General features: G+C 41.4%; 48 protein-coding genes, 1 tRNA gene and 2 pseudogenes. 24 read left to right on the plus strand and 27 right to left on the minus strand.

The window, feature by feature from the left end:
* Window positions 1–213 precede the first annotated feature (213 nt).
* Window positions 214–2,295, minus strand: coding sequence for a TonB-dependent receptor plug domain-containing protein (locus V7K38_RS10110; RefSeq protein ID WP_334857454.1), 2,082 nt, complete (start codon window positions 2,293–2,295; stop codon window positions 214–216).
* Between the two features lie 653 nt (window positions 2,296–2,948).
* Between V7K38_RS10110 and glgX the strand changes: the two genes are divergently transcribed.
* Window positions 2,949–5,075, plus strand: coding sequence for a glycogen debranching protein GlgX (gene glgX, locus V7K38_RS10115; RefSeq protein ID WP_334857455.1), 2,127 nt, complete (start codon window positions 2,949–2,951; stop codon window positions 5,073–5,075).
* A gap of 117 nt (window positions 5,076–5,192) precedes the next feature.
* Window positions 5,193–5,309, plus strand: a pseudogene (locus V7K38_RS29640) (Uma2 family endonuclease); the annotation flags it as partial.
* A gap of 11 nt (window positions 5,310–5,320) precedes the next feature.
* On the opposite strand, the gene V7K38_RS10120 reads toward V7K38_RS29640, so the two are convergent.
* The 4 genes from V7K38_RS10120 to V7K38_RS10135 form a co-directional block, all read right to left on the minus strand.
* Window positions 5,321–6,244 (minus strand): tetratricopeptide repeat protein, encoded by a 924-nt coding sequence (locus V7K38_RS10120; RefSeq protein ID WP_334857456.1) that lies wholly within the window; start codon window positions 6,242–6,244, stop codon window positions 5,321–5,323.
* 172 nt (window positions 6,245–6,416) lie between these two features.
* Window positions 6,417–6,752, minus strand: a complete 336-nt coding sequence (petJ, locus tag V7K38_RS10125; protein WP_334857579.1) for a cytochrome c6 PetJ — start codon at window positions 6,750–6,752, stop codon at window positions 6,417–6,419.
* Window positions 6,753–7,049: 297 nt separating this feature from the next.
* On the minus strand, window positions 7,050–7,544 hold the full coding sequence (locus V7K38_RS10130; RefSeq protein ID WP_334857457.1) for a GNAT family N-acetyltransferase: 495 nt from the start codon (window positions 7,542–7,544) through the stop codon (window positions 7,050–7,052).
* A 261-nt stretch (window positions 7,545–7,805) separates the two neighbouring features.
* Window positions 7,806–8,978: an RpoD/SigA family RNA polymerase sigma factor gene (locus tag V7K38_RS10135; protein WP_334857459.1), complete on the minus strand. Its 1,173-nt coding sequence runs from the start codon at window positions 8,976–8,978 to the stop codon at window positions 7,806–7,808.
* 803 nt (window positions 8,979–9,781) lie between these two features.
* Between V7K38_RS10135 and priA the strand changes: the two genes are divergently transcribed.
* Complete coding sequence (priA, locus tag V7K38_RS10140; protein ID WP_334857460.1) at window positions 9,782–12,373, plus strand: primosomal protein N'; 2,592 nt, start codon at window positions 9,782–9,784, stop codon at window positions 12,371–12,373.
* A 27-nt stretch (window positions 12,374–12,400) separates the two neighbouring features.
* On the opposite strand, the gene V7K38_RS10145 is transcribed toward priA, so the two are convergent.
* Both V7K38_RS10145 and V7K38_RS10150 read right to left on the minus strand, forming a co-directional pair.
* A complete protein-coding gene (locus V7K38_RS10145) occupies window positions 12,401–13,075 on the minus strand; it encodes a response regulator transcription factor (RefSeq protein WP_334857461.1) in 675 nt (224 codons plus the stop codon).
* Window positions 13,076–13,151: 76 nt separating this feature from the next.
* Window positions 13,152–14,252 carry a sensor histidine kinase gene (locus V7K38_RS10150; protein ID WP_334857462.1) on the minus strand — a complete coding sequence of 367 codons (1,101 nt, stop codon included), beginning with the start codon at window positions 14,250–14,252 and terminating at the stop codon, window positions 13,152–13,154.
* A 648-nt stretch (window positions 14,253–14,900) separates the two neighbouring features.
* Here V7K38_RS10150 and kdpA point away from each other — a divergent pair.
* The 5 genes from kdpA to V7K38_RS10175 all read left to right on the plus strand — a co-directional run bounded on the left by kdpA (window position 14,901) and on the right by V7K38_RS10175 (window position 21,208).
* A complete protein-coding gene (gene kdpA, locus V7K38_RS10155) occupies window positions 14,901–16,586 on the plus strand; it encodes a potassium-transporting ATPase subunit KdpA (protein ID WP_334857464.1) in 1,686 nt (561 codons plus the stop codon).
* Window positions 16,587–16,854: 268 nt separating this feature from the next.
* Complete coding sequence (gene kdpB, locus V7K38_RS10160; RefSeq protein WP_334857582.1) at window positions 16,855–18,960, plus strand: potassium-transporting ATPase subunit KdpB; 2,106 nt, start codon at window positions 16,855–16,857, stop codon at window positions 18,958–18,960.
* A 121-nt stretch (window positions 18,961–19,081) separates the two neighbouring features.
* A complete protein-coding gene (locus V7K38_RS10165) occupies window positions 19,082–19,285 on the plus strand; it encodes a hypothetical protein (protein ID WP_334857466.1) in 204 nt (67 codons plus the stop codon).
* Window positions 19,286–19,305: 20 nt separating this feature from the next.
* Window positions 19,306–19,908: a K(+)-transporting ATPase subunit C gene (gene kdpC / locus V7K38_RS10170; RefSeq protein ID WP_334857467.1), complete on the plus strand. Its 603-nt coding sequence runs from the start codon at window positions 19,306–19,308 to the stop codon at window positions 19,906–19,908.
* 145 nt (window positions 19,909–20,053) lie between these two features.
* The gene (locus tag V7K38_RS10175; protein WP_334857468.1) at window positions 20,054–21,208 is read left to right on the plus strand and encodes a universal stress protein; all 1,155 of its coding nucleotides are present in this window, start codon (window positions 20,054–20,056) and stop codon (window positions 21,206–21,208) included.
* Between the two features lie 78 nt (window positions 21,209–21,286).
* Here the strand turns inward: V7K38_RS10175 and V7K38_RS10180 are convergent.
* The 3 genes and pseudogenes from V7K38_RS10180 to V7K38_RS10190 all read right to left on the minus strand — a co-directional run.
* Window positions 21,287–21,566, minus strand: a pseudogene (locus V7K38_RS10180) (carotenoid oxygenase family protein); the annotation flags it as partial.
* Window positions 21,567–21,682: 116 nt separating this feature from the next.
* Window positions 21,683–23,104: a folate/biopterin family MFS transporter gene (locus tag V7K38_RS10185; protein WP_334857469.1), complete on the minus strand. Its 1,422-nt coding sequence runs from the start codon at window positions 23,102–23,104 to the stop codon at window positions 21,683–21,685.
* Window positions 23,105–23,526: 422 nt separating this feature from the next.
* Entirely contained in the window at window positions 23,527–24,327 is an 801-nt protein-coding gene (locus V7K38_RS10190; RefSeq protein ID WP_334857472.1) for an Npun_F0296 family exosortase-dependent surface protein, read from the minus strand.
* A gap of 711 nt (window positions 24,328–25,038) precedes the next feature.
* Between V7K38_RS10190 and V7K38_RS10195 the strand changes: the two genes are divergently transcribed.
* The 5 genes from V7K38_RS10195 to V7K38_RS10215 all read left to right on the plus strand — a co-directional run bounded on the left by V7K38_RS10195 (window position 25,039) and on the right by V7K38_RS10215 (window position 28,913).
* Entirely contained in the window at window positions 25,039–26,283 is a 1,245-nt protein-coding gene (locus tag V7K38_RS10195; RefSeq protein WP_334857474.1) for an anhydro-N-acetylmuramic acid kinase, read from the plus strand.
* Between the two features lie 131 nt (window positions 26,284–26,414).
* On the plus strand, window positions 26,415–26,861 hold the full coding sequence (locus V7K38_RS10200) for a hypothetical protein (protein WP_334857475.1): 447 nt from the start codon (window positions 26,415–26,417) through the stop codon (window positions 26,859–26,861).
* A gap of 234 nt (window positions 26,862–27,095) precedes the next feature.
* Window positions 27,096–27,443, plus strand: coding sequence for a glycosyltransferase family 2 protein (locus tag V7K38_RS10205; protein WP_334857476.1), 348 nt, complete (start codon window positions 27,096–27,098; stop codon window positions 27,441–27,443).
* Window positions 27,433–27,630 carry a hypothetical protein gene (locus tag V7K38_RS10210; protein ID WP_334857477.1) on the plus strand — a complete coding sequence of 66 codons (198 nt, stop codon included), beginning with the start codon at window positions 27,433–27,435 and terminating at the stop codon, window positions 27,628–27,630. Before V7K38_RS10205 ends, V7K38_RS10210 begins: the two co-directional genes overlap by 11 nt.
* A 269-nt stretch (window positions 27,631–27,899) precedes the next feature.
* Window positions 27,900–28,913: a glycosyltransferase family 2 protein gene (locus V7K38_RS10215; protein ID WP_334857478.1), complete on the plus strand. Its 1,014-nt coding sequence runs from the start codon at window positions 27,900–27,902 to the stop codon at window positions 28,911–28,913.
* Between the two features lie 159 nt (window positions 28,914–29,072).
* Here V7K38_RS10215 and V7K38_RS10220 read toward each other — a convergent pair whose 3' ends face one another.
* Window positions 29,073–29,204 (minus strand): hypothetical protein, encoded by a 132-nt coding sequence (locus V7K38_RS10220; protein WP_334857480.1) that lies wholly within the window; start codon window positions 29,202–29,204, stop codon window positions 29,073–29,075.
* A gap of 672 nt (window positions 29,205–29,876) precedes the next feature.
* Here V7K38_RS10220 and V7K38_RS10225 point away from each other — a divergent pair.
* Window positions 29,877–31,430 carry a serine/threonine-protein kinase gene (locus tag V7K38_RS10225; RefSeq protein ID WP_334857482.1) on the plus strand — a complete coding sequence of 518 codons (1,554 nt, stop codon included), beginning with the start codon at window positions 29,877–29,879 and terminating at the stop codon, window positions 31,428–31,430.
* Window positions 31,431–31,891: 461 nt separating this feature from the next.
* On the opposite strand, the gene V7K38_RS10230 is transcribed toward V7K38_RS10225, so the two are convergent.
* The 6 genes from V7K38_RS10230 to V7K38_RS10255 form a co-directional block, all read right to left on the minus strand.
* Window positions 31,892–32,089 (minus strand): NblA/ycf18 family protein, encoded by a 198-nt coding sequence (locus V7K38_RS10230; protein WP_041565841.1) that lies wholly within the window; start codon window positions 32,087–32,089, stop codon window positions 31,892–31,894.
* A 654-nt stretch (window positions 32,090–32,743) separates the two neighbouring features.
* A complete protein-coding gene (locus V7K38_RS10235) occupies window positions 32,744–33,469 on the minus strand; it encodes a Stp1/IreP family PP2C-type Ser/Thr phosphatase (RefSeq protein ID WP_334857484.1) in 726 nt (241 codons plus the stop codon).
* A gap of 19 nt (window positions 33,470–33,488) precedes the next feature.
* Window positions 33,489–35,174 (minus strand): ABC1 kinase family protein, encoded by a 1,686-nt coding sequence (locus V7K38_RS10240; protein ID WP_334857584.1) that lies wholly within the window; start codon window positions 35,172–35,174, stop codon window positions 33,489–33,491.
* Between the two features lie 143 nt (window positions 35,175–35,317).
* The gene (locus tag V7K38_RS10245) at window positions 35,318–35,644 is read right to left on the minus strand and encodes a DUF6825 family protein (RefSeq protein ID WP_334857486.1); all 327 of its coding nucleotides are present in this window, start codon (window positions 35,642–35,644) and stop codon (window positions 35,318–35,320) included.
* Between the two features lie 138 nt (window positions 35,645–35,782).
* Entirely contained in the window at window positions 35,783–35,986 is a 204-nt protein-coding gene (locus tag V7K38_RS10250; protein WP_334857488.1) for a hypothetical protein, read from the minus strand.
* Between the two features lie 102 nt (window positions 35,987–36,088).
* The gene (locus tag V7K38_RS10255; RefSeq protein ID WP_334857490.1) at window positions 36,089–37,438 is read right to left on the minus strand and encodes an ATP-binding cassette domain-containing protein; all 1,350 of its coding nucleotides are present in this window, start codon (window positions 37,436–37,438) and stop codon (window positions 36,089–36,091) included.
* 530 nt (window positions 37,439–37,968) lie between these two features.
* On the opposite strand from V7K38_RS10255, the gene V7K38_RS10260 reads away from it, so the two are divergent.
* Window positions 37,969–38,649 (plus strand): Uma2 family endonuclease, encoded by a 681-nt coding sequence (locus tag V7K38_RS10260; RefSeq protein WP_334857491.1) that lies wholly within the window; start codon window positions 37,969–37,971, stop codon window positions 38,647–38,649.
* A gap of 12 nt (window positions 38,650–38,661) precedes the next feature.
* Here the strand turns inward: V7K38_RS10260 and V7K38_RS10265 are convergent, their stop codons facing one another.
* The gene (locus V7K38_RS10265; RefSeq protein ID WP_334857494.1) at window positions 38,662–41,355 is read right to left on the minus strand and encodes a CBS domain-containing protein; all 2,694 of its coding nucleotides are present in this window, start codon (window positions 41,353–41,355) and stop codon (window positions 38,662–38,664) included.
* Between the two features lie 555 nt (window positions 41,356–41,910).
* Between V7K38_RS10265 and psbZ the strand changes: the two genes are divergently transcribed.
* From psbZ to V7K38_RS10300, 7 genes are all read left to right on the plus strand, one after another.
* Window positions 41,911–42,099 carry a photosystem II reaction center protein PsbZ gene (gene psbZ / locus V7K38_RS10270; RefSeq protein ID WP_289799468.1) on the plus strand — a complete coding sequence of 63 codons (189 nt, stop codon included), beginning with the start codon at window positions 41,911–41,913 and terminating at the stop codon, window positions 42,097–42,099.
* A 190-nt stretch (window positions 42,100–42,289) separates the two neighbouring features.
* Window positions 42,290–42,868 carry a 6,7-dimethyl-8-ribityllumazine synthase gene (gene ribH / locus V7K38_RS10275; RefSeq protein WP_334857496.1) on the plus strand — a complete coding sequence of 193 codons (579 nt, stop codon included), beginning with the start codon at window positions 42,290–42,292 and terminating at the stop codon, window positions 42,866–42,868.
* Window positions 42,869–42,983: 115 nt separating this feature from the next.
* Window positions 42,984–43,055 (plus strand) — tRNA-Gly (locus V7K38_RS10280).
* A 653-nt stretch (window positions 43,056–43,708) separates the two neighbouring features.
* Entirely contained in the window at window positions 43,709–44,116 is a 408-nt protein-coding gene (locus V7K38_RS10285) for a hypothetical protein (RefSeq protein WP_334857586.1), read from the plus strand.
* Between the two features lie 4 nt (window positions 44,117–44,120).
* The gene (locus V7K38_RS10290; RefSeq protein ID WP_334857497.1) at window positions 44,121–45,386 is read left to right on the plus strand and encodes a glutamate-5-semialdehyde dehydrogenase; all 1,266 of its coding nucleotides are present in this window, start codon (window positions 44,121–44,123) and stop codon (window positions 45,384–45,386) included.
* Window positions 45,387–45,629: 243 nt separating this feature from the next.
* Window positions 45,630–47,204, plus strand: a complete 1,575-nt coding sequence (locus V7K38_RS10295; protein ID WP_334857587.1) for an alkaline phosphatase D family protein — start codon at window positions 45,630–45,632, stop codon at window positions 47,202–47,204.
* A 722-nt stretch (window positions 47,205–47,926) separates the two neighbouring features.
* A complete protein-coding gene (locus tag V7K38_RS10300; protein ID WP_334857499.1) occupies window positions 47,927–48,778 on the plus strand; it encodes a universal stress protein in 852 nt (283 codons plus the stop codon).
* Window positions 48,779–48,940: 162 nt separating this feature from the next.
* Here the strand turns inward: V7K38_RS10300 and psbM are convergent, their stop codons facing one another.
* The 5 genes from psbM to V7K38_RS10325 all read right to left on the minus strand — a co-directional run bounded on the left by psbM (window position 48,941) and on the right by V7K38_RS10325 (window position 51,671).
* A complete protein-coding gene (gene psbM / locus V7K38_RS10305; RefSeq protein WP_012407089.1) occupies window positions 48,941–49,057 on the minus strand; it encodes a photosystem II reaction center protein PsbM in 117 nt (38 codons plus the stop codon).
* Window positions 49,058–49,231: 174 nt separating this feature from the next.
* Complete coding sequence (locus V7K38_RS10310; protein ID WP_012407088.1) at window positions 49,232–49,528, minus strand: 2Fe-2S iron-sulfur cluster-binding protein; 297 nt, start codon at window positions 49,526–49,528, stop codon at window positions 49,232–49,234.
* A 187-nt stretch (window positions 49,529–49,715) separates the two neighbouring features.
* On the minus strand, window positions 49,716–49,853 hold the full coding sequence (locus V7K38_RS10315) for a photosystem II reaction center protein K (RefSeq protein WP_006195022.1): 138 nt from the start codon (window positions 49,851–49,853) through the stop codon (window positions 49,716–49,718).
* Window positions 49,854–49,969: 116 nt separating this feature from the next.
* Window positions 49,970–51,109 carry a tRNA guanosine(34) transglycosylase Tgt gene (gene tgt / locus V7K38_RS10320; protein WP_334857501.1) on the minus strand — a complete coding sequence of 380 codons (1,140 nt, stop codon included), beginning with the start codon at window positions 51,107–51,109 and terminating at the stop codon, window positions 49,970–49,972.
* Window positions 51,110–51,218: 109 nt separating this feature from the next.
* Window positions 51,219–51,671 (minus strand): hypothetical protein, encoded by a 453-nt coding sequence (locus V7K38_RS10325; RefSeq protein WP_334857503.1) that lies wholly within the window; start codon window positions 51,669–51,671, stop codon window positions 51,219–51,221.
* A gap of 378 nt (window positions 51,672–52,049) precedes the next feature.
* Here V7K38_RS10325 and cobS point away from each other — a divergent pair, with 378 nt between their 5' ends.
* Window positions 52,050–52,823, plus strand: coding sequence for an adenosylcobinamide-GDP ribazoletransferase (gene cobS, locus V7K38_RS10330; RefSeq protein ID WP_334857505.1), 774 nt, complete (start codon window positions 52,050–52,052; stop codon window positions 52,821–52,823).
* A gap of 53 nt (window positions 52,824–52,876) precedes the next feature.
* On the opposite strand, the gene V7K38_RS10335 is transcribed toward cobS, so the two are convergent.
* The 4 genes from V7K38_RS10335 to V7K38_RS10350 all read right to left on the minus strand — a co-directional run bounded on the left by V7K38_RS10335 (window position 52,877) and on the right by V7K38_RS10350 (window position 56,214).
* A complete protein-coding gene (locus V7K38_RS10335; RefSeq protein ID WP_334857506.1) occupies window positions 52,877–53,332 on the minus strand; it encodes a PPC domain-containing protein in 456 nt (151 codons plus the stop codon).
* Between the two features lie 87 nt (window positions 53,333–53,419).
* The gene (locus V7K38_RS10340; RefSeq protein WP_334857588.1) at window positions 53,420–54,097 is read right to left on the minus strand and encodes a ComF family protein; all 678 of its coding nucleotides are present in this window, start codon (window positions 54,095–54,097) and stop codon (window positions 53,420–53,422) included.
* 87 nt (window positions 54,098–54,184) lie between these two features.
* The gene (locus V7K38_RS10345; RefSeq protein ID WP_334857507.1) at window positions 54,185–54,676 is read right to left on the minus strand and encodes a GNAT family N-acetyltransferase; all 492 of its coding nucleotides are present in this window, start codon (window positions 54,674–54,676) and stop codon (window positions 54,185–54,187) included.
* A 233-nt stretch (window positions 54,677–54,909) separates the two neighbouring features.
* Window positions 54,910–56,214: an alkaline phosphatase PhoX gene (locus V7K38_RS10350; RefSeq protein WP_334857509.1), complete on the minus strand. Its 1,305-nt coding sequence runs from the start codon at window positions 56,212–56,214 to the stop codon at window positions 54,910–54,912.
* 689 nt (window positions 56,215–56,903) lie between these two features.
* On the opposite strand from V7K38_RS10350, the gene V7K38_RS10355 reads away from it, so the two are divergent.
* Window positions 56,904–57,518, plus strand: coding sequence for a PEP-CTERM sorting domain-containing protein (locus tag V7K38_RS10355; protein WP_334857510.1), 615 nt, complete (start codon window positions 56,904–56,906; stop codon window positions 57,516–57,518).
* Window positions 57,519–57,671: the final 153 nt, after the last annotated feature.

Here is a 57,671-nt window from a genome sequence, read left to right on the forward strand (position 1 = left end):
AGGAAATTATTTGTTTACTTGGTCTATCACCTGATATTTATGGTCATTTGGTCGATAATTCCTCTTAGTCAAATCCTATTACGCGAACGGTGAGATAGTATGTCGTCTTTACCAAAAAACTCCTCTTTTCTCTGTGTTCTCTGCGCCTCTGTAGTTCAATAAATAACTTTTAAACCGCAGAGACACAGAGAACGCAGAGAGGAAAGCAGACACCTAAAAATTGGCACTTAAACCCAAACGAAAAGTAAATCCAGGGCTATAAATGCGATTAACTCGCTCATATTGCTCACCGAGTAGATTTTCTAAGTAAAATGTCAATCCTAAATTGCTAGTTAAAGGTACACGTCCGCTCAAATCTAAATTTACAAAAGACGGTGCAAAATCTGTAGCCTTGTCAGTAGAGTTAGCAAAGATGGATCTACGAGCGCCACTATTGTAGGTAACATACAAGTTAGCCTGCCATCCTGCTTTTTCATAACCTAAGCCAGTTTGAAGTACAGAGTAGGGAATCAAGCCTAACTGTAAACCGCTCTCTGAGCCTGTTTTTATTTGAGCATCTGTATAAGTGTAGTTAAGGAAAGTTGACCAGCCACCCGCAATTCTTAATTGCAACGCTGCTTCTAAACCATTGGTATCTACTAATCCAATGTTTTCCCATCTGCCGGCGATGACTCCCAAGCGATCGCCTATACTACTACCAAAGTAAGTAAACTGTCCAATTAGATTTTGAGAAAAATTAACATCTACTCCCGCACTCCAAGTAGAACCAGTTTCTGGTCTTAAATCAGAGTTTGGTTCCCAACCATGAACTGTATCATAAACATACAACTGATCTAACCCAGGATTGCGTTGTGCGCCTGCCCAACTTCCACGTACTGCTACTACTGGTGTGACGGCATAACGTAATCCAACACTAGGGTTGAGATAATTTCCAAACTGGCTGTCAAAAGTTTGCCTTAACCCTAAATCTATCAGAAAGTTATCGCTAATATTCCAAGTATCGACAGCAAATAAAGCTGTATTGAACAAACTCCTATCTTCAGTTCCGTTATTGACAATCCTACTAGGATTTGTACTCAAAACATCACCTGTTAAATCGGTGTTTTTCAAATCTAATCCCCAGCGTAATTTATTATTGGAAGTAATTTTCCACTCATGATCTACTCTGGCTGTAAGTTGTTGCGTATCTAAAGTTCCTGTGCGGTAAAATGCTCCTGTAGGGCCATAAGTGTTGAAATAGTCTTGGTTATAACCAATTGAGGTTGTCAAATTAGAACTTTCGCCATTACCTAGTCGAGTTTTCCAAGATAAGCCAACATTTAAACCATCGTGATCTAATCTATCTTTTTGGAGAGGGAAACCGAAATAAATTAAGCCGCGACGACTGCTGAGTGCAGTAACATCTAAACTCAAGGAATTTTTTTTATCTAAATCTAGCCCAATGCTACCAAAGTAGGTACTTGTAGCTGTATCTGCATTTGATAAAAACCCTTGACTATCACGATTTGCTGCACCTACAGGAACGCGGTAACGGTTATCTGTAAAGAATCTTTCAAAGCTAAAGTTATATTTGACATTATTGGATGAACCACCATAAGTTAGCTGTTGATTATTTAAACTCAATGAGCCAAATTCTGCACTAGCATTCAATTTAGGTTTGCCATAACCTTCCTTGGTGATGATATTCACAACTCCCCCAAAGGCTGAGGAACCAAACAAAGCGGAGGCTGTCCCGCTATATAATTCCACTCGTTCAATAGCCTCTACAGGAATGCTATTTAAGTCAGTTCCACCATGATAAGTATTGACATTATTGTTAATTGGTCTGCCATTAATCAAAAATACAGATTGATTAATTGAGGCTCCCCGGTAGTATGTACCTGTGTGAGTATCTGCACCGTGACCGACATCGTTGATGGCAAAACCAGGCATTCTTTTCAAAATATCGGCTAAACTGGTAGCGCCCTGCTTTTGAATTTCTTCTTTATCAATTACGTAAGTTGGTGTAGATTGGGGTAAGTTATCTGGTTCTGCGATCGTTTCTATGTAAATATCTGCATCATCGTTCGGAGTTTGCTCTGTTTCTGGATTAACTTTACTCGGTGCAGATTGTTGAGTTAATAATTCGGCATTAGTAGCAGGTAGCTCGATTTCACTCAAACTCGGAATATCTGAAATGATTTCGGTTGATTTATGAGTATTTCTATCCTTAATTTCACTCTCAGCAGCAAAGCTAGGAAACGCTATCAGTAAACTTGGTAAAGCAACTGTTAGCAACAAAAAATTCTTTTTCACGTTCTCTTTCACACCAAGTAAAAACAGTTACCACGTAATATTCTTGCTGTAATAGTAAAATCGTGTCAAAAGACATGCGGTCATATTTCTACAGTTTGATAATTTGTTAGTTAATTCACTGACTATGCGTTCAAATTTATAGCTACCACATTTAAATAGAACTTACGCATTGACAGGAAATACTAAATATGAACTGCTTGAAAAACGCCAACAGCCACCTAAATCGCCGTCTAATAAAGAAAGATTTTAAGGGAGCATCCCAATTTTGCAAGTTTACCAAGATGATAAATAGACTGTCATTGTGAGTGAAGCGGAGCGGAATGTTCGCGGAGCGTCTCGTAGAGAAGCGATCGCTTGGCTCCATTTCATTAGGATCGCAATGACAGGTTATCATTTTAAAGTCTTACTCTCTCTGTTCGCTTTACTGAAGCAGAGAGCAGTTTTCTTTCTGCTTGTTGCCGTCTGCCTCAATTTTTCAGACTTAAGGAATAGAGATTTATATTACTACTGATAGAGTAAATAATATTATTTATCAGTTAGGCTTGAATGTTGGTGCTTTAGAATGAATTATTAGTAACTCTAAACTTTAACTAATTATTCAAAATAATCAACCTTGATTAATTACCAAAAACCTAACTATTTAAAATTGACTTATGTATGTAGCAGTATGGCCAGGGAATGTATATCCTTTAGGTGCAACTTGGGATGGCAAAGGGACGAATTTCGCTTTATTTTCGGAAAATGCAACTGGGGTAGAGCTTTGTTTATTTGATAACGATGACGAAGAGGTTCGCGTACCTTTAACAGAAAAAAACAATTTTGTTTGGCATGGTTACTTACCAGGAGTCAGCCCAGGTCAAAAGTATGGGTTTAGAGTGCATGGGATGTGGGCACCAGAAGCAGGTCATCGATTTAATCCAAATAAACTATTAATTGACCCCTACGCTAAAGCAATTGATGGTGAGTTTAGTAATGATCCATCTGTCTTTGGTTATTCTGTAGATGCTGAGGAAAAAGACTTAGTTTTTTCTGAACTAGATGATGGCAAAATAATGCCTAAGTGTGTTGTAGTTGATGAATCTTTTGATTGGGAAGATGATAAACCGCTTGGTACACCTTGGCATACAACTATTATTTATGAAACCCATGTCAAAGGTTTTACAAAGCTACATCCAGCTATTCCAGAAGAGTTGCGTGGTACTTATGCAGGGTTAGCACATCCAGCGGCAATTCAACATTTACTGCAATTAGGAATTACAGCAGTTGAATTGATGCCAGTACATCACTTTCTATCTCATCCAGGACATTTAGAAGGAAAAGGATTAAGCAATTACTGGGGCTACGATTCCATCAATTATTTTGCCCCTTATTCTAGTTACAGTGCTAGTGGGACTGCGGGTCAACAAGTCACCGAATTCAAGCAAATGGTCAAGGCACTACATTTTGCAGGAATTGAAGTGATTTTAGATGTCGTCTACAACCATACTGGTGAAGGAAATCATTTCGGGCCAACGCTATCTTTGCGAGGTATTGATAATTCTGTCTATTACCGTTTGGTAAAGGACGATCCTCGCTATTACGTGGACTTTACAGGCTGTGGTAACTCTCTGAATGTGCGTCATGCTCAAGTTCTGAAGTTAATTATGGATAGCCTGCGCTATTGGGTAATAGAAATGCATGTAGATGGCTTCCGTTTTGATTTAGCTTCAGCATTAGCACGGGAATTATATGAGGTAGATAACCTATCAGCTTTCTTTGACATTATTCATCAAGACCCAATATTAGCAGACGTGAAGCTAATTGCTGAACCTTGGGACTTAGGAGAAGGCGGCTATCAAGTCGGGAACTTTCCACTGCGTTGGTCTGAGTGGAATGGTAGATATAGGGATACAGTAAGAGATTTTTGGCGTAGTGTAGATGATAGTTTAGGACAATTTGCTTACTGTTTTACAGGTAGCCCTGACCTATATCAAACAAACGGGCGCAACCCAAATGCAAGTATTAATTTCATAACTGCTCATGATGGTTTCACGTTAAATGATTTGGTCAGCTACAACGAAAAGCATAACCACGCAAACGGGGAAGATAATAGAGATGGTGAAAGCCATAATAGATCCTGGAATTGTGGTGTAGAAGGCGAAACCGACGATCCAGAAGTAATGCGTTTGCGCGAACGGCAACGACGAAATTTTTTAGCAACTCTAATGCTATCTCAAGGTGTACCAATGCTATTAGAGGGAGATGAAATTGGCTGTAGTCAAAAGGGAAATAATAATGTCTACTGTCAAGATAATGAGATTTCCTGGCGGCATTGGGATTTGCACAAAGCAAACGCAGATTTACTAGACTTTACACGTGAACTAATTGCTTTTCGCCATCAACATCCAGTATTCCGCCGACGTAAGTGGTTTCATGGTCGTCCCATCCACGGTTTAGGCATTAATGATATTGCTTGGTTTAATGCTGATGGTAGTGAAATGACTGAGAAGCAATGGCTAGTTAGTTATGCCAAAGTAATGGAGATTTTTTTGAATGGGCAGGGAATTCTTACTCCAGGAGATCGTGGTGAGCGGATTATTGATGAAAGTTTTCTGCTATTTTTTAACGCTCACTACGAGTTAATTGAGTTTGCTTTACCCAATGACTTTAAAGATCAGGTATGGGAGATAGTGATTGACACTAATGAACCTCGCTTTTTAGATCGAGGAAAACTAGTTTCAGGTTCTCAAAGTGTACCAGTTACAGATCGCTCTCTGATGCTGTTACGCCTTATTAGTTAGAGGATATTTGAAAAGTCATGATTGATGTATCAAATATTTTTTACCCCACCCTAACCCTCTCCTTGTAAAGGGGAGGGAACCCGGATTTTTCTTGTTTCCCCTCTTGTAAAGGGGGGTAATAAGTTTCAAGGTAGCGATGCCTGCGGCGGTAAACTACGCATTATCTCACCAAATTTTCCCGAATTAAATTTAACCGCCGAACAGGTTTTTCAAGCTGGTGGACACCCTGTATAGCTTTTAGAGTCTTATAAAAGAGCGATTTCAGTTACAGACGAAATTTGTTGTCGTAAATTCTTCAGCAAATCGAGAGTTTTTTCGTAGGCTACTCTCTTTCCTTGATTGTCAAAGTACTTAGATGCTTTTTGTAAATCAGACATTGCATCTAAATGATATCCTAAACGATAACGAGCTATTCCCCGATTAACGTAAGCCTGGGCATTACTTGGGTTGAGTTTGAGAACTTGAGAAAAATCACGCACTGCACCAAAGTCATCTCTATTTCGCCCGCAAGCGCAACCCCGGTTAAAATAAGCTCGATAATCGTTAGCGTTGAGACGAATTGCTAGATTAAAGTCGAGCATTGCTGCTTGGGTATCTTGCAAGAGAAAATGCGCCAAACCTCGGTCATTGTAGATATCTGCAAGCAGTAAGCTAGTGATTTGGGGAATTTGAGTTAAAGCTAAATTAAAGTCAAAAATTGCCTCCGAGTCTTTCCCATCTCCAGCACGGGCTAATGCTCGGTTGTAGTAAGCTCGAAAATCGGATGGTTTAAGTACAACGGCTCGATTATAATCAACAATGGCATTGAGATAATCCCCTTCTCTGTAAAGTGCCAAACCCCGGTTCAGATAAGCCTCAAAGTTATCCGGTGCAAAATTGATTGCTTGGGTACAATCTGCGATCGCTTGATGGTAATCTTGTAATTGGAGATGAGCAAGACAGCGATCGCTATAAGCTACAGCAAAATCTTTCTCAACTTCAATTGCCTGATTGAAATTCTCTATTGCTTCTTGGTAATTACCACCCCGCATTTTATCTACACCCAATTCCAAGAAATCACTCGCTGTAATTTGAGTAATAGAAAGGGGCGCTGAATGTGCGGATAGAGTCAAAAAAGTCAGATAAAAAACAATAATTACACTGACAAATAATCGCCATAAATTACCCATAGTACCAAATTAGGATAGGTAGTATTTTTTGATATTCTTGGAACAGTTTTTTTGTCAAGACTCTTAATCCCAAACTGCTATAAGCATCCTATTTGACAATTTCGGCAACTCTAAAATTTGCGGGACAAAAAGCCCCGCAAATTGTTAATTTTTGAAGTTAGATTTTAATCTACTACTTCCAGCCCTTATCTGCTTGTTCAAGCACATAAGCAGTTACATTTTCAATCTGTTCAGCTTTCAAACGTTTGCCGAAGGCAGGCATAGCAGCTTTACCTTTTGTAACCTGAGCAATAATCGCCTCTGCTGAGTACATATCATACTTTTCCAAATCTGCCTTCTTCAGGCTTTTGGCAGCATTAACTAGATTCTTACCTCCCGCGTGACAAGAAGCACAATTAGCACTAAATACTTTAGCTCCACTAACAGCATCTCCTGCCAAAGCTGGACTGCTGAAGGCAAAGGTGAAGATTGCTATGCCTAACAGCATGACTGTAATCAATTTTTTCATTTCGTGTTCTCTCTGCAATAACAGCTTATTCGGTGCAATATCCTTCATAATTGTCAGTTGACCTGCTGCTATAGTCAAACGACAAGCTGTCAAACTTCCCTTGAAAGTTTTTGAATTTTTTTGTTTTTAGATACAGAGTCATATCTAGCGACAAACTGCTTTTGATTTACGCTGATAATGAAAATGCAAATTTATATAAATATTTATATAAATTTAATATTTTATAGCCGGAAAATGATAAGCGTTTAGGGATTAAATATTCAAAATATTCATCTTTTATACTTCATCCTTTGTTTTTTATTTAACAGTTCCTAACTGAGTAAGCGTGTCTTCTGTAAGACGACAAATTCGCCAATCATCTAATATAGATGCTCCCATACTACGGTAGAATGCTTTAGCTGGTTCGTTCCAATCCAACACGCTCCACTCTAACCGCCCACAGTCACGTTCTACAGCTATCTGGGCTACTTTAGTAATTAGAGCCTTACCAATACCTTGCCTACGATATTCTGGTAAGACAAATAAGTCTTCCAAGTAAATTCCTGGCTTAGTCAAAAATGTTGAATAATTATGAAAAAATAGGGCAAAACCCACAGCTTTACCAGCAGATTCTGCTAAAATCGCTTCTATATATTTGTGCGAACCAAATAAATGCTCCTTAAGTGCCAAAGCATCGCCAGTGACAGCATGAGATAATTTCTCATACTCAGCAAGCCCCTGAATTAATTTAAACAGTGCGCTGTTATCAGTTGGTTCAGCAAAACGCACAATCAAATTGCTACACGAAACCATTAGTCTATAGTCCATAGTTTATAGTCTATAGTTTATAGGCAACTGGGCAATTTTTTTGAGTCCTTAAGCCTAAAAAAGGTACATAATGCCCGTTTTATCTAGATGTTGATAGATGAAGCTCAAGGAATATACAGATACAATCTCTCTAAATTAGTTAGGAATGTGGATTTAATAAAGAGCAAGTTTTGCACTTTATTTGATCCATATTCGTTAGTGGAACTAGTTAAGTTTGGTATTGCATCTCTATCTTCGTAAATATAACTAAATTAACCAGCCTTTTAAGCGTTTGGCTATGTGAGGACGGCGTAATTTCCGCATCGCTTTGCTTTGAATTTGACGCACTCGCTCACGCGAAAGATTGAACATATTGCCAACTTCTTCTAAGGTACAGGGTTCGCTGGTTGTCAAACCATAGCGCAGAGAAATCACATCTTTCTCGCGTGGAGTTAACACATCCCCTAAAACTTCCCAAATCTCCTGACGCATCATGTTTTCATTCATTTTTGCTTCTGGAGACAGGTTATCTTCATCTTCTAGCAAATCCATCAATTCCGTGTCTTCTTCTTTACCGACACGGTGATTGAGAGAAAGTGCTTGACGGCGTAGTTGTTGTAGCTGGCGTAGTTGTTGGACGCTAATTTCTAAAGATTCTGCCATTTCACCTTCGGTAGGATTACGACAGAGTTTTTGTTTGAGTTCTCGTTGAGCTTTTTTCAGCTTGTTAAGTTTTTCAACAATATGAATAGGTAGCCGAATTGTCCGCGCATCGTTAGCTATAGCCCTGGTAATCGCTTGTCTAATCCACCAATAGGCGTAAGTAGAAAACTTGTATCCCTTATCAGGATCAAACTTTTCTGTAGCGCGATTTAAACCCATTGCTCCTTCCTGAATTAAATCCAGAAAAGGCACTCCCCGATTTAGATATCTTTTGGCAATAGAAACTACTAATCTCAAGTTAGAGCGAATCATTTTGCGTTTCGCTACTCTACCTTGATACAACCGACTTTCTAGTTGCTTTTCGGTCATTTCTAGCTCGGAAGCTACTTCTAGTTTGGTAGGTTCATGTCCCAGTTTTAAGTTTAAAGTCGCTTGTAATTCCCTGATTTCTTCTAGAAATCTAACTCGCCGCGCTAACTCCACCTCTTCATCAGCTTTTAGAAGTGGATAACGCGCCATTTCTTTAAAAAATGCGCCAACTGCATCATCATGCTCAGTTTTATTGTATCCCGAAGGACGGGCCGCAGCCATATCATCCCCGTCGCGTTCATCTGATTCCAGATTTTCTACTACAATTGGAGGTTCTTGATCTGCCACTGCATCTAAAATATCGAATGATGGTTCTTCAATATCAGCAGCATTGTCCAGTATTTCCATTGTTCCCAACTCAACAATATTCATAGTTTCCTTTAGGGATTGTTGTTTTGTTTGGTACATAATTTAGTTTCAGCTACTCGTTTGAGGCTTGGTAGTTTTCCCTAATGGACGAATGCACCCGTTTATATAGCTAAATAGAAACTTCTGCTAATTTCTATTCAAGAATAAAAATCTGTATTTACTTACAACCTACAGGTTACAGTTAGATACGACCGATAACGAAACTCACCTCAGCACCCAACAAAACTTTCTTCTCAGGCTTCCAACAGATTATATTCTTCATTTTTTTCTTAATTAGCGAATATGTCAAACCCCCCTCAAACTTTCTCAACCTGAACAAGCATAAAAACCTCAGCTAACCATCCAATTTTCTTAAACTTTTATATATTTTTCTAAGTATATATATTTTTTGTTTAGGTATTGGAACTCACTGGATAAATTCACAACCTGTGATGTAGTTATGAATTACCATTTTCAAGTTACCCAAATGATACAAATTACAATAATTGCAGCTTAATTTCGCTATGATCTTACTTGTATAAAAGCATCTCATATACAGAAAGGGTTGAATATCTATCGATAGGCGGAAAAAGGCTACTCCCTATTTAGTAGATAGAGCAACTGTTTTAGCAAGTGCCGACATGCTTTTATTTGTATAGTGGGTACCAAATATTTATTGCATGTATAGTTGATACGAATTTGTCTAGTAGATTACATAAGAGGAAACTTATCAAGTATTATGAATGATAACAGTATTGAAAAATACTATTTAAATTTAAGAAAGCAAAAAATTAGAGTTTGTTTAGGTAGGTTGATTTTGGCCCGCTAGATGAGGAAACAATTTAACTATCAAGTCAGCAACTATGTATATTAACGGCATAAATTTATCTCCTTTAGTGGTGGCTCAAGCTAGTGAATCATACCAATCAAGTACAACTCTTAATAGGTGGGTTGAAGTACTGGTAGACTGTCCAGGAAGTACAGGATTATTTACTTATCGATTGCCAGCACAGTTAGAAATTAAACCAGGGGATATTTTGAGCGTGCCATTTGGCGCACAACAATTAGGAGCGATCGCAATTCGGTTACTGGCACAACCAAATATCGATTTAGCACCAGAAAAAATCCGAGAAGTAGAAGATATAGTCAGCGTTGGATTTTTCCCAAGTGCTTATTGGGAATTACTCAATCGAGTTGCTGCATATTACTATACACCTTTGATTCAAGTAATCCGGGTTGCTCTCCCACCAGGGTTACTGGGGCGATCGCAACGACGTATCCGCCTGGTTAGAGGAGGAGGGGCAGGGGGGAGTAGTTATTTACTGGGATCTTCTAATCCTTCAGCTTTTTTGACTCCAACCGCGCGGCAAGTTTGGGAACTTTTGCAAGGGCAGCCTGCGGGGGATTACAGTTTCGCTTACCTCCAACAAAAAGTCAAATCTGCCTATCGGGGAATTCGAGAGTTGCTGCGATTCGGTTTAGTAGAAAGCTACTTGGAACCGCCACGTCTGACTCGACCAAAGCTGCAAAAAGCAGTCACGCTCACAGGTACAATTGATAGCGAATTAACTACTCGCCAAAGAGAGATTTTGGAAGTGCTGCGGCGGTATAATGGCGAGTTGTGGCAAAATGAATTACTGCAAATTTGTAATGCTAGTTCCTCTATCCTCAAAACCTTGGGACAAAAGGGTTACATCGTCATTGAAGAACGGGAAGTATTGCGAACCGAACAGGGGCCAGTATTAGCTCAAGATCAACCAAAGTCTTTAACTTCTGCCCAAGCTAGCGCCTTAGCGACAATCCAGACACTAGATGGATTTGCTGAAGTTTTATTGCATGGGGTGACAGGTTCAGGAAAAACCGAAGTATATTTGCAAGCGATCGCACCTCTGATCAATCAAGGCAAATCCGCCCTCGTTTTAGTCCCAGAAATTGGACTTACACCCCAGTTAACCGATCGTTTTCGCGCCCGTTTTGGCAATAAAGTCAGCGTTTATCACAGCGCCCTCTCCGACGGCGAACGTTACGACACTTGGCGGCAAATGCTTACAGGAGAACCCCAAGTTGTCATTGGTACGCGCAGCGCCGTTTTCGCCCCTTTGCCCAACTTGGGTTTAATTATTCTAGATGAAGAACACGACAGCAGCTTTAAGCAAGACTCACCCATACCCACCTACCACGCCCGCACCGTTGCCCAATGGCGGGCAGAATTAGAAAATTGCCCCTTAGTGTTAGGTTCAGCTACCCCTTCATTGGAGAGTTGGGTAAGCGTCGGAACCTCACCCCCTAGCCCCCTCTCCGCAAGCAGAGAGGGGGGACAAGAAAGAAATCTTAATTCATCACTCCTAAATCAGAAGTCAGGAGGCAGAAGTTATTACTTAAGTTTGCCCGAACGTGTCAACTCACGCCCTTTACCGCCCGTGGAAATCGTCGATATGCGGCAAGAGTTGCAGCAGGGAAATCGTTCTATATTTAGTAGATCGCTGCAAGAAGCTTTGCAACAGTTGCAAGAGAGAAAACAACAGGGAATTTTATTTATTCATCGCCGGGGACACAGTACCTTTGTATCTTGCCGCAGTTGTGGATATGTGTTGGAATGTCCATACTGTGATGTTTCACTGGCGTATCACCATACCGAAGAGAAAGCGCCGGAATTATTGCGCTGTCATTATTGTAATTATGCGCGATCGCATCCCAAATTCTGCCCCGATTGTAGTTCCCCTTACCTGAAATTTTTCGGTAGCGGGACTCAGCGAGTCACGCAAGAATTAGCCCGACAGTTCCCAGAGTTGCGCTTGATTCGTTTTGATAGCGATACCACTCGTAACAAAGGCTCACACCGGACTCTACTAACCCAATTTGCTAATGGCGAAGCGGATTTATTAGTGGGTACGCAAATGCTCACCAAAGGTTTGGATTTACCACAGGTGACACTTGTGGGCGTTGTCGCTGCCGATGGATTGCTAAATTTATCAGATTATCGCGCCAGTGAACGGGCATTTCAAACCTTGACTCAAGTCGCCGGACGTGCTGGTAGAGGCGACGATCCGGGGAGGGTGATTGTACAAACTTACACTACAGAACATCAGGTAATTGCAGCAGTGCGATCGCACGATTATCACACTTTCTCCCAAGCAGAGTTAGAACAACGCCAAGCCCTCAATTATCCCCCTTATGGGCGGTTAATTTTGTTGCGCTTAAGTAGTCTCGATCCCATTCAAGTGCAAAATACCGCGCAAATCATCGCCACAGCCTTGAGTAGAGAAGAAGAATTCGAGATACTAGGCCCAGCACCAGCGAGTATTTTACGAGTAGCTAATCGTTATCGCTGGCAGATATTGATTAAATTTGCCCCCGATGCATTGCCACAATTACCAGATTGGGAAGAAGTGCGATCGCTTTGTCCTTCCTCTGTTAGCTTGACAATCGATGTAGACCCACTAAATATTATGTAAAAATTAGGCAAGTTTGAATCGTTCACTCTAGTTAATCAACAATTCTGGTGCTACCAATCCTTTTTGGATAGCTAAGACTGCGGCTTGAGTGCGATCGCGGACTTCTAGTTTCTGTAAAATAGCATGGACGTGAACCCGCACTGTACCAGGGGCAATGTAAAGAATTTCAGCAATTTCTTGATTGCTTTTGCCAGTTGCTACAAGTGCCAAAATTTCCTGCTCCCGCTTCGTTAAGGGATTTTCTATGGTTCCCTCAGTTTTTGCAGATAGCGCAATATTAGAACTACCCTCAAAAGCTGCTCTAATCTCTGTTGTTGCCGTTTGATCCCACCAAGAAGCCCCGGCTGCAACCGATCGCACTGCCAATATTAGAGACTCAGCAGGAATACCTTTCAGACAGTAACCTTGCGCCCCAGCACCAATTAACCGTGAAATCAGAGGTTTTTCAGAACGAGACGTTAAAACGAGAACTGGTAAATTTGGGTGCTTCTGCTTGATTTGGCGACAAGCTTCAATCCCACCAATACCGGGTAAACCTATATCCATCAAGACCAAATCTAAGGGATAGCGATTTGCTAATTCTACAGCTTGTTCTCCATCTTCTGCTTCTGCGACAATCTCCAAAGTAGTTTCTTGCTGCAACCGCATCCGCAGACCAAGCCGAAACAATTCATCGTCTTCAACCAGTAGGATTTTTGTCATTTTTATTGGTCATTGGGCATTGGGTATTGGGCATTGGGCAAGAAGGAATTCTCCCCCTGCTCCCTGCCCCCCACTCTCATCTCCCCGGTGGTGGACAAGCTGGGAGGCGAAAACCAAACAGTGCGCCTCGTGGTGAGCGATTCTCTGCCCAAATTGTACCCCCATGAGCAGCGATAATTTGCCTGGTTAAATAAAGTCCTAGTCCAGATCCTGAGACGTGGCGATCGCTATGTCCTTGATAAAACCTTTCAAATAAGTGGGGTAACTCTTCTTCGGTAAAGCCGGAACCAGTATCGAGTATTTTTACCACTTGATCGCTAGAATAACCTTCAAGTACTACTTCTACTTTACCCCCACGGGGGGTATGGTTAATACCATTACTCAGGAGATTGGTGAAGACTCGCCCCAGTTGCAAAGGATCGCCATCTACCCAGAGAAAGCTCCGAAAATCTGATTCGCCATAGTGCAGAGAAATATAAACTTGTCGTGTTCTTGCTAGTTCAGTCAGGGTAGCTATTACTTCCTCCGCTACAGTTGCCAAGTTAACCGGTGATATCTGTAATTTCAACCCTTCGGCATCATTGCGGTATACATCTAACAGGGTTTGGACTAATTGCAGTGTACTCCGATGACTACGAGCCATTGTTTGGAGGACTTTTGCTTGCATTGGCGTGATTTCACCAAATTGCTCGTTTTGAAAATATTTCAGCGTTTCAATTGCTCCTAATAGAGGTGTTTTCAAATCATGCGTTAGGGTAGATACAAAATCTTCACGCATGATAGCTAGTTGTTCTTGGGAGCGTAATTGTGCTTGAGTATAAGCGATCGCTTCTTCATTGCGGTGGTTGCGATCGCTTAACCAACCCGTTACCATCAAAGCCAATACTGCAATCAACCTATTTGCCACCGTTGGGGTATTAATCATTTCTCCCCCTGGGATAAACAAATTTAACAATGTTAATCCTGTGGCTACCAGAGTGATCCCCAATACTGCTTGCCGATTCAATCGAGAATCTGCTACCAAAATCGTCCCTGTGTAGAGGTAACCAAATACGTACTCAGGTGGTGTCAAATATTCTAAGCCTATGACGATTGCAAAGGCGATCGCTATTAGTCCATAAGTTTCCCGACGCTCATTTATAGCTTTTTTAATAGCCACTAATCGGCTTAATACCATACCAAAAAATCGTTATCCTACTATCTTTACAACTATTTAATTCAGCGATTATGATTTATCTGCAATCTATATCTGCAAATATTAACTTGAGCATTAACCCGAAATTATAATTGTTGAGATGTAAAAACGGAGACTCACTACTGAGAATTGGTAACTTAGTAGTTGTCCATAAGGGGCAGAGTATCTAACACAACCTTCCTATACTGTAATCCCTTTAATAAAATCCTCTTAAATATTTATATTCTTTGAACGTAGCAAACTTCGAGAATGTATTGTATAAACAAATAGTACTAAATAGCGAGATAGATGAATTAAAAGTAAAGATTAAATATTTTTAACAAAAAGTTTAATAAGTATCTGGAAAATAGTAATTACTGAAAATAGTAAATCCAGATTAACAAATGGCGGTGACATAGGAATACTATTTGATTGTTGCGAAGTTAGGTACAACTTGAAGAGTCTTCTTTGCTGTTGCCTATTGCCTCTTACCTGCCTATAGCACTTTGTGCATTAAGCAAATAAATTCAACAATCAAAGCTGACTGCTATATATATAACTAAATCCCTCCAAATCAAATACCTCAACAGTTAATCTGTTATTTATAATAATTGGCTTACTAGCATTTAAATTTTATCGAGCGCGAAATATATGGGACAAGGTTTTTTGCAAATTGGCTTAACGCTGTGTATTGTCATAGCAATCACTCCGTTACTCGGTAGATATATAGCTCGTGTCTTCTTGGGAGAAAGAACACTGCTTGATTTTTTAATGAACCCCATCGAGCGAAGTATGTTCGTCCTAGCGGGTATTCGTAGAAAAGATGATATGACGGGTTTGCAGTATATCCGGGCTGTAATTGGCAGCAACTTGCTCATGGGAATTTCAGTGTATTTGCTGATATATTTTCAGAGAATCTTACCCTGGAATCCTAACGGCTTTGGTGCGCCCAGTTGGGATGTATTACTGCACACAACCATTTCCTTTGTAACGAATACCGATCAGCAGCACTATGCTGGTGAGACAACCTTAAGCTATTTTAGCCAGGTAGCGGCTTTAGGCTTTTTAATGTTCACCTCCGCAGCCACCGGGTTAGCCGTGGGAATTGCCTTTATTCGCGGGTTGACGGGTAGAAGACTGGGAAACTTTTATGTCGATCTCGTGCGTGGAATTACGCGCATATTGCTACCGATTTCGATTATCGGAGCGATCGCTTTGCTTATAACAGGTGTTCCACAAACATTAGCGAAGACGATGGATATAAGAACCTTAGAAGGTGGGACGCAATATCTTGCCAGAGGGCCAGTAGCATCCTTTGAAATGATCAAACTTTTGGGTGAAAACGGCGGTGGCTTTTTTGGCGTAAACTCAGCCCATCCTTTTGAAAATCCTAATGGCGCTTCTAACTTGATAGAAATGATTGCCATGATTTCTATACCAGCAGCCTTGATTTACACTTACGGTATATTTGCCAACAACATCAAACAAGCTTGGCTACTTTTTTGGATGGTGTTTGTGATTTTTGTGGTTATGGTGGGAGTGACAGCCGTGGGAGAACTGCAAGGTAATCCCCTGGTTAATAATGCCTTTGGATTAGAACAGCCCAATTTGGAGGGAAAAGAAGTTCGATTTGGCTGGGCACAAACGGCATTTTGGGCAGTTATGACTACTGCTACTATGTCTGGTGCTGTGAATGGGATGCACGATTCTTTGATGCCTCAAGGAATATTTTCGACTCTTTTCAACTTGTTTATCCGGGTTATCTGGGGTGGACAAGGCACTGGAACAGCCTACTTATTCATTTACTTAATTCTTACAGTGTTCCTAACTGGACTAATGGCAGGACGTACCCCAGAGTTTTTAGGACGCAAAATCGAAAAGCGGGAAATCGTCCTCGCCAGCGTGGTGTTATTGATTCACCCAATTCTAGTTTTGATTCCCAGTGCGATCGCTTTGGCTTATCCCATTTCCCTTTCTGGAATTAGCAACTTTGGCTATCACGGTATTTCTCAAGTAGTTTATGAATACGCCTCAGCTGCTGCAAATAATGGTTCCGGCTTAGAAGGGTTGAAGGATAACACCCTGTGGTGGAACTTGAGTACTTTAGTTAGCTCAATAGGAGGACGCTACATTCCGATAATTGCCATCCTGCTGTTAGCTGATGGCATGGCTCACAAACAACAAGTACAAGAAACTCCTGGCACCCTAAGAACTGATTCTCTAGTATTTACAGGTATCACTGCTGGAGTGACACTGGTTTTAGGAGTGTTGACTTTCTTTCCCGTTCTAGCTTTAGGCCCCATAGCTGAGGGTTTGAAACTAGCATCTGGCAATTAGAAAATCTATGAGTTATAAGTCTGGAATTAAGAGAATACCAAAAAATAAATAACTTATCCGGTTTTATAGGGAAACCAGTGCTGTAGAACCCGCAAGAAGGTTCCCAACGCTCAATCTCAGAAACGCTACGCGATCGCTTTCCATTCTAGAAACTTGCTTGTATTAGCGATCGCGTAACGTGCCCTACAGGTTGGATATTATTTTTATTGGAAACTCCCACCTTTGTACAGACGCGATGAATCGCGTCTCTCCTAACTTTATTTAATTTATAAATCAAGTGGCAACTAACTTCAAAGCTAGACGGCCAAATCCTCGTTCTGGCGATCGCCGCCAAGGACGTAAGAAGGCGAGGAAAATTACTAAGTGGCTGTACTTAAGAGCAATTAAAGATGCTTTTGTCAAGCTCAACCCTAAGTATGCAATCAAAAATCCCGTGATATTTATGGTTTGGGTGGGGACAATCATCATCCTATTGCTAACAATCGATCCCAACCTATTTGGCCTAGCCCTGCAAAAGAACCCGCAAATTTTCAACGCCTTGCTGTCGGGGATTTTATTCTTTACAGTTTGGGTTGCAAATTTTGCCGAAGCAGTGGCAGAAGGGCGGGGTAAAGCTCAAGCTGATGCCTTGCGATTAACGAAATCAGAGGCGATCGCCAAAAAACTCGCTCCTGACGGTGCAATTAGTGAAGTTTCATCCACCAGCCTGAGACAGGGCGATAACATCTACGTCATTGCTGGCGATATCATTCCCGCCGATGGCGAGGTAATTATGGGTGTCGCCTCAGTAGATGAATCGGCAATTACTGGAGAATCCGCACCAATATTAAAAGAATCAGGCTCCGACGTTTCCAGTTCCGTCATTGGTGGGACACGGATTATCTCAGATGAATTAATTATCCGCATTAATACCGATCCAGGCAAAGGCTTTATTGACCGGATGATTGCCTTAGTAGAAGGGGCAGAACGTAGCAAAACACCCAATGAAATAGCCCTGACAGTATTGTTGGCAGTTCTCAGCTTAGTATTTTTGTTAGTTGTAGTAACCTTGCCTGCACTTGCTTACTATGTCAACAGTCCAGTCAGCGTGCCAACTTTAATTGCCCTATTAGTGGCATTAATTCCTACAACCATTGGCGGCTTACTAAGTACCATCGGTATTGCTGGTATGGATCGAGTTGCCCAATTTAACGTCATTGCCACTTCAGGACGAGCAGTTGAAGCCTGTGGTCATGTCAACACTTTAGTTCTTGATAAGACAGGTACAATTACCCTTGGCAACCGTTTGGCGGAAGAGTTTATCCCGATCGACGGTCATTCAATGTCAGAAATTGCTAACGTTGCGTGGGCGGCTAGTGTTTTTGACAATACATCAGAAGGTAAATCTATTGTCCGACTGGCAGAAAAGTTAGGCGCACGGTTTGATTTCGACTCCAACCAGTCAGAAGGTATTGATTTTTCAGCCAAAACCCGCATGAGTGGAACTAACTTACCTGGTGGCTATGAGGCCAGGAAGGGAGCCGTAGAAGCCATTAAAGGATTTGTCCGTTCTCGCAACGGACGCGATACGCCAGAATTAGATGCTGTCTACGAACGAGTTTCTCGTCTGGGAGGTACACCTTTAGCAGTTAGCCTAGATAACGAAATTTATGGGGTTGTTTATCTCAAAGATATAGTTAAACCTGGTATCCGCGATCGCTTTGAACAACTACGACGGATGGGAGTGCGTACCATCATGCTTACTGGAGACAACCAAATTACAGCTTCTGTCATTGCTAAAGAAGCAGGCGTTGATGACTTCATTGCCGAAGCCACACCAGAAGACAAAATCAACGTTATTAAAAAGGAACAAGCCGCAGGTAAACTAGTTGCCATGACGGGAGATGGAACTAACGATGCTCCCGCATTAGCCCAAGCTAACGTCGGTGTTGCCATGAATACAGGAACACAAGCTGCAAAAGAAGCTGCCAACATGGTCGATTTAGACTCCGATCCCACAAAGCTGATCGATATCATTAGCATTGGCAAACAACTGTTGATTACTCGCGGGGCTTTGATGACATTTTCCATCGCAAATGATATTGCTAAATACTTTGCAATTATCCCAGTCATATTTGTCGCTGCTAATTTGCAAAGTCTAAATATTATGAATTTGACTAGCCCTAATTCTGCTGTTCTATCAGCACTGATTTATAATGCTTTGATTATTCCGGCTTTGATTCCCTTGGCATTGAAGGGTGTGCGGTTTAGGCCACTAACACCTAATCAGCTACTCCAACGCAATATCTTAATTTATGGCTTAGGTGGGATAATCGCGCCGTTTATCGCCATTAAGTTGATAGACCTACTGATTACACTTGTGGGTTTGGCTTAAGGAAAGCAAAAGTACAGACACTGTGAAATAAGTGCATCTTCACCAAACTAAAATCAGAAACATTTTTACTTTTACCTGTTGAGAGAAAGAACCAAAAAAATATGAATAAACAGCTCGATGTTTGGGAGAAGTTTCTGCCGATAGATATGATACAAGCGATGTCTTTGTTTGGTCGCAATGGCGTGAACATCACGTAACACTCGCTATTTTTATCCTGCTGTGCTTGAATGTGGTAATTGCCCCAGCTATTTATACTGTTAGCAACAGCATCTTTAAATTTCGTTCTGATTGGGTAAAAGAATTAAAATTAAAAATTAAATTTTAGTAGTAATTGGAAAACTTTTTATGGCTATTATTCGAGAAACTATCAGAGCAATTTTTATAACTTTAATGCTTTGGTTGTTGACTGCAATCATCTATCCTCTGATCATCCTGGTAGTGGGTCAAGTTTTTTTGCCCTATCAAGCCAATGGCAGCATTGTGCTGAATCTAAATAATGAACCAATTGGTTCGGCTTTGATTGGTCAAGTATTCACATCTGAGCGATATTTCCATCCTCGTCCTAGTACCGTTAGATATAGTCAAGGTAAAAAAGCCAAGCCAACTGGCATCTCTGGAGCTAGTAATCTCGCTGCTAGTAATCCAGAGCTACTTAAGCGGATTCTAGAAGAGGCAAATCAATTGCGAGACGAAAATCTCCAACCGCTCGCTGATATAATTTATACGTCTGCATCTGGTTTAGATCCGCATATTTCCTTCAAAGCAGCACGGCAGCAATTGACGCGGGTTGCTGGTGCGCGGCGAGTAAAAGAAGATGAGGTACTACGTTTAATTAATAAGTATACTGATGGCAGATTTTTATGGATTTTTGGTGAGCCGGGAGTCAATGTTCTCCGATTGAATTATGCTCTTGACTTACAAGATTTTAATCGTCAGCAAAATCAATAAATGGGAATTGGGCATTGGGAATTGGGCAAAACAATTCCAAGTTCTGAGCAAAGAAGTCAGATTCACTACTCAGCACTCATAACGGGTATGGGTAAAACGTCGTTTTCCGATGTAATAAAATTGCCATATAGATACCAAGAGTAAAATGTCAGATAATAATACTGGTTCGACTGGCACTGCACCTTTAAATTCTGGAATTTACTCGCTTTATCCCCCGCGACGGCGGGGTAAGCATAAAATATTTATTGGCATGGCTCCTGGAGTAGGCAAAACCTACCGGATGTTAGAAGAGGGACACGCACTTAAACACGAAGGAATTCATGTCATCGTTGGGCTTTTGGAAACCCACGGACGCAAGGACACAACAGAGAAGGCAGAGGGACTGGAGATTTTACCGCGTAAGCAATATCCTGGCGGTGAGTTGACGCTAACGGATATGGATACAGATGCTATTTTAAAGCGATCGCCCCAATTAGCCTTAATTGATGAACTTGCCCATACTAACGTCCCTGGTTCCCCACGCGAAAAACGCTACGAAGATGTAGAAGTAGTTTTGGCAGCAGGTATTGATGTCTACTCCACAATGAATGTGCAACATTTGGAAAGTCTCAATGACTTAGTAGCTAGAATTACCGGGGTGATAGTCCGTGAGCGAGTTCCTGACAGGATTTTGGATGAAGCAGATGAAATAGTGGTAGTGGATGTCACACCCGAAACCCTGCAAGAACGCTTATTAGAAGGGAAGATTTATGCGCCGCAAAAAATCCAACAATCCCTCGATAATTTTTTCCAACGCCGTAACCTGATTGCTTTGCGGGAGTTGGCTTTGCGAGAAGTTGCAGACAACGTGGAAGGAAATGCGATCGCTACTACCCCCAATGGGCAATCCTGTAATATTCATGAGCGGGTTTTAGTATGTGTATCCACCTATCCCAACTCAGTCCAGCTGTTACGCCGGGGTGCGAGGATAGCTAACTATATGAATGCCCCACTTTATACCTTGTTCGTTGCCAATCCAGAACGCTTCCTCACCAAGGAGGAAAGCCTACACATCCACACTTGTGAAAAACTCTGTAACGAATTTGAAGGTACTTTTCTTCGTATTACCAACAGTAATGTAGCTAATGCGATCGCTGAAGTTGCCGAAAAATATCGGATCACTCAAATTGTAATTGGAGAGAGTCAGCGATCGCGCTGGCAAATGTTCCTCAAAGGATCTTTGACGCAAAAATTGGTGCGCTTGCTCAAAAATATCGATTTGCATATCATTGCCAGCGAAAAAATGGTTTCACCCAAATAGAGGATCAAATTTTCACAAAAACCTCAGAACTAAAGCTCCCATGCAGACCATAGGGGATATGATGCTTGAGATGTAGCCCTGCGATCGCTCCAAATACCCACTTGTGTGGACAAAGCGGTTGCGAAAATGGGCATGACCATTAGTAAAGGTAATTCTGCTAATCATCCCATCACCATCAAACGGGTGATGAAGATATTGACCATTCACATCCAGCAAACCGGGGCCATTTCTAAACAGCGTACCTTGTAACTCTGTAGGAATTTGTCCTTCTATATCATCAATCCAATAATCAAATTCTTGAGTGAGAGGTGTAGGATTTTTCTGTAACTAGGCTTTCTTGACTTCTAAAACTCTGCATATACCTTGCTTTTTATTGTTACCTTGTAAGAAAATATGTAGCCGCTAAAAAGAATTTTTTTGCAACTTTGCTGCAATGGGAAGGCAGCGTACTGACTCGACTTTGAATTGATTGCGCTATTCCACTATTTTCGACTCTGGTTCTCTCACTACCAACTCAGACATCAAATTTGGCAAAAACTCTTGTTCCCCATCTTTGGATGTCTCAGTTTGTTCCTCAGCAGCAGGTAGCCAGTTGATAAATGGTAGAGGTAACAGCGTACTGAGGTTAGTAATTAGCACCAATAACCAAAGTGACTCAAAGTTCGTTGCAGTAATCCCCAGCCAATAGGTGAGTAATGCCCCCAAAGCTTGAGAAACTGTTCCTGCTGAATTAAATACCGACATCAACAAGGCAAATAAAGTTGCTTCTACACCAGAGGGACAAAGCCTTGCCGCTAGTACCATCACTGGCATAAAGGTAATTTTACCCATCACAGTGAGAATAAGACTATCACCCAAACTAAACCAGTGGTCATCTATACCCAACAGCCTGTTTGTATGAGTCACTAACAACAGCGTCGTCATCCCTAAAAGTGACGAAAGGACAGTACTCCAAGCAAAAATTACGCGAAAAGGGATGCTTTTGAGGAAACGTTGAAAAATCCAAACACCTGCTAAAGAAGCGAAACTTGTCACCAAGTTTACCCACCCCAAAAATTCTGGTTCAAAGTGTAATTCGTTGGTAGAGAAGTAGAAAAAGGCTGATTCAGCATTTGGGGTAGCTTGCCAAATGAAGACAAAGGCCGTTGGTAGCCAAATTGTTTTTTGGGTAATGGCTTGGCGTAGCTGCTTAAGTTGATGTTTGATTGGTAAAGGGTTGGTGTGATTACCATCTTCAGCATCTTTATCTTTGCTAACGGGCGATTCTGCAATTAACCAAGCTACTCCTGAGACGATGAGAGGGAATAAGGCGGTAATTCCAAAGACAGTACGGGTAGTAAAGTATTGCAGCAGCAAACCACTAAAGTATGCTGTTATTAAACCTCCGATCGCAGAAGCACTCCAACATAGAGATTGTAGTGAACCTGCTTTTGCTTGTGATTCGCCTCTAGCACGTTCCACAACCAGCGAGTCAACTATCACATCACTCATAGCGACGGAGAGAGAACCAAGAGCGATCGCTAATGTAGCTGCCCAGCTAGTATTAACTATTGTGGACAGACTCGCCCAAGAAGCAGTTCCCAGTATCCCGGATAAAATCAAGTAAGGACGGCGACGATAGCCAAAGATAGGCAAGCCATCAGAGATAAAGCCAAACACCGGCTTGATCATCCAAGGTAGGAAGACAATTCCCAATAGCGTCGATACCTCGACTGGACTCAACAGCAGCTCATCTTTGAGGAAAAAGCTCACAGCCAGACGCGATAGCCCTAAAATTCCTTGGACAAAGTAAACAGTGAGAATTGCAATTAATTCCGCATTGGGTTCATTGCCCAAAAAGATTTTTTGTGTAAATGAGTCTTTGATCTTGGACAAGCCAGATGATTGAAGCACCATTCGATAAATATTGTTTAAATTTTATCTACTTTTCTATCATATCGATTCTTAAAATCTGAGCTTTAGGATCAGTACCCACAAGGTATTGCTTTATATTACAAATTTAGTCTTTTCTGTCAATGCGTAAGCTTTAATAACAAAATAATTAGGGCGAGTTTACCTAAGTAAGCTCGCCCTAACTTGTATTGAGTGTTAACTTTTCACTGGAACTTCTGAAATCCTGCCTACAGCAAGCTACGCAAAATGGAGCCTGGGAGTAAGGCATAGAGAAAATCAGGCAAATTTGATTGAGATTGAATTAGTATCTTTAATAGCACTGCTATTAAAGTGGCGATCGCTGGAGAGTCACATTTCCTTAATGATTATCAGAAGTGCGGCTTTTAATCTGAGCCAGAAATCGGCTTGTTTACAAGCCATTACACTTATGACAATTGCAAAACTGACTTCTTATTAACTCGACGAGTCATAACTGAAGCAGCACCCACAAAACCAATCACAAAAACTCCTAATAGAGAAGAAGACTCAGGAACTGCTCTGGTAACTACATTACCGGTGATATCTTTGTAGCTAGTGGCGACTGTGTGATTATCTGATTCAAAACCAGTTCCGCCAACATTGGTGAATTGAACTTGATCAAAAGTTCCACTAACATCGTAGAAGTTGATGAACGCAAAGGGTTCTCCAGAATCCTGACCTTTGAATTGTGAGTTAGGATTACTGTAGTAGCTGGCTTTATTTGATAATCCTGCGATATAGTTTACCACATCAGCAGTAGTCATAGAAAAGGCAACCTTACCTTGTGAAAGAAATGTCAGTACGTTGTTAGCATCTCCCGCAGACCACCAAAGTCCAAAGTAACTTTGTGGGGTTGTTAAATTCAGGGTGGAAACAGATTGTTTACTACCGATATTCGTGTCTACATCAAAATATTTACCCGATCCACCAGCACCACCATATTGGTTTGCATTGTTGATTAGACCGTTATTATAAGAACCAATAGTTGTTGCTCCATCCTTCCATTGAAAGCCTGTTGCACTGTAACCTGTTGTTTCTCCATCAAAAGTATCTACATGAGTATTAACAAGATTTGAGGAATTTGCAGTTTGTACACCTGCGTTTTCTATTGATATGGCAAAAGACGCAGCCATTGCCGGACGGGTAACAGTAGCTAAGGACAAAACAACACCTGAAGCGATCGCGGACTTAATTAAAAGACTTTTCATTTGAGAACCCCTTTTGTTTTTTAATCTTTCGTGTTCATAGCCTCATTGTGCGATGTGCTTCTAGATTTAAACATCAGAGGGATTACTACTTTTTTGATTAGACTATACGCAGATAAAAATGTAATTTGTTGGACTTTATTTAGAGGATATTTACTGAGTTATGTTCCGTGATATCTATCGCTTTATGTAGAAAGTGCGAAGTTATCAGTGCTAAATTGTAAACAAGCTTTATTTCTAAAAAATGCCATTTGATGATTCGCAGGCAGTTTATATTTCTAGGGATCTAGGTTAAGAAGGTATGAGGCATTGTGCTATGCCATACCCTCGAAAACCTTTGCTTATCTCTTGGCTGAATAGTTTTTAAAACTCATCTTCAAGATTACCTTGGTTCTTATTTAAATGAATTGAATAACCTGCATTTTGCTGTATGATTAACTTCACAATCTCTTGATGACAAACGATGAAATTAACTTTCAAAATACATCCAGATAGTTTTAATACATTTCATAACTCTGGAATTGCTGTAATTTCAAAATTATTTTTTCTAATTCAAGGGAAAACTAAGTTCTTTGACAGGTAGCTCTCGGCTGCCTCTCACCCCTTCCCTAGCAATTCGTCTTTATCGAGTCAACTATGCCACCTTAGTTTTTTTGACATCGCTAGTAGCATGAATTAAACTACCTCTTGCAATCAACAAAAGAATCTTGAGCAATGCATCCGATTGAAGAAGTTGCTGTCCCGACTCGCGTTATCGGTTTAATTAGTGGTACATCCGTAGATGGCATAGACGCTGCCTTGGTAGAGATTTCCGGTACAGAATTGGATCTTAAAGTTGAGTTGCTAGCTGGGGAAACATATCCTTATCCATCTGAACTCAGAGAAAAAATACTAGCAGTTGGTGCAGGCGTTGCGATCTCAATGGCAGAATTAGCAGAAATAGATGATGCGATCGCTATTGTCTTTGCCCAAGCTGCCCAAAATATTCAACTTGGTCATCAGCCAGCCACTCTTATTGGCTCCCACGGTCAGACGGTTTATCATCGACCACCTGTGCTAAGAGGGGAGCAGAATAGGAGAGAAATCTTAATTTCTGACTCCTCACGGGCTAAAGAGCCTGCTACCGCTAACAGCACTCCCTTGGGTTACAGTTTCCAACTAGGGCGCGGTGCATTAATTGCCCATCTTACGGGCATTACAACTGTGAGTAACTTCCGCGTTGCTGATATTGCTATTGGCGGTCATGGTGCGCCTCTCGTCCCCAGAGTAGATGCCTATTTGCTCAGTCATCCTGAAGAACGGCGTTGTATTCAAAATATTGGTGGCATCGGTAACGTAGCTTATATTCCGCCTCGTCATGGCGACTGGCTTTCAAAAATTCGCGCTTGGGATACTGGCCCAGGAAATAGTCTGTTGGATCTCGCAGTGGAGCATTTAAGCGCTGGTGCTAAAACTTATGATGAAGATGGTAATTGGGCTGCAAGTGGTACTCCCTGTCATCCTTTGGTAGAACAATGGCTCAACCAAGACTATTTTCATCTACCCCCGCCCAAATCTACTGGTCGAGAGTTATTTGGTGTGACTTACCTGCATCAGTGTTTAAAAGATGCCGAAGTATACCAACTCAATGCTGCTGACATACTGGCAACTCTGACGGAACTGACAGTTGCTTCAATTATTCATAGTTACCGCACTTTTTTGTCAAAAATGCCACAACGGTTACTATTATGTGGCGGTGGTAGTCGCAATCTCTATTTGAAACGTCGATTAGAGTTGTTGTTGCCATCAATCCCAGTTTTGACTACAGATGAAGTTGGTTTGAGTGCAGATTTTAAAGAAGCGATCGCTTTTGCAGTTTTAGCCTACTGGCGGCATTTGGGTATTCCTGGCAATCTACCTACTGCTACTGGCGCACCTCAAGAAGTGCTTTTGGGAGAAATTCACCAAAGTTACTCCTGAGTCTTCAGACAAAAACGATAAAAAATTTCTTCATTCTTCACTCAGCACGGGCTAAACGCCCCGCTATCCATGTACAGCACTGCTATAACTGTAGTCTTGGTAGCACTCCATCGAGACAGGGAATATATAAGGTGGCTCATACTTTTTTATTGGAACCAGGACGCTGGGCAATGCAAGGAAATTGGCTGGAACGTAATGGTATGCCAATCAGCATCAAGGGGATGACCTTGGTAGCTTGGAATCGAGATAACTGGTTCACTATGGCAACTAAGCTGATATTTCCTGGTAGCGATCGCTCAGAAATCTCTTTACAATACAAGGGACGACTACATGAGGGAGAGCGTCAGTATACTTTTTTGTTACAACATAATATTTTGGGGCAAGTTGAAGGCGAAGGCTGGATTGGTTTAGATACTATTGTGCAGCGTTACTGGGTAATAGGCGATCGTCAGCGTCGTAGTGGCTTTGAAACCCTACACAGGATTTCAGAAGATAAATATTATCTCAGTAGTGGTATCTTGGCTGGTCATTTTTTAACTAACACAATGGAAGTTAGCCTAGAGCGTCAGTCAACCTAAAAGCAGTGTTGCCTCATTGCTGTGAGTCTAGGTTGGAAATCTTCCGTTCAAATAACTTTCTTTTAACGCACTAGTTTCTCAGCCTTCAATCAATGCCTCATACCTGAGCTTAAGGAGTATCTTTTATTTTCATCGACCTCCTGAGTTATAGTTTTATAGTATAAAAAGAAGTTTTCAAATCATCGTCAGGATCTTAGCATTTTTGGGCAACCATGTAATCTAGAATTCAGTTTTATGAATCCTAAAGTCTCTGTGATTATCCCTGCTTACAATACTGAAGCCTATATTGCGAAAGCACTAGAGTCAGCCTTAGAGCAAACGCTCAATGATATTGAAGTTATCATGGTCGATGATGGTTCAAACGAGCAAACTGTAGAAGTCGCTAAAAGTTTTACAGATAAACGTCTAAAAATAATAGTTAATCAAAAAAATATCGGGGTTTCTGCTGCGCGTAATCGTGCCCTCATAGCAGCCCAAGGAGAATGGATTGCTATTCTTGATTCAGATGACTGGTATGATCCCAAAAGATTAGAAAAGCTTGTGTTTCTAGCAGAAAAAAAACAATGCAAACATGATTGCTGACGTTCTTTTTTTAATCAAAGATGGTGAAACATCTCCTTGGAGTACATTGATTCAAGAAAGTGGAAAAGATATAGATAAAATTAACCAAATTGATCTTATTTATTTTGTAGAAACTGATGTTTATGGACAAGCAGGATTGCATCTTGAGTTTAAGCAAGCCTATATTCAAACGAGAATTTATAGTTAAGCACAGCATTATGTACGATGAAACCATAAACATAGCTGAGGACTATTGGCTTGACATGAAATGCTTAATTAATGGCGCTCGTTACAGCTCTCTGAAAAAAATAAATATATCTTTACCTATGACAAGGAGCCTGAACTGTAAAAATCTGGTCAGATAATAATTCATGATTTGTAACTATCCCTACCTACAAAACAAGTTATCATACTAATTCTATGTGAGGCTATGCTTTTAGCATTTTTACGGAACTATATAGCCTAAAGTTCAGCTTAATGAATCCTAAAGTCTCTGTTATTATCCCTGCTTACAATACCGAAGCGTATATTGCAAAATCAATAAAGTCTGCCTTAGAGCAAACACTCAAAAATATTGAAGTTATCATCGTTGATGATGGTTCAAGCGATCAAACTTTAGAAGTCGCTAAAAGTTTTACCGACCAACGTGTCAAAGTAATAGTTCATCAAGAAAACCTGGGGGCTTCTGTTGCGCGTAATCACGCCCTTAGAGTAGCCCAAGGAGAATGGGTTGCTGTTCTTGATTCAGATGACTGGTATGCTCCTGAAAGACTAGAAAAGCTTGTGTTGCTGGCAGAAAAAACAAATGCAGACATGATTGCCGACGATCTTTATTTAATCAAAGATGGTGCAATGTCTCCTTGGAGTACATTGATTCAAGAAAGTGGAGAACGTATAGATGAAATTATCCAAATTGATATCGTTTATTTTGTACAAACTGATGTTTATGGGCAACCAGGGTTGCATTTTGGTTTAAGTAAGCCTCTATTTAAACGAGAATTTTTGCTTAACCACAGCATCAAATACGATGAAGACATCACGATGGGTCAAGATTTTTGGATCGACATGAAATGCTTAATCAAAGGAGCCCGCTTTTTTATTGAGCCAAAACCCTATTATTTCTATCGCTCACGCCCTGGTTCTCTTGTTTATCAAAGCCCATTGCCACGTCTAAATCAATATTGCAAAGCTGCTAATTCTTTCATGCAACAAGAGGTTGTGAAAAAAAATCCAGCTTTAATGCAGGCTCTGTATAATAATCTTGCAGCGTATAATAAAAATCTCGCTTACTTTCAAGTTGTTATCCCTATAAAGCAAAGAAAATGGTTAGCAGCATTAACAGAAATCAGGAAAAATCCGCACTTTTTCTTTGTTTTTATCTCTCGATTTAACAACATTATTAAACGTCGAATTCAATACTATATAATTGGCAATAAATCAGTTTTTGATATTTCTTATAATCTACATAAAAAACGAAAAACTCCCAATTAGTAGTGCAACAGTTTGAGCAAACAATATAGCTATTTTCCTTTACGTGAGGTAAACCCGTAAGGACACGCCAATATCCACGAGTGTCAACTTAACACGAAATAAGCGGTTATGAAACCACGTCTACACTAAACTTTATCCCCGGAGTTGGGTTAAAAAGCCTTAATTTTTAGTTAGTCTGCGGAGGCGGACTTCGTTTGTATAGCTGCGTTGTACAGCCCTTTGGGCATCCTCCGGCAGGCTGCCGGAGGAATCATTCCATTCGCTTCGGCTTAAGTAGACACCAATGGACACTGCCGTGTCCCTACACCTTGTAGTTTGGCATTGTACTATCATGTCCATCTTCAAAGGGCTGTACCTAGCATTTACCATACCCTCTCCACTTATACTGCTTGCGATCGCATAGCTAGCTTTATTATCCGGTTATTTGTCACCTTAACAGGGCTACTCTTATCCCTAATGAAGGTTTTTGGCAGATCCTAGAGTTATCTATTTACTCAAAATTGGGCAAACTAAAACTACACCACAATTAAAGTGCAAGATTATATGAAGCCTCATTATCTACTCTTTCTGCTTGTTTGCTTTAGAATATTGCACCAGATGTAATAACCGAGCATGGCTTCAATCCTTTAAAAGAGGGCTAAAAAAAGCTAGTATAGACTGCGTAAATGCACTTACTCTCTCAATTAACAAGACTTGGGGCAAAATCTTCTTGTTAAAGGTAGGTAAGCTTCTGCCTTTAGTAGCACAGCGCCATGTAGATAAAGCAACCATTGGAAATCCTCTAAAAGCCTAGTCTATAAGACTTTTGTCTTTTGAATTCCATTTTTGCCTTGTGGTACAAGTCTAGAAATTCATTTCTAGGCGCAATAATGCCATATATTTCAGTTTGAATGCACTTTTCTCCTAAACACTTACAACTTTTCTTCTAAACACTTATAACCTGCTTTTGGATTCAAATTCTCTATGTCAGACCCCAACATTGGTCGCTTACTCAGCAAACGCTACCAACTCCAGGAGTTAATCGGTACTGGAGCAATGGGTAGGGTTTATCGCGCTAAAGATACTTTGTTGGGAGGTGTACCTGTTGCGGTTAAGTTTCTTGCTCTATCAATCCAAAATGAAAAGATGCGATTGCAAGACCGCTTTGAGCGAGAAGCAAAAACTTGTGCTTTGCTAGGACAAAAAAGTATCCACATTGTCAGAGTTATGGACTATGGCGTAGATGACAACAACACCCCATTCTACGTTATGGAATATCTACAAGGACAAAGCCTAAATAATATTATTCGTCAGCAACGGCTTCCCTTACCAAGATTTCTGAGTATGGCGCGTCAACTCAGCCTGGGATTACAGTGCGCTCATGATGGTATCCCAGTTGATGGCGCAATTTGTCCAATTATCCATCGAGATGTCAAGCCAAGCAATATGCTGGTGATTCAAGATCCCAGTTTCGGAGAATTGGTCAAGGTTCTAGATTTTGGAATTGCTAAGTTATTGCAGTCAGATGGCGACCATACAAAATTCTATTTGGGGACATTGGCTTATTCTTCTCCCGAACAGATGGAGGGTAAAGAATTAGACAACCGTGCTGATATTTATAGTTTGGGTGTGATGATGTTTGAGATGCTCACAGGCAAAATGCCACTGGTAGCACCAACTCATTCTTTTGGAGCATGGTATAAAACACATCACTATCAAAAACCACGTTCTTTTGCTGAAGTTGCACCTGGGTTAGAACTACCAAAAGAAATCGAAAATTTGGTGATGAGCTGTCTAGCTAAGGTAGCACGCGATCGCCCCCAAAGTATCACTGAAATCCTCAGAGTTCTAGCATCTCTAGAAAAGCCTGAGCATACACGCAAAATTAAGCAAGATAGCTATGCCCTAATTCCTACTGCTACGGCTAGTCCTGAGCTTGAACAGAAAACTAAAGCCGATTTGCGGGCATCCTTGTCTAACGATGAAATCGTTCGTGCCATTTCCTGGCCCCAAAATAAACCAATTGCCGATATTGTCTTTCCTCAGTCCATTCACATTAATGGGGAGATTTTACCAGCGCTATGGGTGATGCTACCGCAAGAAGAAATTCAGAAGCGCTTACTCTGTACCCGCTATAACCAATTTCTTTTCATCTCTATTCCCCATCCCATGTTGCTATGGATTACTGTCATCTACAACCGTAAACATGGTGCTAAATGGTTGCCTTACTACCTCGATCTCAAAACCAGTCTTGGTCAAGAAATTACCCGGTTACTACAGCACACAGGTTACTACCGTCTGTTGTTCTTTGCACGAGAAACACCAAATCGCTGTACCCATATCTTGCCTTCAAGCGTCGCTTCTGCCCAGCGCCAACGACTGCAAGAGTGGGTCGCAATGAGCAACACATTGATGTCTTCTGCCGATCCGCAAATGAGTAAAAGTTTACTCAAAAGCGAGTACGAAAAAATTAAGCCTCAAATTCTGGCAAAGCTCGAAAGCATTGATACGGATTCTCCATACGATCTTTCCAGTTAGGAATAATTTCTTTATGCTACATGTCTTATATGTAACGAAGGGGTGCAAACTCAAAGAATGTAAACTTTTATAAACAAAATATATATAAAGATGTAAGTTCTAGTTATATGTATAAAGAGTGAAATCACGAGCTAGTTAAATCAAGGCTATCTAATTTCTCTCGGAATATTTTTGTGTGGATATTTCAGTCAGTTGTAAATTTACGCAGGTGTAATTCTTACACTAAACAAAAGAAACAATAAAAAGTGTGGTAAGCCGAACAGCAATTTTAGCCCGGAAAGTTAAAGTCATGTATAGACTCCAGGAGATGTGCTGTCGAAAAGTTTAGTAGTTGTGAGTTGAGTGCTTGTGTAGCTCTTGTGAAATTGGTTATCGAAGTTGACGCCCCGACATCCCCAGCTCTTTTCCTCCTTGGAACCAAGCAAGAGAAGGAGGTCGCCCACTGCGACAGTAGAACGACTCTATGCCATAGTGGAACCGGAATCTAAGCCCCACTGATGTTTGAGAAGCTCCTGATAAGTTGCCTCACGCACTACCATTTGCTCATAGAGTTTTACCAAAAAGTCTTTGGCTTGATCGTGGCTCATATTTTGTACTTGAGTGGCAAATGAGCAGATGCTGAATTGCTGTTCCAAGGATAGTTTCATTGGTTGGTTCATAGTTAACTCCGAAAAAACAACGTGTAAAGGTGATATCGCTTACAGAAGTCCAAATGGGATAAAAATTGGACTTATGCCTATCCAACATTTGTTCCTCCGTATTAAGAAAGATAACAATTGTTTGACAGAACGCCCACATCCTAAATGTAGGTTTTTTTTGATATGATATCTTCCACCTAATCCTACTGATATACTACCCAAGTCAGCCGAGCCGTATTCCAGAAAATAGGCTCTGTTGGAACTAAGGTAGATATAACTACCTCTCACTCCTTTCTGCTTTGTACAACTCTCTTTTGAGGAGATGAGCAGATTTGCTACTGAATCCTATAGTTCCCTGTTTGAGAGAAACGAAGATCGTGTTTCCCCAAATATGAAGGAAACTTCGGAAGTTAGGACTTTAAGGAGGTTGGGGAATGAATGGTAATAAGCGTGAATTATAATCGCTCTACCTTATTCTGTGCAAGATGTCAATTAATCAATTTTATGCAAATTCAGCCTCATTAGGTCTTTTTAGAGGCTAAAAACATTTGTATCAAATTGTAAAAGTGAAAAATGCTCACACTGAACAAATTACTGAGTATATCTACCAGATTTGTCATTTGTCATTTGTCATTTGTTTAGGTTACTAAGCATCGACCAATGACCAATGACCATTTATTCCAGTGAAACGATGACAACTGTGATGTTATCGTGTCCTCCCTGCTCCTTAGCAGCCTCAATTAGAGAGATGGCGGCTTTATCAAGCCAAGGAGCGTCTTGGAGGCAGCTAGCAATCTTCTGTTCAACAAGTTCTTCTGTAAGACCATCACTACATAACAGTAAGCGATCGCCAACTTTTACATCTAGTGGTTGGACATCAACCTGATGCAAGTCTTCACGCCCTAAACAGCGCGATAATACATGACGAAAAGGATGCGATCGCGCTTCATCAAAGGTAATGTCACCAATTTTGATTGCTCGTGCAACCCAAGTGTGGTCTTCTGTTACCTGTTCTAATTGGGACTCTCGGAAGCGATACAGCCTGGAATCGCCAACATGAGCGCACCAGGGCGGCTCTGGAGAGCGAAAAATTACTGCTACAACTGTTGTACCCATGTCGGCGCGTTCGGGATGATTTTGCTGATCTTGCAAAATCGCTTCATTAGCACCCCACAAAGCTTGCTCTAGCAATTCTTGGGAAGATTTAGAAGATTCCCAATTTGCCAGCAAATAGCCCTGAATTTCTTCAGTGGCTATGCGACTTGCTTCTTCACCTCCGGCATGACCACCCATTCCATCAGCGACAACGAAAAACCGCCCTTCTGGGTCGACATAGTAAGCATCTTGATTATTAGAACGAATAAGTCCCGGATCGCTAAAACCCGTGAAATTAAGTTTCATAAATTTTTTTTTGCAACAATTAATGCATACGATCGTAACGGTCAAGGCGTAAAAGTAGTCTGATCAGGATCGCTGAAATGCCTAGTGCAATTAACCCAGGCAGCAGTGCCCACCATACATGATTGCCAACCACTAAGATCGTAGCTGAAAGTGTGAAACCACTAATTAACAGAGCATAGCTCATTGAGAGCTGAATACTGCTTTGCCGCCGCAATAGCTTTTCAGTTTCTATAGACCGAACGCGAAGACGTATATCTCCCCGTTCTAGCTTCTCTAGCGTATCCTCTAACCTACGTGGTAGCCCAAAGGCAGTACTACTTACCTGAGCTGCTTGACGACTTAATTCATTAATAAAAGTATTCCCCTCAGAACCATTCATATCGGTCATAAGCTGCATTGCATAAGGTTTGGCAACTTCCATAAAGTTAAACTCTGGATCTAAACCTTTGCCTACTCCTTCTAGAGTAGAAAAGGCTCGCATCACAAAGGTGAAGGTTGCTGGAAATCTAAATGGCTGATTATAAGCTATTTCATAAAGGTCGTCACTGATTGCCGCCACCGACTGATTTTCAAAGGGCTTATCCATGAAATGATCCAGCATGTACTGGACGGAACGCCGGATTGGGCTGATGTCATCTGTTGGGGCGATCGCGCCTAAATCGATCAGAGATTGCACAACGCGATCGCCATCTTTTTGAGCGATACCAAACAGTGTTTGCATCAGTCCTTCGCGCACGTTAGATTTAATCCGCCCCATCATGCCGAAATCGTAGAATATTAGAGCGCCACTTGCACTAATAGCAATATTGCCTGGGTGAGGATCGGCGTGGAAAAAGCCACTATTGAGTAATTGTAGTAAGTAGGCTTGAGCGCCTTGACGGGCGATCAGCTTTCGATCCAAACCGGCTGCTTCTAAAGCTTCGTATTGGCTAATTTTAATTCCAGGGAGATATTCTAAAGTCAGCACTCTGGAACTGGCGTAACGCCAGTATACTCTTGGGACATTCACCCAATCGTAGCCGCGAAAGTTCCGGCGAAAAGTATCGGCGTTACGACCTTCGTTAAGATAATCAATTTCTTCCCAAAGAATGCGACAACATTCTTCATAAATACCTAACCAATCTCTTCCCCGTCCCCATTTGGGATGGTTTTGAAAGTAGCGGGTAATTCCCTTGAGAATTTGTAAATCTATTTCAAATAACTTTTTTAATCCAGGACGTTGCACTTTAACGACAACCGATTCCCCAGTATGCAGCACAGCTTTATGTACTTGTCCTAAGCTAGCAGCAGCTAAAGGAATCGATTCAAAATTATGGAATAGTTGAGGAATTTTTTTGCCTAATTCTTTTTCAATGGTCGCTTCTACTTGTTCATAGCTAAATGCCGGTACTTTGTCTTGTAATTTGGCTAGTTCTTCTACATATTCACCAGGGAAGATATCAGCACGGGTAGAAAATAGTTGCCCAACTTTAATGAAGGTTGGGCCTAAATCCAGCAGGGTGTTGCGAATCCAGACTGCTTGGGTTTTGCGTCTTGCAGCTTGCTTTACCTCAGTCACGCCACCCGGATAACTCCAAGATTTGTTGTATAGCCAAAGTTTGAACAATAAGGTCAAGACAAAAGACCAAATGTCCACAAAACGCCGTCTGCTAGAGTATTTTTCCCGATTCCAACGGTATGCCTTCTCTGAATAACCTTGTTCCATATCCTTTGTGTACCGTTGGTTTGCAACCGAATCACTTGAAAGAAAAGACACTCTGATTCCTAAACTGTTTTTTCTTAAGTGTCATTTGTCATTTGTCATTTGTAAATAATTTTTGACCAATGACCAATGACTAATAACTAAATTTATGCAGAAGTTCGGCGATAATGTTGCAATTCTGTTCGTAAGAGCGCAATTTCTGCTCGTAATTCATCAATATCTGCTTGCAAGTCACCTGAATCAGAACTGGTTTGTCCACTACCTGTAGTAGCTTGACCAGAATTAGCTGTTTCTGCTGACCGATTTGCCCGCTCTAGGACTTCTTCTGTAAACTGGCGTAACTGCTCTCTAGCTTCTGCATCAAATTTGCCCAGATCGCTCAAAGCATCGGTCAAGGCGACCTCTAAACGCTCATTAACTACTTCGGCTACTGCTCTGCCTACGAAAAAAGCTTGTACTAGTGGGTTACTCATAAATTTTTGTTACGTTGATCCGCAAGAGAATTATAACTTGCCTGTATGCTTTACGGCTTCTGCTGAGGAGTTAGAGATTTAGAGTTACCGATATGCCAATTCAATAATTCCCGGAGTTTACAGGCATACAAAAGAGAGTTACACCGATCTGGAATAAGATTTATTGTGACATTCCAGCAATTCTCGATAATATTTCTCTGGTGTACTGGGTAAATAGGTTGTGATTTGCAAGGCTTGCTCTCTCAAGTTGAAACTTTGAGTAATGTTAATCAGGCTGAGGAAATCTAGATCGTGGGAAATTACCCAAATAGCGCCTTGATAGTCATTTATACTTACTACCATTTGTTCAACGGTTTCAATATCTAGGTTATTCGTTGGCTCATCGAGGATGAGAAGATCGATTTCTGAGATACTGATTATTGCGATGCCTGCGGCGGGCTACGCCTACGCTAATCTTGCCAACTCACCCCCACTCAACACAGAGGCGCTTTTGTGAACTTCATCATATTTAAAGAGAAAGTGTCCCAACTGTTGACGCAAAAGCTGATAGCTGAGATTAGGATTGGCAGCTTGCATATTTTCCGAAATTGTGCATTGACGATTTACCAATTCGTAGGTTTGATCGAGATATACAGCTTTCATGGCTGGTGCAAGCAAAACCTCACCTGATTCTAAAACTGCTGTTTGGTTTTCCATTCCCAAAATTGCTTTTACCAGACTCGATTTACCAGAACCGTTTGCGCCGATAATAGAGATGCGATCGCCAGAGGAGACATGCAGTTGAATATTTTGAATCAACAGACGTTCTGATATCCTAAGATTTGCACCCTGGATATTAATTAGATTTCGGCGCTTTTGATTTTTTTCTTCTAGCTGAATACTTGTGACTTTTGTAGTTTTGACTTTCGTCTCTGCAACCTTTTGATTAGCCTTTGCTACTGCTGCTTCATGTTTCTTTTTTGCAGTTCCGCTAGATATCTCAGCTTTGGTTTTAATCAGTCCTGCTGCCATTCTATCAATACTACCATTCAGAAACTTGGCGCGACCGTTGCGGCTAGATTGGGCTGCACGTTGCTGTTCTTGGATAGCCGTGGCTTGGGTACGTTTGAGTTCCTTTCTGGCGACTTCGTGCGATCGCAATGCTACCTCTAACTCGATTTCTTTCTGTTCTCGATATTGAGAAAAGTTGCCTCCATATACTTTCAAAGCATCAGGTGTGAGTTCCCAAGTAACATCTGTAACTTGGTCTAAGAAAAAAGGTTTATGTGAGACAATCACAAATGCACCAGTGAAATTTTGAAGAAATTGCCTTAAGCTTTCTAACGCTTGCAAATCCATGTGGTTGGTTGGCTCATCTAGCAACAACAAGTTTGGTTGTTGAGATAAACCGATTGCCAGAAATAGCTTTGTAAGTTCTCCACCACTCAAGTTAGTAATTGGTAAAGATAAGTCAAGTGTTGTGTGGAATTGTGTTTGTAAAATTTCCTCAATATTCCACCATTCATCAGAGACGGAAATTAAAAATTCAAGTACTGTTTCTGCTGTAATTTCTTGTCTGATAGTGCTGATTTGTGGCAAATAGTAGACAATACCATTACGCCAAACAGAACCGATGCTGGGGCTGATTTGACTTGCAAGTATCTTTAAGAGAGTTGATTTTCCTACCCCGTTGCGACCAACTAAAGCAATGCGATCGCCCGCCTCGATACTCACTTGGATTTTTTGAAATAAAGTTCTATCTAAGCTGAGTTCGTAGGCTAAATTCTCAGCTAATAATATTGATTTCTTCTGCATTTTTCTCAAACCTCAATTCGCAAATTTCTACCCGCGTGTTCACAACATTTACGGGTTTAGATACAAAAGATTTAGCCGCAGATCCTTGTCAAGCGGTTAAATGTAGATACGAATGATGACAATATTCTTAATACATGACTATTGTGAAGTAACCGTGTCAAAACACTTGTGTTTATTCTTTGTTGACATTTGTTGCTTTGGTGCAACAGGTGTTTGGTACTACTTCATTTCAGCTATCTCGTTGAAGTTGTGATGAGGTTTGATATTGACTAGAGTGTAGCATGAAGGTATTTCAGAAGGGTAGCGATCGCTCGTTCTCAGTCGGAAATAAAGATTTTTAACCGCAGAGGCGCAGAGAACGCAGAGGTAAGATATTCAGGATAGATTTTTTTATGAAATTTGTTTTGAGATGATAAAGCCTGAATTGGACGATTTACCTATACTCTAAAAATAGGCGATTAGCTACGCGCGATCGCTAACTACAAGACTGTTAAAATAAATCCATAACTACTTGATGCCGTATCCATTCTATGACCATAGCTCAAGAATTAGATTCTCAAAAAGGCATCTCCCAAGATGTTATATTTCCCCCTAGCGATCTATATAGTGATGAGCCTCCCTTGGAAAGCGAACTGCATCTACGGCAAATAATTCTACTATTGACATGTCTGGAATGGCTGTGGCGAGACAGAAATGATTTTTATGCGGCTGGAAACCTGACTATCTACTACAGTCCACGCCAACGCAAATCAGAACACTTCCGAGGGCCAGACTTTTTTGTAGTGCTGGGAACTGAACGCAAAACCCGTAAAAGTTGGGTAGTTTGGGAAGAAGATGGTAAATATCCAAATGTAATTGTAGAAATTCTGTCTGACTCAACAGCTAATACTGACAAAGATTTAAAGAAAAGAATTTATCAAGATACTTTCCGCACACTTGATTATTTTTGGTTCGACCCTTACACGCTAGAATTTGCAGGATTTCATTTAGTAGATGGAGGATATCAAGCTCTACAAGCAAATGAGCAAGGACATTTATGGAGTCATCAGCTAGATTTATATCTGGGAATTTATCAGGGGCTATTGCGGTTTTTTACACGAGATGGGCAACTAGTACCAACACCTGAAGAAACGGCAGAACAAGCACAACAAAAAGCAGAACGTTTAGCAGCAAAACTACGAGAGTTAAATATCGATCCAGATACAATTTAGACCAGGAATATTTTAATTAGGATAGTGTTGTGCTAAAAATTCCTCAGCTTCAGTCCTATCTTTAATCACTCTATCCAAGGTAGCAGCAACTACATCATCTAATATTTGCCGATACTGTGGGCCTGGTTTGTAACCAAGTTTCTTTAAATCATTGCCATTTAATAGTGGCTGCACATTCGCCAAAACAGTTAAATATTCCCAAATCTGATGTCTAATTTCTCGCCGACTTTGCAAAGCAATTAAAATCAGCATTGCTAAGTCGTACTGTCGCAACAACTGCACTACTTGACTGGGGCGTTGAAAAGTAGGTAGATATTCTATCACTTTATTATAGCTTTGGGTTAAGTTTTTCAACCTAACAATACTATCCTCTTGTAATTGCAAATTTTGTACTACTTTCACCCGATATTCAGTTGCTAGATGGGCGATTAATGCTTCTAGACGCATTTGCCAGTGAATGAGGGTTTGTTCAGCATCAAATCGCCGCAAACAACGTTCTAACAAACGTAATTGTCGCAGGAGTGACTCATCTAATTTGAGGGTAGGATGGATACATTGCAATGCCCCTAAGTTATCGAGTAACTGCAAAGCTGATTTCCAGTAGGGGGCTTCTAGAATGTGCTTTAATTCTGTTTTCAGTCGAGTTTGTAGGGCTGGAGTTTTGGTATTCTCTTGAGAAGTGCGATCATAAACGCCACTGTTGATGGCATAGCGGATAAACTCTTCAGTTTGCGGTTCAATTTCAAATCCGAAGCGCACGGCAAAACGCACGCCACGATAAATGCGGGTGGGATCTTCGATAAAGCTGTTGGCGTGTAAAACCCGAATTTGTTTAGCTTGTAAATCGAGTAAACCGCCAAAGAAATCGAGTAATTCACCAGAGCGGGGAGAGGTGAGCCGCAAAGCGATCGCATTAATGGTAAAATCTCGACGATACAAGTCTTGACGAATCGAACTCGCCTCAACTTCTGGATTCGCTGCTGGGTAAGGATAAAACTCTGTCCTAGCGGTGGCAATATCTACCCATAGAGAATCTAATTCTGGGTCTTTGTGCCACAATAAAGCAGCAGTTTGAAAGGCCCCGTGGATTTCTAAACGAGCCGCAGGGTAAAGTTGTTGGAGTGCTTTTGCTAGTTCCACACCCGCACCGACATCTGCTGATTTGTGAAAGCCATCAACTACTAGGTCAATATCTTTAATCATCAAGCTACCTGCTGCCTCAGATAACAGCAAATCCCGCACCGCACCCCCGACAAGATAAAGATGCCAACCCCGTTTTTCGGCTTCTTGCGATGCGATAGTGAGCAATTTCCATAACTGAGGAGCAAGTTTATTTTGCAATTGCGGGAGATTAATATTACTTTTCCGTCTCTCCTCTGTTCCTTCTTCCTCTTCATGCCTTTCCTGATGTAATTCCCGCAAGACATCAGTACGAGTGACGATACCAACTAACTGCCCATTTTCTAATACTGGCAAGCGGCCGATATCATAAGTCACCATTAGCGACTCAATTTGTGGCAATGTTGTATCTGGTGTAATCGTTTTCAGATTTGTGGTCATGTAGCCCTTGACTGGCGCATGACTAAATCCATGATGCAAGGCGATATCAATATCCCGGCGCGAAATAATACCTACTAGTTGCCCTTGAGTATCGACTACAGATAAACCAGAGTTTCCATAGCGCAACAAAATTCGCTGTGCTTCGGCAATTGTGGTTTCAGGCAGAATCGTGCGGACAGGAGAAGACATCAAATCCCTAGCAGTGGGGGGATAGGGAATTTGTGCTTTTACCCCGTCAACGAGTTGTTTTAATATTGCTTGTGAATCAACTCCCCTTAGATTTAGCGACGCGGCTTGCGAATGACCGCCACCGCCCAAGAGTTGAAATAATAGGTTAAGATTCGTTTTGGGAATTTGCGATCGCCCAATTAGTGTTAAGCGTGAATCACTTTCACTTAAAGGATACTCATTAGCCAACAGTATCGCATCAATTTCGGTTAATTCCACAAGTTCTGAAGCCAAACTCGATAGCCCTGGCACAAAAGCATCTGTTTTTAAAGTCACCCAAGCTATCGTATATCCACGCAAGCAAAGATAGTCTAAACTTTCCAACGCCTCAGTTAATAGTTGCTGCAATTGCAAAGACAAACCAGGATCTCGGTAGGTAGAAATTACTGATAAACTAGCACCTTGTTGCATCAACCAAGCCAAAGCTAAGGCATCCCGCGCCGTGGACTGGTCAAAGGTCAAGGAGCCAGTGTCAACGTGGATACCCAAAGCCATCACTGTAGCTTCGGCAGGAGTCAAGGAAATTTCCTGTTGTTGCAATTGCTCCACAATTAAAGTTGTGGTGGCTCCAACTGAAGAAATATGCGATCGCGTGGCGGTAATATCTGATTCTTGTCCTAAGTGATGGTCATAAACTATAATCTCTTTTAAATTGGGTAAATCTAACCACTCAGCAGCTTTACCCAAGCGATCGCGCTGTTGCGTATCCACCACAGTCAGAGAGCGAATTGTTTCAGGATTCACCGAACGGCGTTCAATTAGCGGATATTCATCCCGATGCAACGCTAAAAAATCCCGTACAGGAGGGTGAGAACCGCCAGTCAGCACAATCTTGCTTCCCGGTAGTAGGCGCGTTAACCCTACTGCTGCTCCTAATGCGTCAAAATCTGCTGTCGTGTGGCAAAGAATTAAATCCATAGTTAAGTAGTCATTAGTCATCGGTACTTAAACAAAGGACAAATGACTAAAATGTTGTAATTTCTGTTAGCTTAAAAACAAGAAAAAAGTGTCAGTGTCGCCCTTTAGCTAAAATGGGCAGAAGCCTCACCCTTAAGCCCTCAGAGTCAGCACTTTAATTGTCAAATATTCTGAATATAGATGATCGGGGCGTTGTATGATTTAATTGGTTACTCGCCGCCACGGTCGTTGATACACCTCTAGACAGCCCTCTGGGAAACCTACGTGAAACGTTGGACAACAGGAAACGAGTAGGCATCCTTTCAAAGAATGCAAATTTACCATTGGTTGACACATCAGTGCAAAAGTCATAAGCAATTCATCCTGTGTCGTAAAATTTGTGGGGTACGAAAGGAAGAAAAAATCAAATTGTCTCCGTTGGGGTATCACGGGGACATAAAACTAAAGCTCAGGAAATGTCCTATGCGATCGCAGGAGTCACTGAGAAGCCTACACTGTACAGCTTACTGTTAATGTAGGACATATCACTATTTCGCTGTATTGGGAGAATCAAAAATGACCATAATATTCCAATTTGCCTTGATAGGTCTAGTCCTATTATCCTTTGTCCTGGTTGTGGGCGTTCCGGTTGCTTACGCCACTCCCCAAAATTGGGGCGAATCCAAAAAACTGCTCTGGGTTGGTTCCGGCGTTTGGATTGCTTTGGTATTTTTAGTTGGTTTGTTAAACTTTTTTGTCGTGTAGGCGACGGCTTCACTCTGGCGCAGGCACATAATATAAGAACTAGAGGGGCAGAAAAGCCAATGGTCTTTGAGCAAAGGAGAAAAGAAGAAATTTTTTCCGATTTCCTTTTTTATGACCGTGCTTTCCTGCTCCTCTACATTTAAATAAGAAATGTATATTGGCCAGAACTATAGTTGATTAAGAGGCAGTCATGGCAGTTTTCGAGGGAACTTTTACCCAAACGGAGCCTTTGCGGTTTGCAGTGGTGATTGGTCGATTCAACGATCTTGTTACCGGAAAGCTGCTAGAGGGATGTCAAGATTGCTTGAAACGTCATGGTGTAGATCCTAACCCCCAAGGTAGTCAGGTAGACTATGTTTGGGTTCCGGGAAGTTTTGAGGTACCTTTAGTAGCTCGCCAACTAGCACTTTCCCATCGTTATGATGCTGTAATTTGTCTAGGCGCAGTTATTCGCGGGCAAACACCCCATTTTGATTATGTATCCGCCGAAGTTTCTAAAGGCATTGCTGCCGCTAGCTTTCAAACTGGAGTGCCAGTAATTTTTGGCATTTTGACAGTAGACACTATGCAGCAAGCCTTAGAACGAGCCGGCATCAAAGGTAATCATGGTTGGGATTATGCCCTGAATGCCCTAGAAATGGCAAGCCTCATGCGGCAATTGCGTTCTAACCTAGCAGAACCATATTCTCGTAACAGCCAGTCTTTGCCAGCCTCGTTTCAAAGTGCCACCATCGGCAATTTAACCGCCGAGTCAGAAGAACTCGGCTAAATGAGTGCTGAGTTATGAGTGCTGAGTTATGAGTTAAAAAACTCGGCACTCAAAACTAAATAAAGGGGTTGACAAAGAGGGATAAATCTGAGATATTTATATATGGCAATTGATTGCGGGTGTGGCTCAGTGGTAGAGCGTCACCTTGCCAAGGTGAATGTCGCGCGTTCGAATCGCGTCACCCGCTTCCAACTAAAACCTCTTGATAGTTTTAACTTCAAGAGGTTTAGTGCTTTTAGGGTGTGTTGAAGTCTTTAGCGATTCGCGCTGTACTCCTGTGAATCGTTTCCGATTTTTATGAATTTCATAGATAGGTAGAATATAAAGTAATTTAGATATGGTGGAACTGTCGTATTCGTCGATAGATTTTACTCATCTAGTAAAACTCGTTCAAATTATGGGGGAATTCAAGGGTCTTAGTCTCTAAAAGCGGGTATATATCAAAAATCTCAGCACACTGAGCGTAGCCGAAGTGTTAAATACATCTAAAAAAATATCGAAACTTATGCACAGATAGCTAAATCGTGTCTAGAGGTTAAGGGATAACTGCTCCCATGCTCCCACTGAAATGTTAATTAGTGTCTAAATTTTATGTAGAAGGAAATTTTAAATAAGATTGTCAGATCCGGGGAAAGACTAGAAATAGAAAACTCCCTACTGATATGAAATTAGAATACTTAGAGTCTACTGCATCTACTGTTTGCAATCATGGCGAGGTTTGCATAGCCAATTCATGTATATAAAGAGAGCAATCTATAGTAGCAGAAGCTTCTATTGCATTTACCAAAAGATTATATTCTCGTAGTTCGTGTAAAACACGCTCAAGTTACTAGAACGCTTGTGCAATCTCAAAAACCTGAAAAAATAGATTTCAATACTGAATACCCCTGTCCCTGTCGTCGTCGGGGTCAGTTAGTTCCGATTACGTTGACAGAAGCATTTGGTTGCGATCGCTGTCAGCAAATCTTTGTCGTAGAAGATAATGGTCATGTCCTAGAACAGCTTTCCACCACCTATCCCTACAAACGGGCTTGGCGTTGGATGGGAAATAGTTGGCATGTTGTCCATCCCCGCTTGGGAGAAAGGTATCTGCCTATAGCACTTGGCATTATTTTCGTGCTAGTGATTATATGGCTGCCATTAGCACTGAAATTAGCAAATGGTTCCAGCATTATTGTTTGGGCAATGGTGGCGGTACTATTGGCTATTCTGCCAGCACTAATGGTCTGGCTTACCTACAGACGTTAACTCAATGACTGTTGAAGTTTTAGATGACCACCCCGAACCGATTACTAGCGCCCAACGAGCCTATCAAGCTTCCCTAAAGCTGGGGATCACAAAGGGAGCAGATCGGAGTCGTGCAGTATTGGCGATGGCACAAGCCCTTGAGCGCTCATTTGACGACATTCTAGAAGCCAACACCTTGGATTTAGAAGCCAGTCGAGAAATGGCAGTGCCAGAGTTGATATTGGACTGGCTGAAGCTGACTCCCACAAGGCTAAAGATGACAGTAGAGGTTTTACAACGGTTAGGGGAATTATCAGATCCGTTGCGGCGCGTTAGAACTGCTGATTATCAACTGGGAGATTCCCAGAGTTACACCCAGTTAATGCCCTTGGGAGTGATTGGATTTATTTATGAAGCGTTCCCGGATTTAGGGGCGATCGCAGCGGGTTTTTGTATCAAAACTGGCAATAGTATAATTCTCAAAGGTAGTACTGAAGCTAGCCATTCCAACGCCGCCATCGCGGAGGCACTGCAAAATGCAATCGCAGAAGTTGGACTACCTCCGGGCTGTGTAGAACTGATCGCAGCCGAACATGGTGCTTCAATTCGGGATTTAGTTACCCAAGACCAGTACGTGAATCTAGTTATTCCATACGGACGTTCTAGCTTGGTACAGCAGGTAGTACGCCAGTCAACTTGCCCAGTTTTAAAGTCAGCGATGGGTAACTGTTACCTCTACTGGTCACTAAATTCCAGCTTAGAAATGGTGCGCTGGATGATTCTTGATAGCCATCAAAGCGAACCGGATCAAGTTAATGCGATTGAAAAGGTACTCATTCATCGTCAAGCCTTGCCATCATCTCTAGCAGTTCTGTGGAACAGCTTGATGGAAAAAGGCTTTGAAATTAAAGGGGATGCGGAACTAGTACAAGCATTTCCTCAGTTGCAGCTGGTGAAAGAGCGCGAATGGGGAAACCCTTATTTAACTAAGACAGTGGCTTTTAAACTAGTGGATAGCTTAGAAGGTGCGATCGCTTGGATTAATGAACACAGCAGTGGTCATGCCGATTCCATCCTTACTGAATCTTACCAAGAAAGCCGGCAGTTTGCTTTAGGAGTTAACAGCGCCTCTACCTACATCAATACTTCCCCGCGTTTTTCCCGCAACCCCTCGCGGGGAGATTCAGTATTTCTTGGTATGTCTAACCAAAAAGGTCATCGGCGAGGATTTATCAGCCTAGAAACTTTGACCACCGTTAAGCACATTGTTCAGGGAAATGGCAGGTTTTAAATTGAATGGGGCATGGGGAGATGAGGGAGCAGGGGAAGCAGGGGGAGAAAGAATAAATAACTAATACCCAATGCCCAATTCCCAATGCCCAATTCCCAATGCCCAATGCCCAATTCCTAATGCCCAATTCCTAATGCCCAATACCCAATGCCCAATGCCCAATCTTAAACTTAATAAAATCTTAATTTCTGCTTGATCCTAGATTGCTAGGTTCCTAGTATTTACATCTGGGTAGAGATGAATATGGAACTTATAGATGGCAAGCGCCTCCTAGCAAATCGGTGCAGACGGCGGAGTTTTTTGTTGGGTGCAGGATTCTTAACGGGGTTAACAATCGCTAGCCAATGGCATCCAGTATTAGCTAACTCAAGGTTTTCTGATTATCCGTTCAGTCTTGGTGTTGCCTCTGGCGATCCTTTGCCGGATGGTGTTGTTATCTGGACACGACTGGCTCCAAATCCATTCTCTGGAGATGAAATGCCATTGGTAAATGTGCCAGTGCGGTGGCAAGTTGCCCTTGATGAAAACATGAGACAGGTTGTGCGTCGAGGAACAGTGCTAGCAACACCAGAGTTAGCGCACTCAGTCCACGTTGATGTGCGTGGACTAGATCCTGATCGTTGGTACTGGTATCAATTTCAAGCGGGTAGGGAAGCTAGCCCTATTGGGCGGACTCGCACAGCACCGGCATTTTATAGCTATACCCAACAACTAAAATTTGCTTTTGTCTCCTGTCAAGACTGGCAAAATGGCTACTATACGGCTTATCGGCATTTGGCTGAAGAAAACCTTGACCTTGTGGTTCATCTAGGCGATTACATTTACGAATATGGGCCACAATCTGGTGGGCCACGCCAGCATAACAGTCCAGAAATCATCACTCTTGCAGATTACCGCGATCGCTACGCCCTGTACAGAACAGACCAGAGTCTCCAAGCTGCTCATGCTGCTTTTCCCTGGATTGTCACTTGGGACGATCATGAAGTTGACAATAACTATGCCAATTTAACCCCCGAAGATAACCAAACCCAAGAGGCTTTTAGGAAACGCCGAGCTAATGCGTACCAGGCTTACTACGAACACATGCCTCTACGTGAATCTTCGCTGCCGAAAGGCCCAGATATGCTGCTTTATCGGCGGTTCACCTTTGGTAATTTAGCTGAGTTCAATGTGCTAGACACAAGGCAGTACCGTACTAACCAACCTTGTAATGATGGGCTTAAGCCTCTCTGCCCAGAAGTTTTTGATCCAAATGCTACCATGACCGGCTCAGAACAAGAGCAGTGGCTACGAAAAGGTTTAGACCGGTCGCGATCGCGCTGGAATGTGATTGCTCAACAGGTGATGTTCGGCCAGTACAATTTTAATAGTACTCCAGGCTCCGGCGGGGTGTTCAATATGGATCAGTGGGATGGCTACGTGCCTGCACGGAATCGGCTCTTGAGTTTTCTCAACCAACGTAAACCTTCTAATCCTGTGGTGATTAGCGGAGATATCCATTCTAGTTGGGTACACGATTTGAAGCTTGATTTTAATAACCCCAACTCAACAACGGTAGGCACTGAGTTCGTCGGAACCTCAATTACCTCTGACTTTCCCACATCATCTATTGCTCCAGTTCAAGCTGCTCTACCCAACAATCCCCATACTAAGTTCTTTGATGGTGCTTACCGAGGATACCTCCGTTGCAACCTTACTCCACAACGCTGGCAAACTGACTACCGCGTTGTATCAAGCATTGTTGACTTAAATGCCTCTGTCAAAACCCTAGCTTCGTTTGTAGTCCAAAACGGACAACCAGGAGCGCAACTAAGTTAACGTCAGTTCTATCAATCTCTCCCTGACTTCGACTAAATTTCAAGTTTCTCCCTCTCCGACTCGGAGAGGGAAGGTTTTACTTAATAAAACCAGGGAGAGGTCTTTATTAGTATGAAATATTACTTTATAATATTCGACCCGGAAGCGATCGATTATTCTAAAGAGTCATTGGAGAATTTCTTTGCAATACTTAACTAACTTCTAATTAAAAAACGTGAACATAGATTAACAATAATAACTAACATCATATTTTATTAAGTTAATCAGGCTAATTTGAGAGTATGCTTAATAATTGGAGTCTAGTTAAGAAGTTAAGTAACTAGGTGCAAATAAACTTAAACTTTTGTTGAGATTTTTTTACTTTGCTATTTGCTTGAGTATGAAATACTAAGAAACAAAGTTTTTTTGTGCGAACTTACTAACTACTTTATCGAGTAAAGCGGTAAAAATCCGACTTAGAGGTTGAATGAACAAGTATTTCGCTGTGATTTTAGGCACTTAGCGATCCCCCCTAACCCCCCTTAAAAAGGGGGGAAACGGAATCAAAGTCCCCCTTCTTAAGGGGAGCCACTGCGGTCTTGGGGTCTCCCCAAGTGGAGCATGTGGCGTGGATTTAGGGGGATCTAGGACTTTTTGATACCGACAATAGGACTTTTCAAACAACCTCTTAAGCCAAGTACTAAAAGCGAAAACAAAAGTAAACTTAAAAACAATTACGTAATATGATAAACAAAATTTTGCTAACTGTATCGGGATTGGGACACGCAGAAGAAATGCTCAAAACCCTAAGAGAAATCCCTTCAATAGAATCTGCGAAAGTTACAATTTTGCATGTTGTTCAGGCACAAAATACTGCTGCTACCATGACAACTAAATGGGAAAATGGTGGTAAAATTCTGGCTAATGCCATTCAAACTTTAAACTTAGATCCTAGTCAGGTTTCTTCAATTTTGCGCGAAGGCGATCCCAAAGATGTAGTTTGTCAAGTAGCTGATGAAATTGATGCTGACTTGATTGTTATGGGTTCACGCGGACTTAAGCGACTGCAATCGATTTTATCGAACTCAGTCAGTCAGTATGTTTTCCAGCTATCTTCTCGCCCCATGTTGCTGGTAAAAGATGACATTTATGTTAAAAGAATTAAGCGCATTATGGTGGGAATAGACAACTCTGATTCTGCAAAAAACTGCTTGAAATTGGCACTATTTTTACTGCGAGATATTCAGGGAGGCCAGTTAATTTTGGCAAATATTAGTACAGATTTAGGCGGTAAAAAATCGGAAGTAACCGAGGTTAACTCAGATAAAAATCCACTTTTAGCAGCCGCAGTTGCAGAAGCTCAAAAACAGGGCATCCAATCTCGTTGTTATATCAGCAGTGGCAAACCTGGTGAAGAAATTTGTCGGTTCGCAGAAGAGTTGAATATAGACTTATTATTACTCGGTTCTCCAGATCGTCGTCCATCGATCGCTAAGAGTTTTGTTGATATAGACCGACTCATCGGATCTTCGTTATCTGACTATGTTAGAGTCAATGCCACTTGTCCGGTACTGTTGGCGCGGACGATCGCTTAAACTAAGCAGTACTGAGTATAAGAATTGTTGTAATAGGACAGTAGAGAAGACTGTAGGGGCAATTCATGAATTGCCCCTACAGGAATGTTATCAGTTACCTGTTGATAAATAAAAACCCCTACACTACATAGTGCAGGGGTTAATTATTTTATACACAAATTCTTAACTATCTTTTCCACCTTGGCGGCTAGCAGTTTGGATGTACAGAATTAGTAAAAACACAGTGGGAACTAATACGAACAAAATGCTCGCTACGAACCCCAGGTCATTAACTTGCATGGCAAGAAAGCCTCTCTTAGTTTTCCAGTCAACAACATTAGGATACCATTATCAATGACAGAGTTATACCAATTCAAAATTCAAAATTCAAAATTCAAAATGAATAAACTCAATTTTGGTAAGTATTTTGACTACTGACTGGATACAAATTCAGGCAATGGCAGATTTGAGAACTTAAGGCTTCGTAACTACGCTGACTGAGCCATTCACTAAAGTTTGACAGGCAAGGCGGTAATTTTCTGGCTTTTTCTTAAATTTACGGTTTTCTACGTCTGTGCGGGGAGAAAGATTTTCTAGTCCTTCGACTATCTCGACAATACAAGTACCACATTGACCATTACCACCGCAATTCGTCATCTTGCCAATAAATGTATATATATCAATGTCATTTTGCATCGCTTTGAGCCGGAGATTTGCACCATCGGCAGCTACTACTTCTTTATTCTCTTTAACGAATTTGATATTACCCATAACTTGATTCCCTCCTTGACTCTAAGCTTGGCTTTCAAGGCTTTATATTGACATGGCTTGATTCATATCTTCATTTATTATATTAATTAATTACAGAATATTAATAAATGTTAATTTTATAAAACATAGTGCCACAAAAATAGGACAGGTATAGTACCTGTCCTACTCAATTGAAAAATAGATTAACTTATCTAAATCCCACGGCTGCTTGCCAGACGAAAGCAAGCAACAAGAAGAATACAGGAATGACTGGGAGAACGTCTACCAAAGGATCGAAGATTTGGTAAGCTTCAGGCAGTTTTGCTAATAAAAGTGCTGCTTCCATGTTTATTTAAATTCACCTATCCAACACAGCTTTCATACTTGAGAAGTATCCTAACATGGATTGGTCATTGGGTATTGGGCATTGGGCATTGGGCATTGGGCATTAATTATTCTTCCTTACTCGCCTACTTCGCACTCTTGATCTTGCGTTTCTTTGTTGAGCCAGTGGCCAAATTCTGTAGTGAAGCGATCGCTTAATATTGCTTCTCTGATCTTTTGGGTAAAGCGAATTAGCTCGGTAATGTTGTGAATGCTCAACAAGGTATAAGCTAAAATTTCTTGCGATCGCACTAAATGAGATACATAAGCACGGCTAAAATTTTGACAGGTGTAGCAAGGACAAGTTTCATCTAATGGCGTAAAATCTTCACGAAACTTAGCATTTTTTAAATTCCAGCGTCCGCCTTGAACTATTGCGGTACCATGTCTTGCCCAGCGAGTGGGAATTACGCAATCAAATAAATCTATACCAGATGCGATCGCGATCGCCATTTCCCGATAAGTACCCACACCCATCAAATAACGTGGCTTCTCAGGCGGTAAAAGCGGTGCTGTCACTTTTACAATCTCAGCCATCAATTCTGGTGGTTCTCCCACACTCACACCACCAATGGCATATCCGGGCAAATCTAACTTAGCCAAAGCTTCAGCCGCACGGCAACGCAAATCTAAATACACGCCTCCCTGCACAATCCCAAACAAAGCCTGTTCACTGCGTTGATGAGCTGTTATGCAGCGTTCTAACCAACGATAAGTGCGCTCAGTTGCAGTTTCAACCTCTTGACGAGTCGCTGGGTAGGGCGGACACTCATCAAAGGCCATGATCACATCTGCCCCTAAAGTATTTTGAATTTCAATGGAGCGCTCTGGTGTCAAGTTAATAATTCGTCCATCGTGAGGTGAGCGGAAAGTTACACCTTCTTCAGTAATTTTTCGCATCTCGCTTAAGCTGAACACCTGAAACCCACCGGAATCTGTGAGCATTGGGCCATTCCAACCCATAAACTTGTGTAACCCACCACCCCCAGCCACGATCGCTTCCCCTGGTTGGAGGTGAAGATGATAAGTATTAGATAAGACCATTTGCGCCCCAGTATCTCGTAGCTGGGCTGGGGTAATAGTTTTGACATTTGCCAGCGTTCCCACTGGCATAAATCTGGGGGTTTCTACAACCCCGTGAGGAGTAGAAAACACTCCGGCTCTAGCTTTTGTCTGACTACAGCAAGCAAGACATTCAAAGGAAAAATTCGCACTCATGCCATTTTAGATTTTTGAAGATGCGCCTATTACGACTTACGTAAAACTATAAGATGTAGGGGCAATTCATGAATTGCCCCTACATCAAATTGCTATAGTAGTCGTTATTTTAGAAAGAATCAGAACAGTCATCGTCAATTTCTGCATCCCATCTGGCTGAGAGGACTTGCTCCATCATCGCTTCTATGGCGCTGACATTGAAGGTTCGCTCTCGTCGTTCTTGTATGGGGGTTGAACGGGGAATCAACCGCAGACACACTCCTTCTTGCATTAAATCGAAGTAAGTTTCTTGTTGCGATGACTGTTTGAGTTCCAAATAATCAAAACTACAAACATTCAAATATAGCGCATGGTTAGCCACTAAGGTAGACCTTTGTGGATTAGCAAAAACTTCCATCACATCCCCTTCACCCTCGCTCAGTACCTTATCTTCTTGGGTGTAGATGTAGTGGACTCGACCTAAATCTGCCAGCAATCGCCGGATGTCGAGCTTATTCACAATGATGCCCGTGTTAATAATGCACGGAGATGGTATCCTGGTGTCGGGTAGATGGTGACTCATAGGAAAATAGCGATTGAGCTAAGGAGAGCAACAACATAGCTAAACTGTCAAAATTGGATAGCTTGTTTACTCCCTCTATTTAAAAAAATATCAATTTTATGGGGCAATCGTTTAACAATTTCGAGTAAGTTTTTAGTTAACAAATACAAAACCCAAATTTTGATTCCTGATGGAACTTTAATTTCCTGAGTCATTTGTTTTTTGTATAAAAGACTGCCCAAAAGAATTTACATACTACTTAGGCTAGCATAACAAAATTTTCAGTGATAATCTTTAACAGAAGTAAATCTTATCTAAAGCTTTAAAGTGTACTGATGTTCAATTGTAGTCAGATTACGATTATTATCCAGCAATTAACCAAATGTTAATGTAACTGCGATGACGAAACAGCAACAGTGGTGGAAAAAGCTGTTGTTAAAACTGGCAGCTAGTATCATATTTTACACAAGTATTCCGTTGCCGTATTTGAAAGGATTAGATTTTCAGGGAGTAGCACATCTTGCTTCGCTTGTAGGGTTGATCATTGGGGGAATTTTAGGGTTATTAGATACGGGAATGGATTATATTGGTATGTCCGTGTTAACTCGTAGTGCTTTGGTAGTAAGTATTTGGATTGCTATAACTGGAGGGCTGCACTTAGATGGGGCGATGGATACTGCCGATGGTTTGGCAGTGGGCGACCCAAATCGGCGGCTGGAGGTGATGGCAGATAGTGCTACAGGTGCTTTTGGGGCAATGGCAGCGATCGCATTAGTGTTACTAAAAATGACAGCCTTAACAGATATGCCAGAAAACCGTTGTTTGTTACTGATGGCTGCTTGTGGCTGGGGACGTTGGGGACAACAGGTAGCGATCGCGCGGTATCCTTATCTCAAACCAACTGGCAAAGGTGCATTTCATAAACAAGCCATTCGTTCTTACAAAGATTTATTACCAGGCTTCTTATTGCTCTTGAGTTTGAGTGGTTTGCTTGTCCTGATAAATAACCAGGGGCTATTTCTCGCACTAGCAATGATAATTGCAGGAAGTGCGATCGCTACTTTAACCGGTGCATGGTTCAACCACAAATTAGGCGGACACACCGGAGACACCTACGGCGCAGTCGTCGAGTGGACTGAAGCCTTATTTCTCTGCGTAATGACCGTTTTTTAATAAATGGGGGAGTGGGGAGGATGAGGGGGAATAACCAATGCCCAATGCCCACTTTATTTAATCGGTTGCAGCTTTGTCACCTTGAGTTTAAAAGCTCCTACTCCAGTTTCTCCAAAAGACCGGACACGAATCACGTAATTCCCTGTCTCTACGATGCGGGTAAATAGTAGAGAATTGCTAGTACCATCAGGACCATCATCATTTTCTGCCAGAGTTGAACCATCAGGTGCTAGCAGTGTGATAATACTGTCAAAGTTTTCCGATGACAGGTCAACTGCTAAATTATCTCCCTTTTGCAACTTCACCGTGTAATCACGGGCAAACCCACCTTGACCTGTAGGAATGTCTTTGTCTGAGAGGGTATCATTTATTTCAGTGCTGTTAGATAAAGGGATTGGACTATACAATTTATTTTGAGCAAAGGCTGCACTTGTACTTATGCCTATTGCCAGCAATGTGGCAGGAACGATCGTGAGTTGTCTTAAACCCACCGCAAAAACTTTATTCATACATTTCAAGCAATTTTTTCCACAAAAATAGGGTAATTCGGCCAATTTACGCGCTTATATGTTCAATTTAGCCCATTAATTCTGGATTTATCCGTCTTTGACGGCAGTGGCTACTGCTACTAATCCTAAGACCACTATTCCATACTGACGAAGTGTTTGCACAGCAGACCTGGCAGTAGCACCAGTAGTATAAATGTCGTCCACTAATAGCACAGGAACATTTGGGGGACGATCGCGAAATTCTTGTCCGACAGCAAAAGCTTGAGCCAAGTTTTTTTCTCGTTTAGATACCGATAAACCAAATTGGGCTTCAGTTTCTCGCACTCTGGCTAAACCGTTTAGTTTCAATTTTAATCCAGTTATTTCGCAGAAGCTTTGTGCTATTAATGCGGCTTGATTGTATTTACGTTGCTTTTGCTTGCTAGGGTGCATTGGAATGGGAACTACCACAGGCTGGCTATCTCCCCTTGGTGAATTTAACAACCATGCTTCTCCTAACCATTGACCCAGAGGACGAGCTATTTGGGGTTGATTTTCGTATTTCATCGCCGCGATCGCTCGTTTGACTGGGCCACCGTACTCCCCCCAGCCAAACACTGGTATTGGCTCTTTCCATAGATAAATTGGGTCTTTATGTTGACATTTTTGCAGTTGTCTGGTGCAGTTCTGACAAAATTCTTGAGAAGTTGCGCGTTGACATAGGGGGCAATGGGATTGGAGAAAAAGGTTGAGTAAGCCTGTGAGATTTTTAATCCAAGGGTGCATTTTAGAATTGTCCTTTGTCATTAGTCACTTGTCATTTGTCAGTTGTCAGTTGTCCTTAGCTAATGACCAATAACTAATGACCAATGACTAATGACTAATGACTAATGACTTAAAATACACGCGATCGCAGCGTGTTGTTTCTACTCCTGTTGCTGGAGTGTAGCCGTTGCTTTCATACAGCTTGACTGCTTCCACCAGAGCGCTGGCGGTTTCAATCCAAATCTCCTGAAAACCACGCTTTGCGATCGCTGCTTCTAGCTGTTGTAACAAATATTTCCCTAATCCTAAACCCCTGATGCTGGGTAAGAGATACATTTTGCGGATTTCTACTGCTTTTTCACCTCGGTGTATGGGGTAGTATGCCCCAGTTCCTACTAACTGGCTTTGGTGTTCAATTACCCAAAACTCTCCCCCAGTAGCTAAATAACATTCCTCGACTCGTAGCACATCCCGGTCAGCACCCTTTGGTTCCCAACCTAGACCGTATTCTGATAATACATAACTGATGACTTCGGCGGCTCTTGTGCGATCGCTTGCAACCCAATCACGAATTATAAAATCTTGATAATAGTTTTTCATTACCATTTGCTGGTCAAGTTTACACAGAAAATTTTCTGGTTCTATATCCCAATTTACCTAGCAAATAGCAATTCTTGCAGAGTCTGTTTCAGCCAGTACTCTCAAGGTATCAATAAAGGGACAAGGGAAGGGGAAAATAATTCCCCTTCCCTTGTCTGCTTAAGAACGATAATTAAGCGATATAGTAGCGTGCGGCGGGCTACTATATCGCTTAATTGATATTACAACTAGGATCAGCCTCTATTACTATTCCAAGGGCCCCAAATAGCTAAAGTAATACCAGGGGTTTGAATGTTGACGAATAAAGTCTGACCATCAGGTGAGAAGCAAGCACCTGCGAACTCGCTATCATTGAAAGCGTTACGTGCAAAATTATAAAGTTCGCCGTTAGGAGTCACACCTCTTAAGAAATTTTCACCATCCCCATCTTCACAGAGAATCAGATCGCCAAAAGGTGCCACAACTATGTTGTCAGGCATATCGAGTTCATTTTTAGATTGAGACTCGACAAATAATTCAATTGTCTCTTTACCCGGAATGTAGCGCCAGACCTGACCACCACCTACAGGGCCACCACTTGTCGCAGTGAAGTAAAATTCGCCTTTGCTTTTTTTGTCATACCAGATGCCTTCGCCTCGGCTAAACCGGGCTGCACCTAAAGTCCGACCTTGCACTCTAACATTATCTAAAGTAGTGGGGTTTGGGTCAGGAATAGTTACCCAATCTACATCCCATTTCTCTCCAACTACGAAACCGGTAATGGTGTTAACCTCTGGTCTATTCTTAATCCTCAAAGCTTGGAGAGTGCCTCCTGCTTTTAAATTGCCATACTGTTTTGGGATAAAACGATAGAAGAGGCTACTCCCATTATCTTCAGTCTGATAAACAATCCCAGTTTTAGGATCTACAGCTACAGCCTCATGATTAAATCGTCCCATTTCAACTAGAGGTACTGGCTGAACAGGAGAAGTGGCACTAGCTGGAACCTCAAAGTTATAACCATGTGGCTTAGTAACTCCATTTGTTGCAGTTGGTATAGTTACATCTTCTTCACAGCTAATCCACGAACCCCAAGGAGTTAAACCACCAGCGCAGTTACGAATGGTTCCACCGAGAGAAGCGAACTGTTTTATCAGCTGGCGATTAGGGCCAACAACCAAGGTTGTAGTGCCACCTTTGCAAATAGGATCGTAGGGATTTAGCACTTGTACTTTTGTACCAGAACTAATGCTAAGTTCGTGATTGCGAACCAAAATTGTTGTGTTTTTAGGACCGGGGAAGGCTGCCATACCATCATGAGCGCCAGGCTCTAAACTGCCATCGCTCATAAAGGTTCCTGTGCGAGATATAACTTGATACTGAAATCCTTTTGGTACTTCTAAAATCCCATCAGCACCTGGAAAAAGTGGCCCATATCCTTTACCAAGTTTTTGACCAAAAGCTTTTCTAGCAAGAAGGCCTTCCAAAGGAGACACCATCAAAGTGCCGACAGCAGTCGTACCTGCTATTGCAAAGAATTTACGTCTTGAGAATGTCATGAGGATGATTTGGTTACTTAAGATAATGCTGAAGAGAAAATATTTGATTTTGATTAAGTTTGGGTAATGCTTTATTTAATTTAGGGTTAGTTAACAAAAGATAAATTTATATAAAAATTTCCCAACAAAACCCAGCAATATTTATGAACATAAGCTTTATCCAAACCCACTACCCAAAGTCTGGAGCTATATCAACAAAGTCTACGGTGGTAGGTTCTTTTAACCGCACTCTTTAAAAGGTAAAAGCTAAGGAAATAGAGGAGTTAATTTAAATTAAAAAATGGTTATATGCCGACAATAAAACAGTATTTGTTTAAGAATAGTTAAAGATTAGTTTAATTAAAATAAATATAGCCCTCTGAAAATAAATTATGCTTTTTAGAATTTCTATGGAAAAAAGTAATCAAAAATTATAATGATTAATTTGAATCTAAGTGATACAATTTCCCTGAAGGTTTTTCGGACATTAATTAGGTAACAGAAGTCATTGTTTATTGTGATTTCCAGAGCCTAAAGCCTCTAATTATAAGAGGACTTAAGCTAATTAGCATAAATTGTGTTGACTTTGAGAGTGCCTAATGAGGTACATGAATTAAGTTTGTAAAGCTCACATCTCGGAGTAATAATCAGTATTGCAATCAATAGTAATTATTACTTTGCAGTTAACTACGACATCAAATACCAAGAAAATGAAAAGCATTCGTAACCAAATCAAAGCTACTGTAGCTGTTGTTGCTTTTAGCTCTATGGCTAATTTAATTCATGCTCCCAGTGCTGATGCTGCTTCTTTTGAGCTTGATTGGCGAGGAGATAAAGGTTATTCAGCTAAGGGGCAATTCAGCTATGATGATAATTTCCTGGGAAGCATTGTTAGCAAGGATGAACTGACTGATTTTGCCATTTCTTTCTTTAACCCACAGGGAACTTTGCTGCAAACTTTTAACTACGATTTTCCCCAATCTGATAGTAGTTTTAATTTCAACTTTGATCCAGCCACAAAGACTGTTCTACAAACTGGTAACTTTGATACACCTAATGGTTTTGATTTAGGAATTGACTTTGTAACTGATGTGACAGGTTTAGATTTTTATACTTATCTAAATGCCGAACAAGGATTACCAACGGCTAAAATATTCTTGAAGGATGACCTTTCACCAGAAGTATGCAATACATACCCAGACTGTAGGTTGGATCTTGGGGGTAAGTTGACTGCAACTGCTATTCCTGAACCTGGTGCAATTTTTGGTTTGCTCGTTCTTGGTTTTGTGAATAGAGTCCTGAAGAAAAAGCCAGCATCTACATAGATAGTAAACCTGAATAGTTAAAGCTAGCCTGATTAGAACTGTAATTAAACATTATTCTAGCTTTAATGACCAAAAAATTTAGAAGGTTATAAATGCCTAAAATTTCTAGGGGAACGTATTGCAAATATGTCCCCTATTTATAGTAAGTAGGTA

The sequence above is a fragment of the Nostoc sp. genome (assembly GCF_036917465.1).
Taxonomy (GTDB): domain Bacteria; phylum Cyanobacteriota; class Cyanobacteriia; order Cyanobacteriales; family Nostocaceae; genus Nostoc.

Excerpts from the sequence above, each read along its gene's own strand:
- V7K38_RS10310 (WP_012407088.1), bottom strand. The coding sequence starts at position 49,528 with ATGGGTAATATCAAATTCGTTAAAGAGAATAAAGAAGTAGTAGCTGCC.
- priA (WP_334857460.1), top strand. The coding sequence starts at position 9,782 with ATGTATATTAACGGCATAAATTTATCTCCTTTAGTGGTGGCTCAAGCT.
- V7K38_RS10215 (WP_334857478.1), top strand. The coding sequence starts at position 27,900 with ATGAATCCTAAAGTCTCTGTTATTATCCCTGCTTACAATACCGAAGCG.
- V7K38_RS10225 (WP_334857482.1), top strand. The coding sequence starts at position 29,877 with ATGTCAGACCCCAACATTGGTCGCTTACTCAGCAAACGCTACCAACTC.
- ribH (WP_334857496.1), top strand. The coding sequence starts at position 42,290 with ATGGCAGTTTTCGAGGGAACTTTTACCCAAACGGAGCCTTTGCGGTTT.
- psbM (WP_012407089.1), bottom strand. The coding sequence starts at position 49,057 with ATGCAAGTTAATGACCTGGGGTTCGTAGCGAGCATTTTGTTCGTATTA.
- V7K38_RS10245 (WP_334857486.1), bottom strand. The coding sequence starts at position 35,644 with ATGAGTAACCCACTAGTACAAGCTTTTTTCGTAGGCAGAGCAGTAGCC.
- psbZ (WP_289799468.1), top strand. The coding sequence starts at position 41,911 with ATGACCATAATATTCCAATTTGCCTTGATAGGTCTAGTCCTATTATCC.
- V7K38_RS10295 (WP_334857587.1), top strand. The coding sequence starts at position 45,630 with ATGGAACTTATAGATGGCAAGCGCCTCCTAGCAAATCGGTGCAGACGG.
- V7K38_RS10260 (WP_334857491.1), top strand. The coding sequence starts at position 37,969 with ATGACCATAGCTCAAGAATTAGATTCTCAAAAAGGCATCTCCCAAGAT.
- cobS (WP_334857505.1), top strand. The coding sequence starts at position 52,050 with ATGACGAAACAGCAACAGTGGTGGAAAAAGCTGTTGTTAAAACTGGCA.
- V7K38_RS10190 (WP_334857472.1), bottom strand. The coding sequence starts at position 24,327 with ATGAAAAGTCTTTTAATTAAGTCCGCGATCGCTTCAGGTGTTGTTTTG.
- kdpC (WP_334857467.1), top strand. The coding sequence starts at position 19,306 with ATGGCTATTATTCGAGAAACTATCAGAGCAATTTTTATAACTTTAATG.
- V7K38_RS10300 (WP_334857499.1), top strand. The coding sequence starts at position 47,927 with ATGATAAACAAAATTTTGCTAACTGTATCGGGATTGGGACACGCAGAA.
- V7K38_RS10230 (WP_041565841.1), bottom strand. The coding sequence starts at position 32,089 with ATGAACCAACCAATGAAACTATCCTTGGAACAGCAATTCAGCATCTGC.
- V7K38_RS10335 (WP_334857506.1), bottom strand. The coding sequence starts at position 53,332 with ATGAATAAAGTTTTTGCGGTGGGTTTAAGACAACTCACGATCGTTCCT.
- kdpA (WP_334857464.1), top strand. The coding sequence starts at position 14,901 with ATGGGACAAGGTTTTTTGCAAATTGGCTTAACGCTGTGTATTGTCATA.
- tgt (WP_334857501.1), bottom strand. The coding sequence starts at position 51,109 with ATGAGTGCGAATTTTTCCTTTGAATGTCTTGCTTGCTGTAGTCAGACA.
- V7K38_RS10255 (WP_334857490.1), bottom strand. The coding sequence starts at position 37,438 with ATGCAGAAGAAATCAATATTATTAGCTGAGAATTTAGCCTACGAACTC.
- V7K38_RS10195 (WP_334857474.1), top strand. The coding sequence starts at position 25,039 with ATGCATCCGATTGAAGAAGTTGCTGTCCCGACTCGCGTTATCGGTTTA.
- V7K38_RS10315 (WP_006195022.1), bottom strand. The coding sequence starts at position 49,853 with ATGGAAGCAGCACTTTTATTAGCAAAACTGCCTGAAGCTTACCAAATC.
- V7K38_RS10150 (WP_334857462.1), bottom strand. The coding sequence starts at position 14,252 with ATGGTATTAAGCCGATTAGTGGCTATTAAAAAAGCTATAAATGAGCGT.
- V7K38_RS10210 (WP_334857477.1), top strand. The coding sequence starts at position 27,433 with ATGATTGCTGACGTTCTTTTTTTAATCAAAGATGGTGAAACATCTCCT.
- V7K38_RS10265 (WP_334857494.1), bottom strand. The coding sequence starts at position 41,355 with ATGGATTTAATTCTTTGCCACACGACAGCAGATTTTGACGCATTAGGA.
- V7K38_RS10325 (WP_334857503.1), bottom strand. The coding sequence starts at position 51,671 with ATGAGTCACCATCTACCCGACACCAGGATACCATCTCCGTGCATTATT.
- V7K38_RS10145 (WP_334857461.1), bottom strand. The coding sequence starts at position 13,075 with ATGACAAAAATCCTACTGGTTGAAGACGATGAATTGTTTCGGCTTGGT.
- V7K38_RS10290 (WP_334857497.1), top strand. The coding sequence starts at position 44,121 with ATGACTGTTGAAGTTTTAGATGACCACCCCGAACCGATTACTAGCGCC.
- V7K38_RS10205 (WP_334857476.1), top strand. The coding sequence starts at position 27,096 with ATGAATCCTAAAGTCTCTGTGATTATCCCTGCTTACAATACTGAAGCC.
- V7K38_RS10350 (WP_334857509.1), bottom strand. The coding sequence starts at position 56,214 with ATGACATTCTCAAGACGTAAATTCTTTGCAATAGCAGGTACGACTGCT.
- V7K38_RS10235 (WP_334857484.1), bottom strand. The coding sequence starts at position 33,469 with ATGAAACTTAATTTCACGGGTTTTAGCGATCCGGGACTTATTCGTTCT.
- V7K38_RS10175 (WP_334857468.1), top strand. The coding sequence starts at position 20,054 with ATGTCAGATAATAATACTGGTTCGACTGGCACTGCACCTTTAAATTCT.
- V7K38_RS10130 (WP_334857457.1), bottom strand. The coding sequence starts at position 7,544 with ATGGTTTCGTGTAGCAATTTGATTGTGCGTTTTGCTGAACCAACTGAT.
- V7K38_RS10340 (WP_334857588.1), bottom strand. The coding sequence starts at position 54,097 with ATGCACCCTTGGATTAAAAATCTCACAGGCTTACTCAACCTTTTTCTC.
- glgX (WP_334857455.1), top strand. The coding sequence starts at position 2,949 with ATGTATGTAGCAGTATGGCCAGGGAATGTATATCCTTTAGGTGCAACT.
- V7K38_RS10250 (WP_334857488.1), bottom strand. The coding sequence starts at position 35,986 with ATGGTAGTAAGTATAAATGACTATCAAGGCGCTATTTGGGTAATTTCC.
- V7K38_RS10120 (WP_334857456.1), bottom strand. The coding sequence starts at position 6,244 with ATGGGTAATTTATGGCGATTATTTGTCAGTGTAATTATTGTTTTTTAT.
- V7K38_RS10345 (WP_334857507.1), bottom strand. The coding sequence starts at position 54,676 with ATGAAAAACTATTATCAAGATTTTATAATTCGTGATTGGGTTGCAAGC.
- petJ (WP_334857579.1), bottom strand. The coding sequence starts at position 6,752 with ATGAAAAAATTGATTACAGTCATGCTGTTAGGCATAGCAATCTTCACC.
- V7K38_RS10135 (WP_334857459.1), bottom strand. The coding sequence starts at position 8,978 with ATGTACCAAACAAAACAACAATCCCTAAAGGAAACTATGAATATTGTT.
- V7K38_RS10240 (WP_334857584.1), bottom strand. The coding sequence starts at position 35,174 with ATGGAACAAGGTTATTCAGAGAAGGCATACCGTTGGAATCGGGAAAAA.
- V7K38_RS10185 (WP_334857469.1), bottom strand. The coding sequence starts at position 23,104 with ATGGTGCTTCAATCATCTGGCTTGTCCAAGATCAAAGACTCATTTACA.
- V7K38_RS10355 (WP_334857510.1), top strand. The coding sequence starts at position 56,904 with ATGAAAAGCATTCGTAACCAAATCAAAGCTACTGTAGCTGTTGTTGCT.